Here is a 57,671-nt window from a genome sequence, read left to right on the forward strand (position 1 = left end):
CCAAGCCGCTGAGAAAATTTATCGATCCGTCGGGCCCGATTGTGAAATGTCGGTGGATCTGACGGTTGAAGATGGCGGTTGGCTTGAATGGTTGCCCCATGAAAGCATTCTGTTTGATCAGGCGCGGTTAAAGCGCAAAACCACGATTGCAGCGGCCGGATCAGGCCGGGTTCTTGCCGGTGAGATGATGGTGTTTGGGCGCCTTGCGCGCGGCGAAGTGTTTAAAACCGGACTGGCGCGCGATGCATGGGATGTGTCGATTGACGGACGTCCGGTGTGGCGGGATGCGCTGCATCTTGAAGGCGATGTGTTGCGTATTCTTGATCACGCGGCGGCCTTTGACGGGGCACGCGCCAATGCCACGGCCATTCTGGTCGGGCACGGGGTCGAAGATCACCTTGATGATGCGCGCGATTGCCTTGAACAGGCATCAGCGGGGCTTGCCAGGAATGATGTCCTGTGCGGGGCGACTGCGATGAAGGGCATTGTGATTGCGCGTTTCATGGCGCGTGAACCGATGAAATTGCGCCGGGTATACGGTGCTTGGTGGAAACAGTTCCGCCACAAGACACGGGAGCTTCCCGAACGTTTGCCGCGTTTGTGGGAGATTTAAAACGGTGGATCCAGGGAGTAGGCAGGCATGAATTTGACGCCACGCGAAAAGGACAAGCTGCTGGTTTCGGTTGCGGCCATGGTCGCACGCAATCGCCTTGAAAGGGGGGTAAAGCTTAATTACCCCGAAGCCATCGCAATCATCACGGATTATGTCGTCGAAGGGGCGCGTGATGGCAAATCTGTTGCGGCTTTGATGCGCGACGGGGCCACCGTGATTTCGCGCGATCAGGTGATGGATGGCATTGCCGAAATGATCCATGAAATCCAGGTCGAAGCAACGTTCCCGGACGGGACGAAGCTTGTCACCGTTCACGAACCGATCCGTTAAGGGGGTAAGCACATGATTCCAGGTGAAATCATTACCAAGGAAGGCAGCCTTATTCTTAACGAGGGGCGCGAAACCAAAACCATCATGGTGGCCAATACCGGGGATCGTCCGGTGCAGGTCGGATCGCATTATCATTTCTATGAAACCAATCCGGGGCTTGATTTCGACCGCGAAGCCGCGCGCGGTTTCCGCCTTGATATCCCGGCCGGGACGGCAGTTCGGTTCGAGCCGGGCCAGTCACGCGAGGTCAATCTGGTGAAATATGCCGGGTCCGGCACGGTTTACGGCTTTAACGCCAAAATCAACGGCAAGCTCTAAGCGGGGGAACGAGACATGGCATATGAAATTGATCGTCCATCCTATGCGGCGATGTTTGGTCCGACCGTTGGCGACAAAGTCCGTCTGGCCGATACCGACCTGATCATCGAGGTCGAAAAGGATTTCACCACCCTTGGCGAAGAAGTCAAATTCGGCGGTGGCAAGGTTATCCGTGACGGCATGGGCCAGTCACAGGCAACCCGCGCCGAAGGGGCGGTTGATACCGTGATCACCAACGCGCTGATCCTTGATTATACCGGGATTGTCAAAGCCGATATCGGCATCACCGGGGGGCGCATTGCCGGGATCGGCAAGGCCGGAAACCCGGATGTTCAGCCCGGTGTTGATATCATCATCGGCCCGGGGACCGAGGTTATTGCCGGTGAAGGCAATATCATCACCGCGGGCGGGATTGATGCACATATCCACTGGATTTGCCCGCAGCAGGTTGAAGATGCGCTTTATTCCGGCGTGACCAGCATGCTGGGCGGTGGCACCGGCCCGGCGGCGGGTACGAACGCCACCACCTGCACGCCCGGTCCCTGGCATATTGCCCGGATGTTGCAGGCCGCCGACGGCATTCCGATGAATATCGGTTTCTTTGGCAAGGGCAATGCGACCCTTCCGGGATCGCTGATCGAACAGATCAAGGCAGGCGCCTGTGGGCTTAAGCTTCATGAAGACTGGGGCACGACACCAGCCGCGATTGATACCTGCCTTTCGGTTGCCGATGACCTTGATATTCAGGTCATGATTCATACCGATACGCTGAATGAAAGCGGCTTTGTCGAACATACTCGCGCATCGTTTAAGGGGCGCACCATTCACACCTTCCATACCGAGGGTGCCGGTGGTGGCCATGCTCCGGATATCATCAAGCTGTGTGGCGAAGCCAACGTTCTGCCGAGCTCGACCAACCCGACACGTCCATTCACGGTCAACACGATTGACGAACATCTGGACATGTTGATGGTCTGCCATCACCTTGATCCGAAAATTCCCGAAGACGTCGCCTTTGCCGAAAGCCGCATCCGCCGCGAAACCATCGCCGCCGAAGACATCCTGCATGACCTTGGCGCGTTTTCGATCATTTCATCAGACAGTCAGGCCATGGGCCGTGTGGGTGAGGTCATCACCCGTACCTGGCAGACGGCAGACAAGATGAAAAAGCAGCGCGGCGCACTGCCCGAAGATGCGGGCAAAGGGAATGATAACTTCCGCGCCAAGCGTTACGTCGCCAAATACACCATCAACCCGGCCATCGCGCAGGGAATTGCGTCCTATGTCGGGTCGATCGAAGTTGGCAAGATTGCCGACCTTGTGGTCTGGAAACCGATGTTCTTTGGCACCAAGCCCGACATGGTGGTCAAGGCCGGGATGATCATTGCCGCAGCGATGGGCGATCCGAATGCCTCGATCCCGACGCCACAGCCGGTTCATTACCGTCCGATGTTCGGGGCCTATGGCAATGCGCTTGCGAAATCGAGTTTCTCGTTCGTATCGCAAGCCGGCATTGATGCCGGAATTGCCGCCGAGTTCGGGCTTTCCAAGGAATTGCTGGCCGTATCGAACACGCGCAATATCGGCAAAAAGGACATGAAGCTTAATGATGCGCTTCCGGTGATGGAAGTTGATCCGGAAACCTATCAGGTGACGGCGGATGGGGAACTTCTGACCTGTCAGCCGGTCGATGTTGTGCCGATGGCTCAACGTTACTTCCTGTTCTGATCGGATCAGTTTTATGCGTCATGCCATTGAACATATCCCGGTTGATCGCACCGATACATCCGAGGTCCGCGGGACGGTGACACTGGTCTTTTCCGACCGTCACCGTCGCCGCATTCGCCTGCATGATGACGCGGGCGAGCCGTTCCTGCTTGATCTTCCGCATGCGGTGCGTCTGGCCGACGGGGATCGGTTGCGCCTTGTTGATGGCGGGGTGATTGTGGTGCGCGCGGCCGAAGAGCCGGTTTTGACCATCACGGCATCCGGCCCGATTGCCGCGGCCAAGCTGGCCTGGCATATCGGCAACCGCCATACCCCGGTCGAGGTCCTTAAAGACGGGCGGCTGCGGATCATTGATGATCATGTGATGCGCGATATGATTACCGGTCTTGGCGGGGTTGTCGAAAATGAAATCGCGCCGTTCAATCCGTTAAACGGGGCCTATCACGGCCTTGGCGGGGCGCATGGCCATAGCCACGGCAATGATCATTTCGATCATGAGGATCATGACCACAAACAGGATCATGAGCACAGCCATAGCCATTCGCACAGTCATTCCCATAGCCATTCCCACAGCCACGGTGATCACAGCCATTCCCACGCCCATGCCGCAGGGAAACCGCATGACCACTGAAACCCTGACCCTTAACCCCGCGGGCCTGATGCGGTTGATGACATGGCTGAGCCCGTCATTTCCGGTCGGTGCCTATACCTATTCCCATGGCGTGGAATATGCGGTGGAAGACGGACGGGTCAGCTCGGCCGAAAGCCTGATCAACTGGGTTGAAGGGGTATTGGAATTCGGGGCCGGGAGGATTGATGCGGTGCTGTTTTGTGCGGCATGGCGGGCGGCCCTTGCCGGTGATGAAAAGGCGCTTTTTGATATCGGTATCGAAGCTGATTGCTGGCGCGGCACATCTGAAATGGCGCTGGAGGCAACCGCACAGGGACGTGCCTTTGTCTCGACGGTGGAAAAGGTCTGGGGTGACGGGATGCTGTCGCGCTGGGCCAGCCGGATGCGCGATGATGATCGTCTGCCATCCTATCCGGTGGCGGTCGGTATTGCGGCGGCCGAGGCCAAAGTGCCGCTATGTGATGCCCTGACCGCTTATTTGCATGCCATGGCGGCAAACCTTGTTTCCAGTGCGGTGCGTCTGGTGCCGCTTGGTCAGACCGATGGTGTCCGGTCTCTGTCATCCCTTGATCACGCGGTTTCTGTCGCGGTGGATCACGCGATGGCGGCCGAACTGGCCGATCTCGGGGCATCTGCCCCGTTGATCGACTGGACCTCAATGAAACACGAAACCCAATATACGAGGCTATTTAGATCATGAGCTCTCCCCTTCGTATCGGAATTGGTGGGCCGGTTGGCTCGGGCAAAACCGCACTTCTGGAGCGCCTGTGCAAGGCCATGCGCGACGAGTTCAATATCGCGGCCATCACCAATGATATCTATACCCGCGAAGATGCCGAATTCATGACCCGGTCGGGCGCCTTGGCACCGGATCGGATTGCCGGTGTTGAAACGGGCGGCTGTCCGCATACCGCCATTCGCGAAGATGCCTCGATCAATCTGGCAGCGGTCGAAGATATGGCTGCCAAACATGCCGGGCTTGAGGCGATCTTTATTGAATCAGGTGGCGATAACCTGTCGGCCACGTTTTCGCCGGAGCTTGCCGACATTACCATTTACGTCATCGACGTGTCGGCCGGGGATAAAATCCCGCGCAAGGGCGGACCGGGCATTACACGATCGGATTTGCTGGTGATCAACAAGACCGATCTCGCACCGCTTGTTGGTGCCGATCTTGGCGTGATGGACCGCGATGCCAGGAAAATGCGCGGAGATCGTCCGTTCCTGTTTACCAATCTCAAGGCCATGGATGGTCTTGAAGACGTCAAGAATTTCATCATCGAGACAGGGGGGCTCCGCCAATCCGCAGCATCCTGATATGGGGATATAAGGAAAGCTGCACGGGCATTGCCGGTTACATCAACACGGCATTGACCCAAGGATGACGGGAGCACGCATCGCCCGGCCGGAAACGGTCGGGCGTTTGTGCATTCGGCGATCAAATCAAATATGCAACTTTGTAGTTGCGTAATGGGATTTCTTCTGGCAGATTAAATGCAACCAGGAGGTTGCTTTATGTCAAATAGCATTGAAAAGTCGATCGAGATCAAAGCATCGCGGTCGCGCGTCTGGAAGGCCCTGACCGATCATCGCCAGTTCGGCGCGTGGTTTGGTGTTGATATCGATGCACCGTTTGCGGTGGGCAAAGTGTCGTCGGGAAAAATCACCATCGAAGGATTCACACACGTTCCATGGACATCGACGATCAAGGCGATGGAGGAACCGGGGTATTTCGCCTATACATGGCATCCATATGCGGTTGATCCCGACGTGGATTACAGCGATGAACCCGAAACGCTTGTCGAATTCTGGCTGGAAGAAACCGGTGGTCAGACATCGGTCCGGGTGCGCGAAACCGGATTTGACAATTTACCACCCCATCGCATTGCCGATGCGTTGCGGGCCAATACAAATGGCTGGGGTTTCCAGTTGGAAAACATCAAGAAACATGTCGAAAGCTGAACAAAATCCTGCGAATGGCGAACATGACCGTGATTTTTCGGTCATGTTCGCCGCATTGGGCGATCCGACACGATTGGCGATTTTTGATCGACTGGCCGATGGCAAGCCGCGTTCGATCTCGGTTCTGTCCGATGATGCCGATATGACGCGACAGGCCGTGACCAAACATCTGCGGGTGCTTGAAGGCGCCGGTCTGGTGCAAAGCCATAAGGTCGGGCGTGAAAGCCAATATGCCTTTTGCCCCGAACAGCTGGCACAGGCGCGTGCCTATCTTGATCAGGTGGCGGGACGTTGGGAAACGGCCCTGATGCGGCTTAAAACCTTTGTCGAAGGCGATGATAGCTAACTTTTTGATATTCATCGTATAATTGGTGCGCTGCGATATTGGGGGCAAAAGCCCGGTGTCATTTTGCTTGGCGGGATGAAAATTTGCGGTTATCCCATAGCGCGTTGAGCCGGTCGGGCGGACCGGTTAACAAAAGCATCCTTGCGCAAGGGGTTGATGCAGGGATGCTTTATAACGGCAATGGGAACCGTTACATGAAGACCAAAGATATCGTCTATATCGCCTTGTTCGCAGCTTTGACCGCTGTTCTTGGCCTGTTTCCGCCAATCACACTTCCGATTACCGGTGTGCCGGTGACGGCCCAGTCATTGGGACCGATGCTGGCCGGTGCGATTCTGGGGGCCCGTCGTGGCGGACTTTCGATCGTGCTGTTCCTGGTGCTGGTTGCACTTGGCCTGCCGTTACTGTCGGGTGGTCGTGGTGGTTTTGGCGTGATGATCGGGGTCACTGGCGGATTTATTTTTGGCTGGGCCGTCTCGGCCTTTGTCATCGGGCTTCTGATCGAGAAATTCTGGAACAGCCTGAATGTCATCAAGGCGGCCCTGTCGATCGCCTTTGGCGGGATTGTTGTGCTTTATGCGCTTGGCAATGCCTGGGTCGCGGTTGTGGCTGAAATCAGCTATTGGCAGGCCACCGTTGGTGCCGCACCGTTCCTGATTGGTGATGTAATCAAGGTTGCAATTGCGACTGCGGCCTGTCTTGCGGTGCGCAAGTCCTATCCCTTGATTTCCAAATCAGCCTGACGTTTGATGGGCGCAAGCAGCATTCGCCTTTGCGGTGTTCTTGCGCCCGTTTTATGACCAGACAACTGCCGATCACTTCCTGCAACAGGCCGGACCGACAACCCCATGATCCGTTTTGAAAATGTTTCCGTGCAGTTCGATCAGCGCAGGGTGCTGGAAAATATCGACCTCGCGCTTGGTGAAAAGCGGATCGGGATCATCGGGGCCAACGGATCGGGCAAAAGCACCCTTGTGCGTCTTCTGAACGGGCTTCAGACCGCGACCAGTGGGCGGGTATTGGTTGATGATCTTGACCCGGCCAAGGATGGCCGCAAGGTCCGCCGCCATGTCGGTTTTGTCTTTCAGAACCCCGATAATCAGATCGTCTATCCGGTGGTCGAAGAAGACCTGGCCTTCGGGCTCAAGGCCCTGAAACTGCCCAGGGACGAGATCAATCATCGCATTGATGAAATCCTTGCGCGGTATGATCTGTTGGATTTCAAAACCCATCCCAGTCATCTGCTTAGTGGTGGGCAGAAACAGCTTCTGGCCATTTCCGGCGTTCTGGTGATGGCGCCGCGCTACGTCGTTTTTGACGAGCCGACCACCTTGCTTGATCTGCGCAATCGCAACCGGGTTGAACGCGCGATTGCCGATCTGGATCAGACGGTGATCACGGTATCGCATGATCTTGATCTGATTGCAGAGTATGACCGGGTTCTGGTGATCGAAAATGGCCGGATTGCCGTTGATGATCGCCCGGCCGTTGCCATCGCCCGATATCGCGAGATGATGGCATGATCGCCGGGCTTTATATCGACGGGAATTCGGTGCTCCATCGGGCGCAGGCCGGGCCAAAGATCCTTGCGATGGTTGCCCTTGGCACCGGTGTTTTCATGGTGCCGGACTGGCCGGTTGTCAGTCTTGTGCTGGCAAGTGTGATTGCGCTTTATCGGCTTTCGGGTTTTGGCTGGCGGGTTATCATCGCCCAGATCAGACCGATGGCGTGGTTGCTGGCAATCTTTTTTGCGGTTCAGCTGTGGCTGAATGACTGGCAGGCGGGGTTGCTTGTGATTACCCGGATTGCGGCCATCGTCATGTTTGCATCCCTGATCACGCTGACCACCAAAACATCGGACATGCTGGCTTCCCTTGAACGTGCCCTGCGTCCGCTTAAGCCACTTGGTGTGAACCCGGAAAAGGTCAGCCTTGCCATTTCAATGGTGCTGCGCTTTATCCCGGTGATTGCCACGGTCGCATCGGAAATCCGTGATGCCCAGCGTGCGCGCGGCCTTGATCGATCCATCCTTGCGATGATCGTACCACTGATCATCCGAACCCTTAAAATGGCCGATGATGTTGCCGATGCGATTGAAGCGCGCAGCTTTGACTAGGCGGTCATTCGTGCATGAAAAAAGAAAAAGCCCCGACACGTCAGGGGGGTGGGGTGCATGGCGACGTGCCGGGGGAGTTCGAAGATCAGGGGTGCAATCAGCTCAGGCCAAGATGCTTGGCGTGGAAGCGGATGTGATCTTCGATAAAGCTCGAAATGAAGTAATAGCTATGGTCATAGCCATCCTGCATTCGAAGGGTCAGTGGATAGCCTGATGCCTTGGCCGCGGCTTCTAGCGCCTCAGGCTTAAGCTGTTCGGCAAGGAAGCCGTCAGCATCACCCTGATCCACCAGTGCCGGGGTTTGGGCATCGGATGCGGTGGCCGCCTTCATCAGTTCCGAGCTGTCCCAGGCCTTCCAGACCGATTTGTCATCGCCCAGATAATTGCCAAGCGCCTTTTGGCCCCACGGGCAATTGATCGGGTTGGTGATCGGTGAAAAGGCCGTAACCGATTTGAAGGTGCCGGGATTGCGCAGCGCAATCATCAAGGCACCATGCCCGCCCATCGAATGGCCGGAAATGACGGCATCGTCGCTGACCGGGAAATGATCCCTGATCAATTCGGGCAGTTCTTTGGTCACGTAATCATACATGCGGTAATTGCGTGCCCAGGGTTCCCGGGTGGCATTGACATAAAAGCCCGCACCCTTGCCGAAATCATAGGCTTCGTTCTCGTCATCGGGGACGTGATCGCCACGCGGGCTGGTATCCGGGGCGACAATCGCAATGCCCAGTTCGGCGGCAACGCGAAACGCACCGGCCTTTTGCATGAAGTTTTCATCGGTACAGGTCAGGCCCGAAAGCCAGTACATCACCGGAACCTTGGTGCCGTTGCCCGCCTGTGGCGGCAGGAAGATGGCAAAGCGCATGTCACAGCCCAGTACCGCGGACGGGTGGGTGTATTGCTTTTGCCAGCCACCAAACACCTTGTTGCTTGACGCGTTTTCAATACCCATTTCGGGGCTCCTTCTGATCGGCCATTGCCGGATGGTGTCCGGCAATGGCGTGATAGTTCAATCAAATAATCGATGATCAGTAATGGATAACCGAACGGATGCTTTCGCCTTCATGCATGAGGTCGAAGGCCTCGTTGATGTCTTCGAGCTTCATGGTGTGGGTGATGAAGTCAGACAGCTTGAACTCGCCGGCAAGGTAGCGTTCAACATAATCGGGAAGCTGCGAACGGCCTTTGACGCCGCCAAACGCGGTGCCGCGCCAGACGCGACCGGTGACAAGCTGGAACGGACGGGTCGAGATTTCCTGACCGGCACCGGCAACACCGATAATCACCGATTCACCCCAACCCTTGTGGCAGCATTCAAGCGCGGATCGCATGACATTGACATTGCCAATGCATTCAAACGACCAGTCGACGCCACCGTCGGTCATCTCGACAATGACTTCCTGGATCGGTTTGTCGAATTTCTTGGGGTTGATGCAATCGGTCGCGCCGAGCTGTTTGGCGAGATCGAATTTTTTCTCATTGATATCGATGGCAAGGATGCGACCGGCACCGGCCATTTGCGCACCGATGATCGCCGAAAGACCAATGCCGCCAAGGCCAAAGACGGCCACGGAGTCACCCTTTTGCACCTTGGCGGCGTTGACCGTCGCCCCCATGCCGGTGGTGACCCCGCAACCAAGCAGGCAAACTTCTTCAAGCGGGGCGGATTTGTTGATTTTGGCCAGCGAGATTTCCGGAAGCACGGTGTATTCCGAGAAGGTCGAGCACCCCATATAGTGATAGATCGGCTTGCCATTCTGCGAGAAACGGGTGGTGCCATCGGGCATCAGTCCCTTGCCTTGGGTGACGCGGATTTTCTGACACAGGTTGGTTTTGCCCGATTTGCAGAATTTGCATTCGCCACATTCCGGGGTGTAAAGCGGGATCACATGATCGCCGACCGCAACGCTGGTCACACCTTCGCCGATGGATTCAACAATGCCGCCGCCTTCATGGCCAAGGATGGCCGGGAAAATACCCTCGGGATCGTCACCCGACAGGGTAAAGGCATCGGTATGGCAAACACCGGTGGCAACGATTTTGACGCGCACTTCGCCGGCCTTGGGCGGGGCGACCTGGACTTCTTCGATCGACAGCGGTTTGCCCGCTTCCCATGCGATGGCGGCTTTGCAGGTGATGGTTTCAAGGCTCATGACGCTTCTCCGGCAGATGAATATTTGAATATGCCCAGTCTATTTATTTCTTCTGATCCGATAATCCGGTATTTTGGTAAATGACTTTTACCATTGTGTAATAATCTGATCGGATACGGGCATGAATACCTGGAACGGAATCAGCGAATTTATCGCGGTTGCCGAACATCAAAGCTTTACCGCGGCGGCCAAACAGCTTGGCATTTCGGTTGCCCAGGTCAGCCGTCAGGTTACTGCCCTTGAAGAAAAGCTTGGCACACAGCTTTTTTACCGCACTACGCGCAAGGTCAGTGTAACCGAAGCCGGGCAGATTTATTACCAGCATTGCCGTCAGTTGCTTGATGGTCTGGGCGAGGCGGAACGCGCCATTGGCAATCTGAGCGAGGTGCCGCGCGGCAAGCTTAAACTGACCGCGCCGACGACCTATGGGGAAACCGTGATCGCGCCGCTGGTCAATGATTTCGTCGCGCGCTATCCCGATCTTGAAGTCCAGTGCCGGTTCACCAACCAGAAGCTTGATCTGGTGCTTGAAGGCTATGACATGGCGATCCGTCTTGGCCGGTTGGAAGGCACGACCGGAAGCCTGATGACCCAGCAACTTTCAACCCGCCGTCTTTATGCCTGTGCAGCGCGCAGCTATATCGCCAAGCGCGGCGAGCCATATTCCCTTTCGGAGCTTAATCACCATAACTGCCTTGTCGGGACGCTTGATTACTGGCGCTTTGAAGAGGATGGCCGCGAACGCACCATCCGTATCCATGGCTCCATCCATGCCAATAGCGGGCAGGCGCTTCTCGATGCGGCGCTTAAGGGCATCGGGATTGTGCAATTGCCCGACTATTACGTCGACCCCTGGATCGCCAGCGGCGATTTGATCCCGGTCCTGACCAAATACCAGCCTTCAGACGAAGGCATCTGGGCGATCTACCCGACCAACCGTCATCTCAGCCCGAAGATCAGGATGCTGGTGGAGCATTTGGGGCGGTATTTAAGCTAGGGTAGTGTTAAAGCTAATCTTTCCTTACTGGGATCTCCAGTAGGATGCAACTATACCTCTGTGCAGCTGTAGGCGTTGGCTAATTACAAGGTTTCTGTTGTTGTATCGGAATATTGGGTCTGTGTATTTATTTGAAGGTGCTCTATCCCCTTGGTTTCCTAAGACTGAAAAATGGAATAATACAGATATTATTTTAGATGTATCCATTCCCGATTTTTGCTGTGATGTCTTCTCAGCACTTTCGATAGCCTCTTCAATTTCCGAGTACTTAAACTTTATTTTGTTTTTTGAGGATATTTGGTCAAGTATAATTCTGAAGTTGGGCAAGATTGTTCGGATTTCATTGTCAAGTTCTTGAACAAAGTGCTCGGAGAATTCTTTCTGCCTGCCCTTAATGGTTTCCGCGTCAAGTTTTTCTTTCCGCTGCCTTATCGCGGACTCAGCGCAAAAGCGAAAGTACGTAACAAAGTCTCTGGGGCGCAGGTGCGTACGATGTTCTATAAAGTCGAAAACGCTTATTTTTCTGCTGAACTTCTCTTTACCTAATGGGATGGAGCTTTCGCGACATATTCTATCAATTGCCTCTTCGTAACGGAGTATCCTTGTTTCTTTGCTGTCCGCTCTACTTATTCGGTGCGCAATCATTTGCTTAATATCTCCGCGTCCCCAGCGAAGCTCTATTTTCAGGTCTTCCCATTTATTCTTGTCAGGGTCGAGAGTTATCTCATAAATATCATCACGCAAAAATACTACAGGCCGAATTCCGAAGTTCATAACCGGAAATTCGTGCCGTATGCTTGAAACCGCTTTAAGTAGACTGGTTAACAATGGTATATATCTTTCCCTATTTTCATCCTGCCAATAATTTCTGTAATCCTCATCAAGTTCATCAAATAAGATGTAGTATATGTTTTCTTTATTTATGTTTTGTGTGATGCATTCTTTCATTAATGGTAGTATTTCATGCCAATACTCAGTTATATCTCTATAGTCTTCTGTTTTTGTGGTGCTTCCTCCTACTCCAAGAATTGACGCAGCAATAGATTTGCTTGTCCACTTTCTCATTTTATCTCTCAGGGCGATATTGGGATCTTCGCTATAAATTGTTGCAAGTTTCTCTTTAAATTCTGAGTTTGTAGACTGATCTCTAGTCATCATTTGCAGTATGGAATTGTAAATACAGTACTTCCATACAGATATATACTGGGAAGGAGACGTGTAGTCCGTATCTGATAGCTTGTATAAGAAATTGAAAGGAAATTCTTTGAATGAAAGTTTAGTGGAGAAAGTTCTATGGTCTTCTATGCTTTCTATTCTTTTGCATATTGCTGTTTTGCCAGTTCCTTTTCTTCCTACTACATAAACCCGAGACCCATCTGTGATTTTCTTAAAGCTATCGAGTTCATAGAAATACCGAGAAATATCTTCGTCGGCAGCTTCTCTTTTCCATTCAGATATTTCTTCTAGAATTCGCTTCATATATTTTCTCGACTATATTTGTAAGTTTATCATTTTAAAATGGTATTATGGTCCAATGTGATGTTCAACCCAAAAGAGATTCGTGTGCGGTTTTGTCTGTGCGCGCGAGATTGAGCGGTGTCTTACTGCGCCGTCCACCCACCATCAACCGACAGATGCGTGCCGGTCATTTGCGAGGCGGCGTCAGAACACAGGAAGAGCGCGGTCTGGCCAATCTGTTCGGGGCTGACGAATTGTTTGGACGGGTGTTTGTCCGAGACAAGGCGGGTTGCGGATTCTTCAATCGAAATGTTGTTTTCCTTGGCGCGTGCCTCGATCTGGCGTTCGACCAGTTCGGTGCGGACCCAGCCCGGGCAGATCGCATTGGCTGTGATGCCGGTTTCGGCTGTTTCAAGGGCGGTGACCTTGGTCAATCCGATTACGCCATGTTTGGCGGCGACATAGGCCGCTTTCTGGACAGACGCAACAAGACCGTGGGCAGAGGCGGTATTGATGATCCGGCCCCAGTTTTTCTTGCGCATATAGGGAACGGCAAGGCGGGTGGTGTGGAAGACCGATGACAGGTTGATCGCGATCACCGCATCCCATTTTTCGGGCGGGAAATCTTCGACATTGGCGGTGTACTGAATGCCGGCATTGTTGATCAGGATATCAATGCCGCCAAATTTGGCCTCGGCATCCTTCATCATGGCTTCGATCTCGTCGGGTTTGGACAGGTCGGCACCGTTATAGTGCGCGGTGACGCCATAATCGGTTTCAAGGCCCTTGCGGGTTGCCTCGATTTCATCCGCGTCGCCAAAGCCATTGAGCATCACATCAGCGCCGGCACCTGCAAGCGCCTTTGCCATGGCAAGGCCGATCCCGCTGGTCGAGCCGGTCACGAGTGCGCGTTTTCCTGTTAGCATATTTCTTCTCCCTGTTTTCGGGGCTTTCCACCCCTTGATTTAGGAAGATCATGCCGCACTGCAACCAAGCTGGCAAGAAGTGGCGTGACCAATCGCCATAAACTTCATCATGGCGGGGTATCCGGGCGGTTTACTGTCCAATGCCGTATTTGCGCAGTTTATTGGCAATCGATGTGTGCGAAACACCCAGTCGTTCTGCCAATTTGCGCGAACTTGGATAATCCGGATAAAGCCGCATCAGCATTTCACGTTCCAAAAGATCAAGGCCGGCATTGAAATCGTTTTGTGCCAGGGCGGCAGCAATCGGGTCGGAACTGGTCGCGATATTGTTTTGGTGGTTAACCACCAGGCTGGGGAGATTGTCGGATGGGGGTGCGTCAGCTGAATTCATGGTGCCGGTGGCTGCACTGGTCAGGTCGCCCGCACCAAGAACATCCCCATCCAGAAGGGCGACGGCACGAAACAGGGTGTTTTCCAGTTCGCGGACATTGCCCGGCCAGTCATGGGCGCGCAGCCAGTCAAGCCCGTCCCTGGCAAGATAGGGTGCCGGGCGTTCGGTTTGCTGGGCGGTGCGGTCGATAAAGAATCTCGCCAGATCCGCGATATCTTCGATCCGGTCGCGCAGCGGCGGCAGGGTGATGGCCAGAACATTGAGGCGGAAATAAAGATCTTCGCGGAATGTGCCATCATGCGACATGGCTTCAAGGTCGCGGTTGGTGGCGCTGATGATCCGGACATCGACGGCAATCTCGTCCGTGCCGCCAACCCGGCGGAACCGGCCGTCTTGCAGAACGCGCAAAAGTTTGGCCTGCAAATAGGGGGTCAATTCACCGATTTCATCAAGAAACAGGGTGCCGCCATCGGCAAGCTCCAGAAGGCCGGGCTTGCCGCCGCGCCGTGCGGATGTAAAGGCCCCTGCCGCATAGCCAAACAGTTCGCTTTCAGCCAGGCCTTCGGGCATGGCGGCACAGTTAAGTGCCAGAAACGGCTGATCGGCGCGCGTGCTGGCGCGGTGGCAGGCGCGGGCAAAAAGCTCCTTGCCGGTTCCGGTTTCGCCAAGGATCAGAAGCGGTGCATCAATCGCGGCAAGCCTTTGCGCCTGTGACTTTACCCGCGTCATTGCACGGCTAGTGCCGATGATGTCGTCAAAACCGGTATGGCTGCGATCCTGAAGGGCGGTGATGACCCGCCCCAGTCGCGCAGCCCGGTGAAAGACCATCACCCCGCCCCACGGTGCATCGTCGGCCGCGTCCGAGCCATCATCAACATGACCGATCGGTTCGACCTGCAACAGATATGTCTGCCCGCCCAGGATTACTTCATGTTCGGGCATGCGAAAGCCGCTTTGGCGCAAATCTTCAATGCTTGGTTCGGCAAGGATTGTTGAAATATCCTGATCGCGAAGCGGCTTTTCACTGGTGCCTGCGATCGATTGGGCCGCCGGATTGGCTTGGGCGATCTGGCCATTGGCATCAACCGCAATCACCGGATCGCCAAGGGCGGCAAGGGTTGCATGAAGCTGTGCGCGTCTGCGTTCGGTGGGCAGGCGGTCAATTTCGCGAATGTCGGAAATGCCCGGAATTTGTTTCAGGGCATGGGCCAAAAGCGGAAAGCGACCGGGGCGAATGGCCGGAATATCGGCATAGATGTGATGGGTTGTGACCTCGAAGGCGCGGATATCAAGCCCCTGATCGGTCAGAACATTGACCACATCGCGCGTAATGCCGACCCTGTTTTCACCGCGAATTTCAAACCGCATGTCTGTACCGAAAAGTTTACACTGTAACGAAAATTGTACATTCGCATGCCGCTGATTTCCAGGGATTTTGTGGTAAATGCGAAATCCGGGCGAATGAGTGTAAATAAATATTTACATCAAAAGGCGACCAGATTTGTCCAAAGCCCGGAAAACCGGGGCTTTTGTGATCTGGCACGGGGTTTGCGGTTATCGGGGCAGAATAAACGCATTTTCAGGAGCCTCACATGTCTGCCAATGACAGCCGCAACAGCAATGTCGCCAAAACCGGTTTCGCCACCCGTGCGATCCATCACGGATATGATCCGCAAAGCCATAATGGCGCGCTGAACCCGCCGGTTTACATGTCTTCGACCTTTGCGTTCGAAACGGCCGAGCAGGGCGGGCGGTTCTTTGCCGGTGACGAGCAGGGCTTTATCTATTCGCGTATTGCCAACCCGACACTTGATCTTCTCGAAAAGCGTCTGGCGGTGCTTGAAGGCGGTGAAGCCGCCCTTGCGACCGCGTCGGGCATGGGGGCGATCACATCGGTCTGCTGGACCTTTATCGAGCCGGGCGACGAGATCATTGTGGATCGCACCCTTTATGGCTGCACATTTGCCTATTTCCGTCATGGTCTGGAAAAGTTCGGGATCAAGCACACCCATGTCGATCTGACCGATCCGGCCGAACTGGAAAAGGCGATTTCGGACAAGACCAAGATTGTCTATTTCGAAACCCCGGCCAACCCGAATATGCGTCTGGTCGATATCAAAGCCATTTCCGACATCGCCCATAAACATGGTGCCAAGGTGGTGGTTGATAACACCTATTGCACGCCGTATTTGCAGCGCCCGATTGAACTTGGTGCCGATATCGTCGTGCATTCCGCCACCAAATATCTGGGCGGCCATGGGGACCTTATGGCCGGTGCGGTGATCGGATCGCTTGAAGATATGATGCAGGTCCGTCTGGTTGGGCTTAAGGACATGACCGGTGCGGTTCTCTCAGCACAGGATGCCAATCTTGTGATGCGCGGGCTTAAAACGTTGGAGCTGCGGATGGAGCGCCATTGCGACAATGCCGAAAAGATCGCGGCCTTCCTTGACTCCCATCCCAAGGTCGAGCGGGTTTATTACCCGGGTCTTGAAAGCTTTGCGCAGCATGCGCTCGCAAAGGCGCAGATGGACCGTTTCGGCGGCATGATCGCGTTCGAACTTAAGGGCGGGATCGAAGCCGGACGTAAGCTGATGAACGGCCTTAACATGATTACCCGTGCGGTCAGCCTTGGCGATGCCGAAACCCTGATCCAGCATCCGGCGTCAATGACCCATTCGACCTATACCGCCGAAGAACGCGCCGAATATCAGATCACCGATGGTTTGATCCGGCTGTCGGCCGGTCTTGAAAGCATCGATGACATTCTGGCCGATCTGGCCAATGCGCTTGATGGTGGCGAAATGGCGATTGCCGCCGAATAACAAGTCGAACAATCAAGTCAAAAATTACCCGGTGCTATATTCGGGCCCGGGGGTAACAGGGCCGGTCTGTTTTCGCAGATCGGCCTTTTGGTGTTTGGAGGATTGACTTGCCGGGATTATTCAAACAGGCCGTATTGTTTCATGATTTGGCGGGATTTTTCCGGAAGGTTTTTGTTCGTGCCGTGAATGATCCGGATACTGCCGAGGTCCAGCCCGTTAAAGGACGGGGCGGTTTCCGGATGTGATTTCAGCAGTTCAAGCAACATGCCGTTGGAATAGGCTCGCTCCAGTCCGGTTTGAATGGCATCGCGCAGGGCCGGTGTCGTCGGACTGAAAAAGAAATAGATCGGTTGCGGATAATAAAGGGCGATGTCGCGTGACACGGCGATATTGGGGGCCTGGCTTTGCATCCAGGTCCATTCGCCAATGATCTGCCAGAAGGCGCGTGGATACAGATCAAACCGGTTGGCACCAAGCATCCGGTGCAATGTCTTGTAGCGACCATCAGCGACGGTAAAGCCGTTTTCGATCAGAATGGCGGAATCCGGCCAGCCAAGGCCCTGGCCCATCGAAAAGGTGCGCAGGTCGTCTATGGTTTCGACTTCACGCAGTGCTGGCAGGGTTTCGGGACGTGCCATAAAAAGACGCAGACCGGTCGTGCCAAGATATATCGGGACATAGGCCGGCAGGAGTTTTTCTTCGCGGTTTGAAGACGTCCCGAAAAAGACAGTATTGATCTGGCTTGCCGTCAGCAGCATCGAAATGCGGCGCTCTTCGGTCGGGTAATCCATACAGACCGGGGTGATTGTGATGTCACGACCGCTTAGCCGGGCGGAAAGCCGCAACAAATCAATGTGATATTCCGAATGCTGTTCCCACGGAATTTGTCCCTGACAATAGGCCGACTGATGATCCATCGGCAGCGTGACCTCAAGATCGCTGGACGCATCCTGTGCGGTGGCCGTCGATTGTGCGGATTGCCCGATCCCCAGAAACAGCGCCAAGGCGGCAGATGCCATGATCTTCACGGGCCTGTGCCTGAAGATTGAAATCGCCATTTGGGAAAAATGAAATCTGATCAATTAAATTCCGGGGTGAAAGAATGGGCGAAGACGTATGCTATACGAATGGTAGAATTACTACACGATTGGCGAGATTGCCTTGAATTGGTTATTGTTCCCTTAAACCCGGTTTGCGGCGAAGTTTCGCGATATGCATGACGAATCGCTGTCATAAATGTGCCAATTCGCGACCACGAAATATTGTTTCAGACGGGAAATTCGAATGTTTGACCGGGATTGTCGCAGCCGATTCCACGTTTGAGGCAAAAGTGACGAATCTTGTGTGAAATGCAGGTGGCGTCCCTTGATTTCCGTCATTTCCCCTTAAAAATCGGTAATCCAATACCGGAATGTCGCGGGCCGATAAAAGGCCTGCAAAAGACCCGGAACAGCAGGCGTGAACAAGGGATCAGGAAAATGTCAGCACAGGATGCCGCACCCGAAATCGGTGAAATTATCGAAGCCACCAGCACCGGCAATGTCAAAGCCGAAGACCTTGAGATGCTGGGGCAGATCGAAAAGAAGGTGCGCTGGCTATCAAGCTGGACGATCCATAATGCCAACCATCTGCGTCCGAAGCGCGACGGCATCAAGGTTGGCGGCCATCAGGCCAGCTGTGCATCGATGACGACCCTTATGACGGCCCTTTATTTCAATGTTCTGCGTCCGCAGGACCGGGTGGCGGTCAAGCCGCATGCAAGTCCGGTTTTCCATGCGATCAACTACCTGTTTGGACGCCAGACCAAGGAAAAGCTTGAAAACTTCCGTTCATTTGGCGGCGCGCAATCCTATCCGTCGCGGACCAAGGATGGCGATCAGGTTGATTTTTCCACCGGCTCGGTCGGGCTTGGTGCGGCGGTGACCAATTTCGCAGCCCTGACGCAGGATTATCTGCGCTATAAAAACATGCTGCCCAAGGGCGAGAAGCCCGGCCGCATGGTCGCCCTTGTCGGGGATGCCGAACTTGATGAAGGCAATATTTACGAAGCCCTGCTTGATACCTGGAAGCATGACATTCGCAATGTCTGGTGGGTGATCGATTATAACCGTCAAAGCCTTGATGGCATGATTGATGCGCATCTGTTCCGCGTCATCGGCCGGTTCTTCCGCGCGGTTGGCTGGAACGTCATCACCATCAAATATGGTCGCAAGCTTCATGATGCCTTTGCCAAGCCAGGCGGAAAGTCGCTTAAGAAATGGCTTAATGATGTGCCAAATGACATCTATTCGGCCCTCACTTTCCAGGGCGGGGCCGCATGGCGCAAACAGATCACATCCGATATGCCCGGCGATAATGCGCTGGCCAATCTTCTGGGGGATTATGATGATGACGCCCTGCATGATCTGATGACCAATCTGGGTGGTCATTGCATGGAGGCGGTGCTTAATGCCTTTGACGCAGTTCCCAACGATAAACCGACCGTGTTTATTGCCTATACGGTCAAGGGCTATGCCACCCCGCTTCAGGGTCACAAGGACAACCATGCCGGTTTGATGAATATCCCGCAGATGGATGCCTTCAAGCTGCAAAACAACATCGCCGACGGGCAGGAATGGGATATGGCGGCGGGCCTTGATGTCAGTGCCGAGCGTGTGCGCGACTATATTGCCAATGCGCCGTTCAATGACCGTGCCCCGCGTCACAAGATGGCCGAAGTCATTACCATCCCCGAAATGCCCTATGCCCGGGTTGAGACATCAAGCACGCAGGAAGTGTTTGGCAAGATCCTCAATGAACTGGCCAAGATGAAAGACAGCGATCTTTCCGATCGCATCGTCACCACATCGCCCGACGTGACGGTTTCGACCAACCTTGGGGGCTTTGTGAACCAGCGCGGCCTGTTCGGGCGCGAAGAACTGGCCGATGAATTCCGCGAACGCAAAGTTCCCTCGGCCCAGAAATGGATCAGATCGCCGGGTGGACAGCATGTCGAGCTTGGCATTGCCGAAAACAATCTGTTCCTGAACCTGGCAGCCCTTGGCCTGTCGCACAGCCTGTTCGGGCAGCGCCTGTTTCCGATTGGCACCCTTTATGATCCGTTCATTGCGCGTGGTCTGGATGCGCTTAATTATGCCTGCTATCAGGATGCGCGGTTCATGGTCGTGGCAACGCCAAGCGGCATCACCCTTGCCCCGGAAGGGGGCGCGCATCAGTCGATCTCGACCCCGATGATCGGCATGGGGCAGCCGGGCCTGACCAGCTTTGAGCCAAGCTTTGGCGATGAACTGGCAACCATTATGGGCTGGTCGTTCGATCATATGCAGGCCCCCAAGGGCGGGTCGGTTTATCTGCGCCTGTCGACCAAACCGCTGGCACAGCCCGAACGCGAACTTTCCGATACCACCAAGGCGGAAATTGTTTCCGGTGGCTATTGGCTGCGTGAACCGGGCAAGGATTGCAAAATGGTCATTGCCTATTGCGGGGCAATGGCGCCCGAAGCAATCGCCGCCTGGGAAAAGCTTTCCGAAACCCATCCGGGCTTGGGGCTTTTGGCAGTGACCTCCACCGACCGGCTTTACAATGAATGGCAGGATCTGGAACGTGCCCGCCTTGAAGGCAAGGCAAAGGGTGAAATGTCGCATGTTGAAAACCTGCTTAAACCGCTGGCATCCGATGCGCGCCTTGTCACGGTGATTGACGGTCATCCGGCCGCCCTTGCCTGGCTTGGCTCGGTCCGTGGTCACGCGGTCGCACCGCTTGGAGTGAATGGCTTTGGCCAGTGCGGCGACAGCATCGCGCTTTATGATCACTACCAGATCGGCACCGATGCGATCCTGCGTGCGGCAAAACGTTGGGACTGATCAGCGTTCAGGTTGCGCACATGACTTGATTTGAGGGAGGGCAAATTGCCCTCCCTTTTTTGTTCGGACAGGTTTCGGGCAGGTGTGGTGTTGCGATTGACCGCATGGTCGTTTCAACGTACGAGGGAGGAAAGTAATTTATAACAATTAAACACTTATGGCCTGTTGAATGGCGGGTCGGGTTATGAAACGTACCAATGAGACACAATTACATTCGCGGGTTAATGCCTGCGATGCCGTTCAGTTCACCTGTTGAAGCCGTCCGTGCCGGGGTTGGTGCGCTGATCGGTCTGGGGGTGGCTGGTTTTCTTCTGTCACTTTTTGATCTTCATGATGCCGGGCTTTACCTGATTGCGCCGTTCGGGGCGACATCAGTGTTACTGTTTGCTGTGCCCAACAGTCCATTGGCACAACCATGGTCGGCGATCATTGGCAACAGTGTTGCGGCTCTTGCCGGGATTGCGGTTTGTTTGCTGATTGATGATCCGGTTCTGGCGGTGGCGCTTGCGGTCGGGCTTGCCATTGCAGTGATGATCCTGGTGCGTGCGGTTCATCCGCCCGGCGGCGCAGTTGCCATGGTTGCAGCACTTAGCCCCGATATCGCACGTGAACTTGGTTTTCGGTTTGCCCTAACGCCGGTGGCAGCGATTACCGCGGCCCTTGTGGTGATTGCGATGATCTATGCGCGTGCCACCGGGCGCAAATACCCGCTTCGTCATTTTGAGGGCAAAGGCACGCATCAGACAACAGACCGCCCGGCGATTGAACGGCTGGGCCTTGATGAAGACGAGCTGAATGGCATTCTGGCCCGGTATCGCCAGTCGCTTAATCTTGGCGTCGAGGATCTGGCACGGCTGATCGGGGCTGCGGAATTGCAGGTCGCATCCCATCGCACCGGTCCGCTGACCGCGGGAGACATCATGTCGCGCGATCTGGTGACGGTCGGTGCCGATACCGCCCTTGGCGAGGTTGCCGATCTGTTTCGCCGCCACAGTTTTACATCGCTTCCGGTTGTGGATGATAACGGGCGGTATCTTGGTGTGATTTTCCAGATCCATCTCATCCGGCGGGCGGGGGATGACGCCCTGCGTCTTGATCGTGGCTTGATGGCGGCGATGGGGCGTCTGATTGACCGGAAACGCAGCGTGCCGGTGCGTGCAATTGAAATCATGTCCGTCACCGAACCGCGTGCCACTGCAAACACGCCGATTGCGGCCCTTTTGCCCCTGATGGCGGACGGGGCCTGTGATGCGGTGCCGGTGGTGGAATATGGCAAGATCATCGGCATTGTCACCCGTACCGATCTGATTGCCGCCCTTGCCCATGCGGGGCTTGGCAGTGAGCAAGCCCGCCAAATTTCGTCGAATTGAACGTGTTTTAAGAAGTTGGAAGCCCCTATGACCGATACCGTCACCCTATCGATTGATCAGGCCGAGAAACTTGGTCTTGCCGTGCTTGAAGACAATGGTTTTAGCAGCGCACATGCAGGTGCCATTGTGCGCAGTGCTATGTCAGCACAAATTGACGAATGCCATTCCCACGGGCTTTATCGACTTATCGGGTGCGTACAAACCGCGCGCAATGGCGGGCTTGATACCAAGGTTCTGCCCGAAGTGATCGATCAGGCCCCGGCGATCACGCGCGTCAATGCCCATAAAGGCTGTTCACTATTGTCGTTTGAAACCGGTTTGCCCTATCTGGTGGAAAAGGCGCGCCATTGCGGGATTTCGGTTCTGGCGATCAATAACAGTTTCCATTTTTCGGCCCTGTGGCCCGAGGTTGAGCAGATTTCCGCCCATGGTCTTGTGGGGATGGCAATGACACCGACCCATGCCTTTGTCGCGCCCGCAGGTGGCACAAAGCCGCTTTTGGGGACCAACCCGATTGCCTTTTCATGGCCGCGACCGGGCAAGACGCCATACACGTTTGATTTCGCGACCAGCGTCATTGCGCGTGGAGAGATCGAACTGCATCGCCGGGCGGGCAAGGACATTCCGGAAGGCTGGGCGATCGATGCCGATGGTCAGCCGACCACCGATGCCACCAAGGCCCTTGAAGGTGCGATGCTGACATTTGGCGGGCATAAGGGTTCGGCCCTTTCGACCATGATTGGTTTGCTGGCCGGACCCTTGATCGGTGATGTGTTGGGCCATGAAACCCATGCGGCGTCTGAAGATGCGCCGGGCAATCCGCATCACGGCGAGATCATTATCGCCTTTTCCCCGGAAACCTTCCTGGGGGCAGAGGCGCAACAACATCTTGATCATGCCGAAGACCTGTTTGAACGGATCATGGCACAAGGTGCCCGTCTGCCATCACAGCGCCGGTTCGAAGCGCGTGAACGCAGCCGTCAAAACGGGGTGACGATCCCCAAGGCCCTGCATGACGAATTGGTTGCGCTGACCATGGCGGTCTAGGGGAACTACATGGTTTGAACGGCACCTTTGGGTCTGTCGCGTTTTTTATTTTTGCGCTGTGATCTGTATTGCTTGCAAACGGGTCGGGCGTGACACACATCTCGGCGTTGCGGCCATGTGGGGGTATTTCGAACCCATCTGGAGCAAAGTCATTGGTCGGCAGATGAAAAGGCGTCGATTGTGGAATATTTGATGTTGCTGGGTGGTTTGGCGGGGCTGTTTTTCGGGGGAGAGGCCCTTGTCCGCGGCAGTGTCGGCATCGCGCGCCGGCTTTCGATGTCATCCCTGCTGATCGGATTGACTGTGGTCGGTTTCGGGACGTCAACGCCCGAACTTCTGGTATCCCTTGATGCGGCCTTGCGCGGGGTGCCCGATATTGCGCTTGGCAATGTGGTGGGATCGAACATTGCCAATATCCTGCTGATTGTCGGGGTTTCGGCACTTGTCTGGCCGATTGCGGTTTCGGGCGGGACCCTTGGTCGTGACACCGCGGTTATGCTGGCAGCAGCGATTATTCTGATACCTATATTTGCATTGGGTGACGTCGGGCGCATTGCCGGATGTGTGATGTTTGCCGGGCTGGTAACGTATTTGCTGGTGGCTTATCGCCAGTCGCAAAGCCAGCCGGTGAATGAAGATGCGCCAACCGATCCGTCAGTGCTTGGCGGGGCCTTGTGGGTGTCGGTACTTTGGGTGGTTGGCGGGTTGGTGCTTTTGATGGTTGGTGCCCGTTTTCTGGTCGACGGGTCGGTCACGATTGCCCGATCGTTTGGTGTTTCAGAAGCCTTTATCGGTTTGACGATTGTTGCGGTGGGCACATCCCTGCCAGAGCTTGCGACATCATTGATCGCCGCCCTGCGCAAACAGTCCGAAATTGCCATCGGCAATATCGTCGGATCGAACATTTTCAATATTTTGGGCATACTTGGCCTGACCGCGGCAATATCCCCGATCCCGGTTGCCGCGCGTTTTCTAAGCTTTGATTTGCCGGTGATGATTGCCGTTTCGCTGTTGCTGACCGTATTGCTGAGACGTCCGTCAATCGGGCGTCCGGTCGGTCTGGTGATGCTGATCGGTTACGGCGTTTATGTCTGGGCCGCGCAATAGAGTTTGAACGGCCCGGGTTTCCGGTTACTGGAAAAACGCCTGCTTGACGCCATCAATAATGAACTGAACCGCAAGGGCAGCCAGGATCATGCCAAGCAGGCGCGATACAACGGTTGCCACTGTCGGGCTGAGGCGTTTGGCAACAACGTTCGATGCCAGGAAAAAGGCAAAGGCGATCAGCATGACAACAGCAACCACGCCAATCACGCTGGCCTGCATGGCGATGTTGTTTTCAAACTTGCCCATCAACAGCATGACCGAGGCAATTGCACCGGGACCCGACAGGAAGGGGATCGACATCGGGAAGATCGAGATGTCGTCGGCTTCTTCGTCAGGGATGGTATGTCCGGCTGTTTGCGGGGCGGATGTGTTGTCGGGTTTGGTCTTTTCGCCGTCGTGGTCGTCTTCGAGTTCCTGATGAACCTGTTCGGCGCGCTCATTTCGTTTCTGGCTGCGCTTTTCAAACAGCATTTCAAGCGCGATCAGGAACAGAAGCGTGCCACCGGCAATGCGGAAGGCCGGCATGTGAATGCCGAAAATGCCCAGCAATCCTTCGCCAATCAAGGCAAAGGCGGCAAGGATGAAGAAGCTGGTGATACAGGCGCGGATTGCCATGCGCCGACGGTGGGCGGCACTTGTGCCTTGGGTCAGGACAATGAAAACCGGGACCAGACCCAGCGGATCAATGATCACGAAAAGCGTGACAAAGACCGGGATCAGTTCATTGAGCATGTCAAAGCTTGGCATCGGCTTTTCCTGAAAACGACAGTTGCGGTGCAATCGGGCAGGATCACCATAAGCCCGGTGGGCTGGACAAGTAGCGAGCATAGTCTGGCAGGTAAATGTTTTTTTGCCAATTGTCGCCGGTCTTAACGACGTTTTCCCCGGTTCCTGCCATAACGGCCGGCACTTTCGGGCCAGTCGATGTAATCAACGGGCTTTTTGCGAACCCATGTGATGAATTTGACGATGTCGGGATGGGTTTTCAGCCTGTCGGGGGTGTCGTAATCACGCGCAATCGTTGCTTCGTCAAACAGGCGGTGGATCATGCGATGGCACACACGATGGAGCCACTGGGTATCGGTGCCCCCCTGTGATTTGGGTCGCCAGTGATGGCGATCAACACTTGGCCCGGCAATCATCAGACGGCCGCAGATCGGGCAGGGGCCAAGGTCGGTATCGGTTTTGTCAGGGTGCGACGGCATGACCCATTATTGTCCGGGCATGCGGCGGTTTTCAAAAAATTTCTGCCAGGTTCCGGGTTTGAGTGCGCGCAAGGCCTTTATCCGGGCGGTGACCGATGGGTGGGTGTCGAGAAGTGTTGGCGGCTGCGTGCTGCGATAGGGGATAAGTCCGAGGCGGCGGCGATTGATCTGATCGATATGAAGCAGGGCATCAATCATGTCTTCGGGACCGTTCAGCAAATCACTGGCCCCGTGATCGGCAGCAAATTCGCGATCACGGATGACCGCCCGTTGCAGCAAAAAGCTGATGGTTGGCACCGCGCCAAACAGAACAACCATCCATGCCGGCGGATTGAAATCCCCAAAGATAAAGATCGCCAGACCAAACAGCGCAATGGTCCATGTCGCGCGATACAAAACATCCGTCATCAGCAAAATCCGCGTATCCCCATGCCAGGCATGGGCGATTTCATGGGCCAGAATGGCACGCATCTGTCGCGGAGACAGATCATGGAGTGCGTCACTTGAAATGGCGATGGTGGTTTGCGCATCGGTGCCGGTGGTAATTGCATTCACGCCCTTGCCCGGCAGGATGAAAAGCTTGGGCGTGTGATCAAGCCCTGCGCGTTCGCACAACAGATGCATCATTTCATGGATCGCAGGATAATCTTTGGGGCGCAGCGGATTGGCGCGCAGCATCTTCATCAGAATTTCGGGCGATATCATCGGTGTCAGAAACAGCATCAGCGACACGGCAATACCGGCCGAAATCATCATCGAAAACCCGCCAAGCATCCAGGCGCATGCCGCCAGAACGCCAATCATGCAGGCCATCAGCGTACCGGCATGGGATGTGCTGCCAGGTTCGATGGCAAGAAATCGCTGGATGACGTCAGGAAGTTGCGGGGTTTCGTTTGTCATTGGCATTCCGCATGTTGCGAGTCTTTGGGGTGACATGCCCGGTGGCAGTATTTCCGGGGGCGATTACGGCACTTGGGCGTTGAGGGTGCCGATGCGCGAAGCGGTCGCGATATCCGGCCCTGATCTATAGATGGGGGTGGAGACGGGGCTTGCGCAAATCGCGATCGGCTGAATTGTCAAACAAGTATGAATGACAAGGCGTTGCCGGCATTGATCTATGACATTTGTGATGGCGGAAATATCGGATGCCGGTCCGGTGCGGCCCGTGGTCAGGCAGGGCTGCCCGGCAGAGGATAGCGCAATGAAATAAAGGGATTTCGGGCAGGATTTTAACACATCCTTATATATTCAACCAGAATAGTGGCAGTATGCCATTGGCTAGGTTACCCGTCGCAGCACTGTTGCGCGGGGCGTTTGCCATGCGCAATAGGCAGATGCCAATGCGCAGCGGCATGATATGATAAGGCAGTTGCCAAAGGCGACAAAACGGAAGGAATGCATGGGCCTGCTCGATAAAATCCGGCCAACCCGCAAAGCGGATGCGGGGCGCGAGGGGGATCGGACCCCGCTTGAACGGTTGTTCTGGCGGTCGATCGCGCTTGTCGGCGGATTCTCGATGGTGATCAACATGCTCAACATGGTGATCCCGATCTATTCCATGCAGGTATTTGATCGCGTCCTTTCAAGCCGCAGTGTCGATACGCTGGCACTTTTGACCGTTGGTATTGGGCTTGTTCTTTTGTTCATTGCCTCGATGGAGCAATTGCGGTCCCGGGTTCTGATCCGGGTGGGGACGGCCCTTGATCTGCGTCTTGGCGGGGATCTGTTTGCCCATGTCGTGCAGCAATCGGCACGCGGTGCCCAGATGCGCCAGCGTCCGTTGCGCGATTTGTACGGGCTTCGCGGGTTCCTGACCGGAAGCGGGCCCTTTGCGCTGATCGATTTCATGTGGGCGCCGGTTTATATCGGGGTTGTGTTTATCTTTGATGTCCGGCTTGGGCTTGTTGCCTGTGGCGGGGCGGTGCTGTTGATTGCCATCGCCATTGCCAACGAGGCCGCAGCCAAGATTTCCGTCGACCGGTCCGAAGAAAGCCAGAACCGCGGTATCGCGCAGGAAGAAACCTATGTCCGCAATGCCGAGGCCATGGAAGCCATGGGCATGACCCAGTCTGCCCGCCAGCGCTGGCAGGCAGACCAGTCGGACGCCCTTTACTGGGAAGGTCAGGCGAGCCGCCGGGTCGGGACATCAACCACGCTTTCGCATTTCATCCGGCTTGCCATGCAGGTGTGCTTTATCGGGGTTGGTGCCTATCTGGTTTTGTCCGAAAGCATCACGATCGGGATCATGGTGGCGTCGATGATCCTGGGTATGCGCGGGCTTGCGCCATTTGATGGTGCGGTCAGTGCCTGGCGCAGCTGGAATGCGGCGCGCAATTCGTTTGAACGTCTGAACAAGATTTTGCTCGATAAGCGACAGACCGTTCCGGCACCGCTGCCGCGTGGTCGGGGGATGGCTGTCAGTGTGGATCGGCTGGTCTTTGCGCCGCCCAACAGTCGCAACGTCCTGTTCAAGGGGTTTTCCTTCAAGGCCGGACCGGGCCAGATCATTGCGATTGCCGGGTTTAACGGTGTTGGCAAAACCGCGCTGTTGAAGCTGATTATGGGGATCTGGCTTCCGGGGTCCGGGTCGGTCAAGCTTGACGATGTCGAAGCATCGCGTGTCGACCGTTCGGAAATCGGGGCGCAGATCGGATATCTTGCGCAGAACCCGTTCCTGTTCCCGGGCACGATTGCCGAAAATATTGCGCGCCTTGGCAATGCCGAGATGCGCGATATCATCCAGGCCGCCGAACTGGCCGGGGCGCATCAGTTTATTCTTGATCTTCCTGACGGGTATGACACGCGCGTTGATCGCGGCGGGCGTAACCTTTCGGGCGGGCAGCGCCAGTTGATTGCATTGGCAGCGGCCCTGTTTTCGCGGCCGCGCATGTTGTTGCTTGATGAGCCGACAACCGCCCTTGATGACACCGGTGTCAGCCATATCAGTGATCTGATCGACATTCTGCGCAAGAACGGCATTACGACATTTATCGTCAGTCACGAACGCGCCATTCTGGCCCGGGCGGATGCGATCCTTGCACTTGCAGACGGGCAGATTCAGGTGGTTCCGGTCAAAAACCCGGCCGGTGTCGCCACCGGCAAACCGACCGTCCAGACCGAAGATATTGCGCGCGGTCTGCCGCCTGTGGCCCGCCCGGTTGAGAATGCCGATCCGGCGGCCGTTGCCGCAGCGGGCACCACAGACGGGCAGATGCGGATCACGCCCAAACAGATCGAGGTCCCCAACCCCGACGCACCGCGCCCGATTGTTGAAAAGAATTCCAGTGCCGGACAACACACGGCAAGCGTAATCGAAGAGCCGGAAACCGCCGATGCAATGCCCGAGATCGAGGATTTCGGGCGCAGCAGTGATGCCGGATCGGACCGCGCACGGGCCGCCAAACAGGCCGCCGGTATTGCCAAGCCGGAAATGAAACCGCAGCCGACCCCGGGTGGAACCATGATGACCATGCGCCCGGTCGTGCCAAAGGCTGAAAAGGCTGAAAAGGCGGAAAAATCCGCGCCGGTGAAAAAATCGGTCAGCTGGTCCGAAGACGAAAAATCTGAGCAGGCGGCCGTAAAAGCAAAGCCCGCTGCGCAAAAGCCGCGCGCCGAGCGTCAGCAACCAGGTAGCCGAAAAACTGTAAGCAAACCGGCCAAGCCGGAAGCGCCGAAACGCAAGATGAGCGAAGCCGAAGCCATCGCACGGGCACGTGAAGAGGCGGCAATGCGCATGCGCAAGGTTCGCGAAGATGCCGAACGCGCCGCCGCACAGCGCGCCGCCACCCGCAAGAAACCGACTGCACCCGCCGCATCGGGGGATGCACCGCGTCGTGGTCGCCCGCAACTGCGGGTTGTCGAAGGATCGGCTGAACGTCGACAAGGTGGGGCCTGATGTCCGGAGTAGAATTACCAACCGCACGCCAGCTTGATACCGATGTGAAGCCGCTTGTGCGGATCGGGCTGCTTATCCTGTTTCTCGGGGTCGGGTCGGTTCTGCTGTGGGCGGGCACGGCCGAGGTCAATTCGGCAGCAACCGCAAGTGGTGTCGTGGCCCCGTTTTCCGGGCGGCAAAGTGTGCAGCATCTTGAAGGCGGCATCATCCGCGAGATCCTTGTGCGTAACGGAACGCGGGTGAAAGCCGGGGATGTTCTGGTGCGTCTGGATGATACGCGGTCACGGGCAAGTTATGACTTGCTCAATAACCGTTATCTGAATGCGCTGGCGACCCAGACGCGCCTGATTGCCGAACGGGCACAAAAAGACGAACTGACATTCCCCGATGTTCTGAACGATCCGCGATATTTTTCGATTACGGATGCGCAAACCACGCTGTTTGAAAGCCGGCGCAGTGCGTTCAAGGGCGAGGTCGAGCTGTATGACGAGCGGATCAAGGAATTGCGCCGCGAAATCGTCGGAACACGCGAACAGAAAACAGCTGCCGAACAGCAAGTCGGGATCGTCAAGGAAGAGCTTGCGATGGTCAAGCCGATGGTCGAGCTTGGCTATGCGCGCCGCACCCGGCTTTTGCAGCTTGAAAGCCGGTTGGTCGAGACGCTTGGCAATATCGGTCGTTATTCCGCCGATATCGCCCGGATCGAGCAGCAAATTCAGCAGGTCAAGGCCAGCCAGTCACAATTGATGCGCGACCATCTGCAATCGATCAATACCGAGCTTCGCGATGTCCAGAGCGAGATTTCCGATCTGAATGAACGGTTGCGTTCGGCCGAGGATGTTCTGGTGCGGTCCGACATCAAGGCACCGCGCAACGGGACAGTGACCAACATGCAGTTCACGACAGTTGGCGGGGTCATTCCGCCCGGGGCGCAGGTTCTTGAAATTGTGCCCCTTGATGACCGTCTGGTGATCGAGGCGCGTGTTTCGCCCAATGATATCGACGTGGTTTCTGTCGGGCTTGGTGTGAATATCCGTGTCACCGCCTTCAGTCAGCGCTGGTTCGCGCCGGTCAAAGGGGTTGTCACCGATGTATCGCCCGATCGCCTTACCGATTCGGAAGGCAGATCGTATTTTCAGGCCATGGTCGAGATCGATGCAGACAGTCTTGCCGAACATGAAGGCATGATCCTATCCCCTGGTATGCCTGCCCAGCTTGAGATCGTAACCGGTTCCCGGACGATTTTGGCCTATCTGTTTTCCCCGATTACCACCAGTTTCGAGCGCGCTTTCCGCGAGCAATAACGATTTTTATGCTCTGATTGGATGCGGTGTTCGACCTATACAACCTGACAGAATCTGACAGGTTGTATTTAGAGCTTCCAAATCCCGAAAAAACATGAAAAAAAACTAAAACAGGTTGGTTTCCAGCCTTTCAGTGGTTGATGGGTTGCAGATAGTGATCTATACTAGTGTATAAATCGATTCTGCTGTCAGCGCCGCTGCTTTCGAATCAGGTAAATATAATTCCCAAGTAGGGAGTAACTCTCGTGGCCTCGCCCGCCAATCAAGATGATGGTGTTGGTGTTACCGACACCGATATTGAACAGGTTCTTGATAACCGCGCAGAAGATGATTCTGCGGCGGCAAATTCCGATTCCGGAACCAGCGCGCAGGGCGGCGGCAATTCCCCGGCTTTGGCCAATCAGGTTTTCACCAATGTTCAGCACGTCATCGGCAGCGCCTATGACGATGTTCTGGTTGGGGATGGTGCAAACAACACGCTGATCGGCGGCGAAGGCGACGATATCCTCGAATCGGGCGAGGGTGAGGATGTCGTAACCGGTGGTGCCGGGCGTGATACCTTTGTGCTTGAAAGCGGGTTCGAGAAAACCACCATCACCGACTTCAATGTCGATGAAGACGAGCTGGCCTTTACCGATCTTGGCGTCGACAGTATCAACGACCTGATGTTGCTGGCGGCCGATGATGGTGCGGGCAATGTGGTTGTGACCTTTGCCACCGGCGATGTTCTGGTGCTGCAAGGGGTGAGCAAGGCGCAGCTTGCCAGTGCAACCATTGTCGAAGCACCGCAAATTTCCCCGGTAACCGTGGTTTCCGATGACAGTTCCGATGCCGGTGGCGATGCGGCATCCGACGAGACGGTCAATGTCATCGATGGTACTTCGGGCGATGACACCATTGCCGGGTCTGACGGCGATGACATGATTTCGTCGGGCGGTGGGGCGGATACTATCGACGGTGGCGCGGGTGAAGACACCCTGTCGCTTGACGGCGCTGCTGATGGCATGCGGGCCGATCTCGGCCAGGGGCTGGCGACCGATGATCTTGGTGCCAACCGTGTTTCGTTCAGCAATTTTGAAAATATTCGCGGTACGTCGGGCAATGATGTGCTTGCTGGTGATTCCGGTGACAACACGCTTGTCGGTGGTGCTGGCGATGACACGTTCAAGATCAGTGATGGCAGCGATGTCATCGACGGCGGTACGGGCGAGAATACCCTTGATTACAGCAGTTCCGAGCAGGGCGTTCGCGTTGACCTTGGTTCGGGTGCTGCGCAAGGCAATGACGTCGATGAGACGTCCGAAAATTCTGCTTCTGGCGATACCGGCGGTTCGACCAGCGGCGACAGCACGGCTGAGTCCGGTTCATCTGAAGCCGGTACGGGTGACTCCGCATCAGGCGATGCAGGTGCAACTGATCCGGATGCCGGTGATGCGGGCGCGTCCGGCGAGGGCAGCACGGATACGGGCAATTCATCTGAAACCGATACAAGCGGCGATACGACAGGTGGCGGTTCCGCAAGCGATGATGCCAGTGGATCGGACGGCGCGGACCCGGTGGAGTCCGGCGCTGGCAGCAGCGATGCCAGTTCCGATACGAGTTCCGATGCAGGTTCCGGTGGCGGTTCGGATGACACGACGTCTGATCCGACCGACGCAACGAATACCGGCGACAACACAGACAGCACTGGTGGCGACGGTACTTCCGCCGGGGCAGAGGGCAGCGGTGCGGATTCTGGTACAGATTCTGGCACGGAGTCCGACGCGGATACCGGGACGTCCGGCGGTTCTGACACGTCTGGTGAAACCGGTGGCGCAGAAACTGTTGAAACAGGCGGTTCAACAGGTTCCGGTGCAGATGACGGTACGAATGCAGCATCGGGCGGCGAGGGTGATACACCAACCGAAACCGGAACCGGTTCGAATGATGCGACCGGTGATGGCAGTTCTTCGGACGTTGGTTCATCGGATGGCGGATCTTCTGATTCCGGTGCATCGGCCGGTGGTGCTGACGAAACTGCGTCCAGTGGTTCTGATGGCGTAAATAGCGGTTCCGGTACGGATGAAACAGCCGGTTCCGACGGTGGTGACACAGCCGGTGGCGATGCCGTCAATGACGGCGCGGGTAACGATGCGGGTTCGGGCGAGGCTGCATCCGGTGACAGCGGATCAGATGCCGGCGACAGCACATCAGGCGATAGCGGTTCTGCTGACACCGGCAGTGATGCGGGTGCAGAAGCCGGTGCGGATGCGGGGGCAGATCAGTCTGCGGGTGATTCCGGGACCGAAAGCGGTTCGGAGCCACAAACCAGTGCCGGTGATGAAACATCGGGCGCGGAAGGCAGCGGCACGCAAGCTGAAACCGGTAGCGGTTCGGATGGATCCAATAGCACCGATGGTGCTGGCGGCTCTGATGGTGCTGATGGTGACGATGGTTCGGACACGCTCGGCGGTACTGACGACAATGCCGGCGACACTGTTGATGCCGGCCTCGAAGGTGGCGAAGGGTCTGACGGTGCGCTGCAAACCGGTGCGCAGGATGGAACAGATCCTGTTGCCGGTGGTGACGGTTCCGATCCTCTGGGGGATGCGGGTGCCGGTGATGGCACCACCACCCAGGAAGACAATACGACCCCGGGCGCGCAGGCCGGTGTAGGCGCTGGCGGTGATGCGGCCAGCGATGCCGAAGCAGGTGCACCAACTGATGGTGAAACCGAAGGTGCCGCCGAGGGCGAAGAAACAGCCGGATCGAACGAAGCCGATCCCAATACCGAAACCAACGAAGATACTGCGTCCTCTGGCGATGAAACCGAGCAGACCGGCGATACCGGTACCGGTGACGAAACCAGTGAAGAAACCACCGGTGGCGACGGGGATGCTCTGGCCTCTGGCGATGCTGGCGATGGCGACAGCACGGCAATTTCGTTTGATAACGTCCCGACCGCAGGTGATGACCTGGTGCAGGGCGGCGAAGATGCAGACGTGTTTGGCGGCGGTGCGGGCAATGACACCCTTCAGGGCAATGGCGGCGACGATACCCTTGTGGGCGGTACCGGCGATGACCTTTTGCAGGGGGCGGCCGGTGATGACGTTCTGAGCGGTGAAGCCGGGAACGACATTCTTCAGGGCGGCGAAGGCAATGACAGTCTTGATGGCGGCACGGGCGACGATGTCCTGCAAGGGGGCTCGGGCAACGATCAGCTGATCGGCGGGGCCGGTAATGATGTCATGGCCGGCGGATCGGGGGATGATACCCTTTCCGGTGGCGCCGGGGATGATCACATCCAGGGTGGCAGCGGCACCGATACCGTCGATTACAGCGATGCAACCGGCGCGGTGACGGTCGATCTTTCCAATGAAACGGCGACCGGTGCGGCGGGCAATGACGTTGTCCAGATGGTTGAAAATGTCGTAGGATCGGATTTCGACGACCACATCAAGGGTGACGACGGCAACAACGTTCTTGAAGGCGGTGCGGGCATCGATACCCTGACCGGCGGGGCAGGTGATGACACGCTAAGCGGTGGTGCGGGCAAGGATGACTTCGAACTGACCGAGAATTTCGGCAGTGACACCATCACCGATTTCAACGGTTCTGAAGATATCATCGATCTGTCGCGTCTGGGCATTCAGGATTTCGCGACCCTGCAAACCATGATGTCGGACGATGGCAACGGCAATACCGTCATCGATTTCGGTGAACAGGGCGTTCTTACCCTTGAAGGGGTAAGCAGCGACAGCCTTGTTGCCGATGATTTCCGCGGTTTCGGCCGTATCTTTGAAACCGAAGATGATGACATCGAATTCGGGACCGGCGGCAATGATGCCGTTTACGGTTACGGGGGCAATGACACGCTTGGCGGTGGTGACGGCGACGACGTCATTTCCGGCGGCTTTGGCAATGATACCGTTTCGGGTGGTGCGGGCAATGATACGCTGCGCGGGCAGGAAGGCATCGACACCGTCGATTATTCCGGTGCGAATGGCAGTGTTCGCGTCGATCTTGAAGCCGGTACCGCAAGCGGTGCGGACGGGGACGATCTTCTTGATCGTATCGAAAACGTCACCGGTTCAAACCATGATGACGAAATTTACGGCGATGGTGGCGTAAACGTTCTTGCCGGCGGAGCTGGCAATGACACGATTGTCGGCCGTGGCGGGAATGACACCCTTGATGGTGGCGCGGGTGATGATCTGTTTGTCGGTGAAGACGGCAATGACACCATCATCGGTGGTGACGGATCAGATACGCTTGATCTCAGTGCGCGTGACACCGCGCAAGATGTGCGTCTGAATACGGGTACCGCACGCGATTCCGAAACTGGCGAAAGCGACAGCATTTCGGGCATCGAAAACATCATCACAGGTGCGGGCAACGATACGGTCATTGGCAGCGGGGATGACAACTTCATTTCCACCGGCGCAGGTGACGATCTTGTCCGTGGTGTTGGTGGCAATGACACCCTTGATGGCGGCGAAGGAACCGACACCATTGGCTTTGGCAGCGAAAGCGGGCTGAATGTCAATCTTGAGACCGGTGTTGCGGTTACCAATTCCGGTACGTCTCAAATCTCGAATTTCGAGAACGTGGTCGGCACCGGCAATGATGACATTATTACCGGCGATGATGGTGACAACGTTCTTTCCGGTCTGGCTGGTGATGACACCCTTGCCGGTGGCGGTGGCAATGACACCCTGTTGGGTGGAGACGGAATTGACACCGTTGACTATTCAGATGTCGCAAGTGGTGTTCAGGTCGACCTTGTAAACGGCGTTGCCCAAGGGGATGGCACCGACAGTTTGTCCGACATCGAAAATGTTGTCACAGGTGCCGGTGATGACGTTGTTGTCGGGAACAGTCAGGGCAACATTATCGATACCGGTGCCGGTGATGATACCGTTTACGGAAGTGGTGGCATCGACACCCTGATCGGTGGCGACGGCACAGACACCCTGAGCTACAATTCTGGCGCGGACAGTACCCCTGCATCTGGTGTTTCAGTTGATCTTGAGGCTGGCACGGTTACCGGGCGCAACTTTGTCGACCAGATTTCCGGCTTTGAGGAAATAGAGGGCTCCGCTGGCGCTGACACCATGTTGGGTAGCAGCGGCAATGATGTTTTCATCGGCGGTGCAGGTAATGACACCATCGATGGGCGCGGTGGTGACGATACCCTGACAGGCGGTTCAGGTGCCGATACTTTTGTTGTGTCCCCTGAAAGCGGAAACGATGTCGTCACTGACTTCAATCCGGCGGTGGACGTCATCGATATTCAAGGCATTGATGGTCTTGAACTGTTCTCGGACATCACCGATTTCATCGGCCAGGATGCTGCTGGTAATGCGACGATCTCGGTTGGTGATGCGGTAATTACCCTTGAAGGTGTTGATCCCGATAGCCTGACATATGCAAACTTCCGGGGTATCCGGTCGCTGGAAGGCACGGATCAGAAAGACATTCTGGACGGTACAAGTCGCAGCGACGTCATTACGGCAAAGGCTGGTGACGATACTGTTACCGGTGGTGACGGTAATGACATCATTGACGGCGGATCGGGCAATGATCTGATATCTGGCGGCAAGGGTTCCGATACCATTACCGGCGGTCAGGGAAATGACACCATCAATGGTGGATCGGGCAGTGATGTTCTGGACGGTGGCGACGGCGTTGATACGCTTGTCTACCAAGGCCAGTCATCAGGGGTCAGTGTCGATCTTGAGACCAATCAGGCCGTGTCGGGCAGTGACAGCGATACGATATCGAATTTCGAAAATGTCACCGGGTCCTCATATAACGACAACATATCGGGCGATGACAATGCCAATATCCTGAAGGGTGGCCTTGGGAACGATGTGCTTGAGGGGCGCGGCGGTGACGATGAACTGATCGGTGGCGCCGGTGCGGATACGCTTGCCGGTGGTGCAGGCAATGATATCCTCAATGGTGAAGCTGGCTTCGATACCGTTACCTACGAGGATGCAACGGGTGGCGTAAACGTTAACCTTGCGTCTGGTACTGCAACCGGTGCAGATGGTGAAGACAAACTTGTCGAAATCGAGAACCTTATCGGATCCGATTATGACGATGTTTTAACCGGGTCGTCTGTTGATAACACGATTATCGGTGGTGCCGGTGATGACACCATCAATTCCGGTGCCGGGCAGGATGTGATATCGGGCGGCGACGGGGCAGATACTTTCGTCCTGAGCAATATCAGTGACGACGTGGTGGTGACCGATTTTGACCCCGCCGAAGATCAAATTGATCTAAGTGATTTCGGCATTCCGAATTTCGAAGCACTCAAGAAGCTGATCACCAGCAACGACAATGGTGACGCGGTCATTTCGATCAATGATCGAACAATGACACTGACCGGCGTTTCCCCGGACGAGCTGAGTGCGGATAATTTTGTCGATATCGACAGCCTGGGTGCCACCGACGGTGATGATGTCCTTGAGGGTACATCCGCCGAAGAAATCATTGACGGCCTTGATGGCAATGACACGATCAGTGGCGGCGCCGGAGACGACACAATATACGGAAACAGTGGTGATGACACGATTTCCGGCGGTCAGGGCAATGACATCATTGATGGTGGCGACGGCGAAGACACCGTCGATTACAAAGGTAGCGGTGCCATAACTGTCGATCTGGCTGCGGGCACCGGCGGTGTTAATGGTGAAGATACTCTTGTCAGCATTGAAAATGTCAGCGGTTCAAACCTGAAAGATGTGATTTCAGGGGATGACGGTGCCAACACCCTTTTCGGTGGGGCCGGTGATGATACGATCTCGGGCGGTGCCGGTGATGACGTCATTCTGGGCGGCACCGGAAATGACAAGCTGGTTGGCGGTGCGGGCGACGATGCACTGGTCGGTGGCGAGGGCGTTGACCTTGCCGACTACAGTTCCGCCGATGGTGGGGTTACTGTCGATCTGGCTGCGGGCACAGCCAGCGGTGCGTCCGGGAATGATACCCTTGCAACCATCGAAAATGTTACTGGTTCCGATCACGACGACACGCTTGTCGGCGATGATGGTGCCAACACACTTGCCGGTGGCCTTGGTGATGATGTGCTTGACGGCGGGGCTGGTGACGACCTTCTGATTGGTGGTGTCGGGAATGACACAATTGAAGGCGGTGAAGGCGTTGATACGGTCAGTTATGAAACCGGTGGCGCTGTTAATATTGACCTGTCAGAAGGTATCGCAACCGGTGCAGATGGAACAGATCGTCTTAGTGGCGTAGAAAATGTCATCGGTTCGAACCAGGCCGACACGATTACGGGTGATGATGGTGCCAACATTATCAAAGCCGGTGGCGGGGCAGATACCATCACCGGTGGGGCGGGCGATGATACCCTGACCGGTGGTGCTGGTGCTGATGTCTATGTTGTTGGTCCGAATGACGGAACCGATACAGTAACCGATTTCGCTGTTGGTGAAGATCAGATCGATATTACCGGCCTGGGTATAGATACCTATGGCCAGTTGTTCGAACTGATGTCGGAGAACGAAAACGGTGACCTTGTCATCGATTTCGGTGAAGGCACGTCGATGATCCTTGGAGGGGTCGGTCTGGATGACATTTCTGCCGACAACTTTATCGGGGTACGTGACATTGTCGGAAGTACCGGCGATGACACAATGTATGGTACCGACGGCCAGGATACGATGTCGGGGCTTGACGGTAATGACATCATCTATGGTCTTGAAGATGATGACAGCATCTATGGCGGCGACGGTGATGATACGCTGGTTGGCGGGGACGGAGATGACGTCCTTGATGGCGGCGATGGTGTCGACACTGCTGATTACAGCGACGAAACCGAACAGGTTACTGTCGACCTGAACGCCGGGACGGCCACGACAGATGGCGGGAATGATACGCTTCGCAACATCGAAAACATCGTTTCCGGTGCGGGCAATGACCACCTGACCGGTTCTGATGCGGACAATATTCTTGTCGGTGGCGAAGGCGACGACGTCCTTGAAGGACTGGATGGTAACGACACGCTGGTTGGCGGTGACGGGCGCGACACGGTCAGCTATGCCAATGCAGACGGCGGGGTGACGGTCAATCTTGAAGATCAGACCGCAAGTGGTGCCGCAGGCGAAGACACCCTTTCAGGGATCGAAAACATTGTCGGTTCCGGCCATGCCGACATGCTCGAAGGTGATAGCGGCGATAACAGCATCAATGCCGGGGCTGGCAACGACACCATTGTTGCAACGGGCGGCGATGACGTGCTGCGCGGTGGTGCGGGATCGGACACTGTCGATTATCGCAATGCAACCGGTGGTATCACGGCTGACCTTGAGGCCGGTCGGGTAACCGGTCTTGGCACCGATCAGCTTGAAAATATCGAGAACCTGACGGGATCGGATTACAACGATACGATCAGTGGTAACGAGCTCGACAATATTCTGTCCGGTGAAGGCGGCGACGACATTCTGTCGGGCGGCAATGGCGATGATACCCTGCTTGGCGGGGCTGGCAACGACACTCTTGTCGGTGGCAGGGGCAATGACCTGATTGATGGTGGCGATGGTATCGACACCGTTGATTATGCAGGTGAACAGCAAGGTATCGAGATCAATCTCGGGACCGGCGAAACCGACGAGAATACCGGTGACACCGTCCTGAATGTTGAAAATGTCGTCGGTAGCGGCTTTAACGATGTCATTACCGGATCTGATGCGGATAACACCCTGCTTGGTGGCGGTGGTCAGGATACCTTCAATGTCAGTGCCGGCGATGATGTGATTGACGGCGGTGCCGGTATCGACACCGTTGACTACAGTGACAGTCAGACCGGTGTGGATGTTGATCTTGGTGCGGGGACGGCTGACAAGGCTGAGGGCACCGACAGTCTGAGCAACATCGAGAATGTTATTGGTTCGGATGCCAATGACAGCATTACCGGATCAGCTGACACCAATACCCTGGTTGGCGGGGCTGGCGACGATACCATTGATGGCGGTGCCGGAGACGACCTGATCGCGGGCGGTGAAGGGAATGATACCCTTGCTGGTGGTCAGGGTACGGATACCCTCGATTATTCCGATGCAACGGGTGCACAGACCATTGACCTTGCGGTTGGCACGGCAAGCGGCGCGGATGGCGATGACACCATTTCCGGGTTCGAGAATGTCGTCGGGACCGAATACGGGGACACGATTACCGGGGACGATGCCGCCAACGTTATTGACGGCGGTGCAGGTAATGATCTTCTGACTGGTGGCGCTGGCAACGACACCCTGCGCGGTGGTGCAGGTGATGACAGCTTTGTCGGAGAACTTGGTGATGACACCTATTTCGGTGGCGAAGGTGCTGATACGCTTGATTATTCGGATGCCGGCTCGGGCCTGGATATCAATTTGCAGACAAATATCGCGACCGGTGCCGATACCGGGACGGATAGTTTTAGCGGCATTGAACAGGTTATCGCATCCGACCACGACGATGTGATTACCGGCGGTGCTGGCGACGATACAGTTCTGGCAGGCGACGGGAATGATACGATCACCGGCGGTGCTGGCAACGATGTGCTGTCTGGTGAAGATGGCGACGACACGATTTCGGGTGGATCCGGCCGTGACACGCTTGACGGTGGCGCGGGCGAGGATACCGTATCGTTTGCAGGTGAATCTGGCGTATCTGTTGACTTGCAAACCGGTGTGACAAGCACCGGCGACATTATCTCCAACTTCGAAAATATTACCGGTTCGCTTGGTGATGACACCCTTCGGGGCGATGCAGGTCGCAATACCCTGAAAGGTGGACAGGGCAACGACGTTCTTGATGGTCGTGGCGGTGATGATGTTCTGTTCGGCGGGGCGGGGAATGATACCCTGCGCGGTGGTGAAGGCAATGATACCCTTGATGGCGGTACCGGTATTGATACCCTGGATCTGTCGGATATTGATGGTGACCAGACCGTTGATTTCACCACTGGTACTGCGACGAATGGCACGGATACCGACAGCTTCAGAAATATTGAAAATGTCACGACCGGCGATGGCGATGACCTGATCACCGGCGATGGCAACGGCAACGTGATCGATGCCGGCAATGGCGACAATACCGTCAATGGCGGTGCGGGTGCCGATACCATCAGCACCGGTGACGGCGAAGACATTATTGATGGCGGCTCAGGTAATGACACCATCAATAGTGGTGCGGGTGCCGATACCGTTCTGGGCGGTGATGGCAATGATGTCATTTCGTCTGGCGCGGGGGATGACCTTGTTGAAGGCGGAGCCGGGAACGACACCATTTCGGCCGGAAGCGGAAATGACACCCTTGATGGTGGTGCAGGCAACGATACCCTGCGCGGCGGCGAAGGCGATGATGTCCTGATCGGTGGCGATGGCGTTGATACCGCAAGCTATATCGATTCAGAATCCGCCGTCACCGTTGACACCAGCAACAATACTGTCAGCGGCACATCAAGCGGTACTGATACCCTTGACGGGATCGAAGTGGTCCGCGGTTCGGAATTCAACGATACCTTTATCGGCGGCGGTCAAAGCGACACCTTTATCGGTGGTGCAGGCAATGACACCTTTGATGCCGGTGCCGGTAATGACACGCTGAGCCTTGGTGGCGGTGCCGATCAGGTCATCTTCAATCCGGGTGACGGCAATGACACCATCACGGACTTCAATGTCGGTGCCGACCAGATCGATCTGACCAGTTTCAACATTGCCGGTTATGACGCGCTTGAGGAAATGTTTGGCACCAATGCCAACGGCGATCTGACCATCAATCTTGAAAGCGGCGATACCATCACGCTTAAAGGCGTGTCGGCAGCCCAGCTTAGTGCAGACAACTTCATTGGTGTCGATGTCCGTTTGGGTACCGATGATGCTGATGAAATGATCGGCGGGGACGGCGATGACATTATCAATGCGCTGGGCGGCGATGACACCGTCGAAGGCGGCATTGGCAACGACCGCCTGATCGGTGGTTCCGGCAACGACACCCTTGATGGCGGGACCGGCAACGATACGCTGGTTGGCGGTTCGGGTTCGGACGTGCTGGTCGGTGGCGAAGGCAGTGATACGGTTGATTATTCGACCGAAGGTGCAGGCATTGTCGCCGATCTTGAAAACGGCACGGTTACCGGCGGTGACGGCGACGACGTTCTTGACGGGATCGAGAATGTTACCGGCACGCTGCATGATGATACCCTGATCGGGAATGATCAGAACAACACGCTGTCTGGTCTGGATGGGGATGATACCCTTGTCGGCGGGACCGGTGATGACGTCATTGATGGCGGCGAAGGGTCCGATACCGTTGATTACAGCACCGCAACCCAAAGCGTTAATGTCGATCTGGATGCAGGAACGGCAACCGGTCAGGGCACAGACCGCCTGAACGATGTCGAAAATGTTGTTGGTTCGGACTTCAATGATGAAATCCGTGGTGATGCCGCGAACAATACTATTTCGTCGGGCGCCGGTGCCGACGCGGTAGATGGTGGTGCCGGGGATGACGTGATCGATGCCGGTGACGGTGCCGATGAAATCAGCGGCGGTGACGGCAATGACACCATCGAAGGCGGTGCTGGTGGCGACATCCTTCTGGGTGAAGCAGGCGACGACACGCTGAGCGGCGGCGACGGCGATGACATTGTCGAAGGCGGCAGCGGTGACGACTGGGTCTATGGCGATGCCGGGGATGATATCCTGGATGGTGGCGATGGCGATCTTGATACGGTCGACTATTCCAATGTCGATGGCGGCGTCACGGTTGACCTGATCAAGGAATACGCGACCGGTGCGGGCGGTGATGACATCGTGCGCAACTTCGAACGCGTGATCGGTACCGATTATGCCGATACGCTGGTCGGTAGCGACGGCATCAATACCCTTGATGGCGGGTCGGGCAACGACACCCTGTTTGGTGGCGCGGGTGATGACGTCATCATCACCGGTGACGGCGAAGACATGATCGTTCTGAAGCCGGGTGGCGGCCATGACACCGCAACCGATTTCAATGTCGATGAAGACATGATCGATCTGTCGTCCTATGGCATCGAAGATTACGCGACCTTGCGTGACCAGATGGCCGATGACGAAAATGGCAATGCGGTCATCACACTTGATGATGGGGACAGCATCACGCTCGAAGGCGTGTCGGTTGATGACCTGTCGCCAAAGAACTTCTTTGGCTATGACGTCATTTATGGCACCGAATTCGAAGACAACATCATCGGCAGTCAGATCAGCGATGAAATCCACGCTCTTGAAAGCGACGATATCGTCGATGGCCAGGCCGGCAATGATGACATTTACGGCAATGAAGGCAATGACACGCTGATTGGTGGCGCGGGCAATGATACCCTGCGCGGCGGCGATGGCAGCGACACGGCCGATTATTCCGACACGACCGAAGGTGTGACTGTTGATCTGGGCGCGGGGACCGCGACCGGCGAAGCAGGCAACGACACCCTTGAAAGCATCGAAAACGTTACCGGTGGCGCCGGTGATGATGTTCTTGTTGGCGATGACAATGACAACATCCTTGACGGTGGCGCAGGCAATGACACCGTTTACGGCAATGGCGGTGATGATACCCTGATCGGTGGCGACGGCGACGATGTCCTGTCCTATGAAGATGCCCAAGGCGGTGTAAATGTCGATCTCGATGCCGGAACCGGAACCGGTGGCGCAGGTAATGACGTCATTGACGGTTTCGAAACCCTGATCGGGTCGGATCATGACGATACGCTTGCCGGCAATGATGCCGATAACGTCATTGATGGCGGTGCCGGTGACGACACGCTTTCGGGTGGTGCGGGCAATGACACGCTGATCGGTGGCGATGGTGCCGACATCGTTGATTATTCCAACGATACTGACGGTGTTGCGGTCGATCTTGAAACCGGTACCGGCATTGCGACCGATGGCACCGATACCCTTGACGGTATCGAAGGTGCGACTGGTGGTGCGGGCAATGACACCCTGACCGGGTCGAGCGGCGACAACATTCTGGCTGGCGGTGCCGGTGATGACACCCTGAGTGGCGGTGCCGGCAATGACACGCTTGCCGGTGGCGAGGGTGCGGACCTTGTCGATGGCGGCGCGGGTGATGACGTTCTGTCGTTCGAAGGTGATCGCATTGGTGCGGACGGTGAAACCACCGATCATGTCGGCAGCCCGACCACGGATGGCACCGGTGACGTTGCCGATATTTCCGGCAAGAACATTTCCGATGACAGCTTTGTCGGTGGGGCAGGCAATGACACCCTGGTTGCCGGTTCCGGCGACGATGCGATTATTCTCGACCGTGATCACGCCGGTGGTGGATCGGCCAACCCGGCAATTGTCGATATTGAAAACATCGATGCCGGTGATGGCAACGACGTTGTCGATCTGACCAGCGAAACCCATTCCTATGGCGACGTGACCATTGATGGTGGCGCAGGTGACGACACCATCTGGTCCAATGATGGCAATGACGTCATCGCCGGTGGCGAAGGTGCCGATAACATCCACGGTGGTGCGGGTAACGACGTTATCGATGGCGGTGCCGATGACGACATCATTGATGGCGGCGAAGGGACCGACACCATCGACGGTGGTGCCGGGAATGACACGATCGTGGCCGGTGCCGGGGACGATGTCCTGATCGGTGGCGACGGTTCTGACACCCTTGATATGTCCGGCGCAGATGGCGCGACCATTGACCTTGCTGCGGGTACGGCAAGCAGCGATGAAACCGGCAGCGACAGCATCGACGGATTTGAAAACGTCATTGCGACCGATGGTGATGACACCATTACCGGGTCGGACGGCGACAACACGATTGATGCGGGTGCAGGCAACGATAGTGTGACGCTGGATGCCGGGAATGATGATCTCGACGGTGGTGCGGGTATCGATACCCTTGAGCTGTCCGGAACGACCGGCGGGGTTACGGTTGACCTGGGTGCAGGTACGGCAAGTGGGGCCAATACCGGTTCGGACACGATTGCCAACTTTGAAAATGTTACGGGATCGGATGATGCCGATACCATTACCGGTTCGGATGATGCCAACGTCATTGATGGTGGTGCTGGCGACGATGTGATCGACGGCGGTGCTGGCGACGACATCCTGTCGGGTGGTGCTGGCAATGACACGCTTGTTGCGGGCGACGGCAACGATACGCTGTCGGGCGGTGACGGGGCGGATACCTTTGTCTTCGAAGATGGCAGTGATGCCGATCTTGTCAGTGATTTTGATCTGAATGGCGATGTGATTTCGCTGCCGGATGCCGGTGTTTCGACCTGGACCGACTTGCAGCCGCTTCTGTCAGACGGACCGGATGGTGCGGTGATCACGCTTCCGTCCGGTGGCACGGTTACCCTGTCGGGCATTTCGGTTGCCGATCTGACACCGAACCACTTTGACGGCATCGAAAATGTCGGCACGCCGGGTGAAGATACACTTGGTGGCGGCGAAGGTGATGACACGGTCGATGCCGGTGACGGTGATGATACCGTTGATGGTGGCGGCGGTGATGACACCCTTCAGGGCGGCGGCGGCAGTGATACGGTCGATGGCGGTGATGGCAACGATTCCGTTGATGGCGGCGATGGGGATGATTCCGTCGGCGGTGGCGCGGGCGATGACACGGTTGCAGGCGGTGGCGGCAACGACACCCTGAGCGGTGGCAGCGGAACCGACACCCTTGATGGTGGCGACGGTGACGATGTTCTTCAGTTCGAAGCCGATCGTACCGGCCAGGCTGGCGACAGCACGGACCACGCCGGCAGCCCGGGTGTTGATGGCACCGGGGATGTTGCCGACCTCGAAGGTCTTGGTCTGAGCGACGATCAGTTCGAAGGTGGTTCTGGTACCGATACCCTGTTGGGGACGTCTGGTGCGGATGCCATCATTCTTGATAACGATCACGTCGATGGTTCGAATACCCCGTCAATCAGCGGCATCGAAGTGATTGATACGGGCGCGGGCGACGATGTCGTCGATCTGACCAGCCAGACCGATGGATATGGTGATGTGACCGTCAATGCCGGGACTGGCAATGACACGGTCTGGACCAGTGCGGGCAATGATGAAATCAATGCCGGTGATGGTGATGACGTCATTCATGACGGTGCGGGCAACGATATCGTCAATGCCGGTGCGGGCAATGACACCATCGAAGGCAGCCAAGGCAACGACACCATTGACGGTGGCGAGGGCATTGATCTTCTGGATCTGTCGGATGCGGATGGCGTGAATGTTGATCTGGATGCCGGGACGGCACAGTCCGGTGCATTTGGATCAGACATCGTTTCGAACATCGAAAATGTGACCGGTTCGGCTGGTGATGACATCATCACCGGTTCGGATGCGGCCAACGAAATTGATGGGGGTGCAGGCAATGACACCCTTGATGGTGGTGCAGGTAACGACACCGTCATCGCCGGTGCAGGTGACGATACGGTTCTGGCCGGTGCAGGCGATGATACGCTTGCCGGTGGTGAGGGTATTGACACCCTGGATATGACCGGCGCCGATGGTGCGGTGGTTGATCTGGATGCGGGCAGTGCATCTTCGAGCGCGACCGGTAATGACGCAATTTCCGGCTTTGAAAATGTAACTGGCAGTGACGGTGCGGACACCATCACAGGCAGCGACGGCGCAAACACCATTGCAACGGGTGCCGGCGACGATATCGTCGATGGCGGTGCTGGTGACGACGTGATCGACGGCGGTGCCGGGAATGACAGCCTGCTGGGTGGTGCCGGAAACGACATTCTGGACGGTGGTGCTGGCGATGACCGGATGGATGCAGGTGTTGGTGATGACACCCTGACCGGTAGTGCGGGTGCCGATACCTTTGTCTTTGCCGATGGTACGGATGATGATCTGGTCACCGACTTTACCGTTGGAACCGATCAGATCGCCCTGCCAGATAGCGGTGTGACCAGCTGGACCCAGTTGCGTGACATGCTGTCCAATGGTCCCGACGGTGCAGTGATTACATTGCCGTCCGGTGGCACGGTCACCCTTTCGGGTGTCGCGGTCGAGGATCTTGGTCCGGGCGACTTCGAAGGCATCGATAACGTTCCGACCGAAGGCAATGACAGTCTTGGTGGCACCGATGGTGATGACACCATCAATGGCGGCGGCGGCGATGACACGATTTCCGGCGGCGGCGGTGATGACACGCTCGGTGGTGGCGAAGGTGACGACACGCTTGAAGGCGGATCGGGCAATGACACCCTGACAGGTGGCAGCGGCACCGACACCCTTGACGGTGGCGATGGCGATGACGTGCTTGAATTCGGCGCGGATGGCACGGCACAGGCTGGTGACAGCACCGACCATGCCGGAAGCCCGGGTGTCGACGGTACCGGCGATGTCGCCGATCTCGAAGGTCTTGGTGTCAGCAATGATGTCTATGACGGTGGTGCGGGCACCGATACGCTGGTTGGGACCAGCGGCGGGGACGCGATCATTCTTGATGGCGATCATGAAAATGGTGCAGCAAATCCGTCCATCGTTGATGTCGAAGTTATCAATACCGGTGACGGTGACGATGTCGTCGATCTGACCAGCCAGGTTCATTCCTATGGTGATGTGACGGTTGATGCCGGTGCGGGCAATGACACTGTCTGGACCAACAAAGGCAATGACAGCATCAGTGGCGGTGACGGCAATGACCACATCAATGCCGGTGCAGGCAATGACATCGTTGATGCCGGTGCGGGGGATGACACGGTTGTCGGTGATGCCGGTAATGATACCCTGATCGGTGGTGATGGTGCCGATACCCTTGATATGTCCGGTGTCGATGCGGATATCGCGGTCAATCTTGATGATGGCACCGCCAATAGCAGCGAAACCGGATCGGACGTTGTTTCGGGCTTTGAAAACCTGATCACCGGTTCGGGCGACGATACGGTAACCGGCAGCGCATCCGATGACACGATTGCGACCGGCGACGGTGCCGACACCATTGATGGTGGCGATGGTATTGACCTGATTGATGCGGGTGCCGGAAATGACGTGATTTCCGACGGTGCCGGCAGTGATCTTGTCATGGCGGGTGCGGGCGACGATACGGTTGTTGCCGGTTCCGGCAATGACAGCCTTGATGGTGGCGACGGTGTTGACACCCTTGATATGTCGAACGCGTCCGGTGATGCGGTTGTCGATCTGGGTGCCGGAACGGCAAGCTCGTCGGAAACCGGCAATGACCAGATTTCGAACTTCGAAAATGTAACCACCGGTGCCGGTGATGATCAGATCACCGGGTCGAACGGTGATAACGTCATCCATGCCGGTGCAGGTAATGACACCATTGATGGCGGTGCCGGTGACGACACCGTTTCGGGTGGTGCGGGTGCCGATACATTTGTCTTTGCCGATGGCACGGATGACGATGTCGTCAGCGATTTCACCCGCGGCGAAGACAAGCTTTCGATTGATGATCTTGGCATCGAACGCTGGGCCGACCTTGTGCCGATGCTAAGTGAAAATGGCAATGGCGACGCGGTGCTGAACCTGCCGTCTGGCGGGACAGTGACCCTTGTCGGTGTTGGTCTGAGCGAACTGAGCGCAGATGACTTCACCAACATCACCGATGGCGCGACACCATATGATGACGTTCTTGAAGGCACCGATGGTGACGACACCATCGATGCGCTGGCCGGTGATGACACCGTAACCGGTGGTGCAGGTGACGATACCCTTCTTGGCAATGACGGTTCGGACACCATTGATGGTGGAACCGGAAACGATGACATTGACGGCGGTTCGGGCAATGACACGCTGGCTGGTGGTGCCGGGAATGACGACATTGCCGGTGGCGATGGCAACGACACCCTGACCGGTGGTGCGGGCGACGATACCCTTGATGGCGGTGCTGGTGACGATGTTCTGAACTTCGAAGCCGATGGCACCGCGGACACCGGTGAAACGACCGAACATACCGGAAGCCCGGGTGTTGACGGGACCGGCGATCTGGCCGGCATCAGTGGCAAGAACATTTCCGATGATACGTTCATTGGCGGTGACGGCAACGACACCCTGAACATGACCGGTGGCAGTGATGCACTGGTTCTGGACGGTTCGAAACTGGGCGATGGTCAAACCACCACGCCAACCGTTGAAACCCGCACTCTGGGTCTGACGAATTCGGCAAGTGCGGCGGATGTTCAGGCCGCCTGGTCGGATGCCAACCTGTACGCCTATGATTTCGGGACATCTTTTGTCGACGAGAACGGCAAGCTGAACCTTGGTGCTGCGGATGATACCGTGACCTTTGATGGTAACGGTATCGGCAATAATGGTGGCAGCCCGGCAGGCAGCCAGATCAACCACGATGCGGCAACCGGCGAAAGCGAAGCAATCGTTGTCGATCTTGGTGCCGATGCAACCACCGCAACGGTTCAGGTTTCCAACCTGATGGCTGGTGAAGGTGGCGGCGAAGTCGGTTCCTGGCAGGCCTTTGATGCCGATGGCAACCTTGTTGCGTCGGGTACGCTTGATGACAGCACGATCGACTACACCAGTAACGGTGTTGGCACGGCGACCATCAGTGTGACCGACGGTGCTGGCAACCCGATCGAATTCCGTTATCTGGCATTTGAAAGCGAACCATATGCCAACGGTTCAAGCGGTTCTGACAGCAGTGACTTCTTTGTCCGGTCGATCAGCTATGACACGGTTGTTGATGAAACAACCGCTGACGGGGCGCGTCTTGACGGGGTTGAAGTCATCAATGCCGGTGACGGCAACGATGTTGTCGATCTGACAAGCGATACGATTTCCTATGGCGATGTGACCATCAATGGTGGTTCGGGTGCCGATACCCTTTGGGGTAACGCCGGCGACGATACCATTCGCGGCGAACTGGGTGATGACAACATCCATGGCGGTGCCGGTGACGATTACCTTGATGGTGGTTACGGCGATGATGTGATCGATGGCGGCGCTGGCAATGACACCCTGCTTGGCGGCACTGGCGAAGATGAACTTCGTGGTGGTGCAGGCGATGACACCATCGTTGGCGGGGCCGATGTCGATACCGTCATTTATGACGATGCAACATCCGGTGTTGATGTCGATCTGGCCAATTACACGGCCACCGGCGGTGCCGGTAATGATGCGATCTATCAGGTCGAAAACGTTACCGGTTCGGACCATGACGACACCATCAAGGGCGATCACAAAGCCAACATCCTTGACGGTGGTGCGGGCAACGACACGCTGGTCGGTGGTGCGGGCAACGATACCCTGCGCGGTGGCGAAGGTTCGGATACCGTTGATTACAGCAACGCATCCGGTGCGGTGAATGCCGACCTGTCGACGGGAACCGCCCAGATCGGCAATACCGAAACCGACAAGCTTTCAAGCATCGAAAACCTGATCGGATCAAGCGGCAATGACACACTGACCGGATCGGACGGGGATAACACCCTGGTCGGTGGCCTTGGCAATGACACGCTTGTTGGCAATGATGGCAATGACGTTCTTGAAGGCGGTGCCGGAAACGACACCCTTGACGGTGGCGCGGGCGAAGACACCCTGTCGGGCGGCGACGGCAATGATGTGATCAATGCCGGTGCGGGCAATGACATTGTCGATGGTGGTGCGGGTGACGATACCGTACTTGCAGGGGCAGGCGACGATACCCTTGCCGGTGGCGACGGAACCGATACCCTTGATATGTCTGAAGCCACCAGTGGTGCGACGGTCGATCTTTCGGCTGGTACGGCAAGCGCGAGCGAAACCGGCAATGACAGCATTTCCGGATTTGAAAATGTAGTTGGCGGTGCCGGTGCGGATACCATTACCGGTTCTGACGGCGACAACGTGATTTCCGGCAATGGCGGGGACGATGTCCTTGACGGTGGTGCTGGCAATGACACGATTTCGGGTGGTGCTGGCAACGATACGGTAATGGCCGGTGCTGGTGATGACACCCTGTCGGGTGGTGCAGGCACCGACATGCTTGATCTGTCTGAAGCCACCAGCGGTGCAACAGTTGATCTGTCGGCGGGCACGGCAAGCTCGACCGAGACCGGCAATGACAGTATTTCCGGCTTTGAAAATCTGACGACTGGCGACGGTGATGACACGATCACCGGATCGTCGGGCGATAACGTGATTGATGCCGGTGCGGGCAACGACACGATCGCCGCAGGCGATGGCAATGACACCATCACCGGCGGTGCTGGTGCCGATACGCTGATCTTTGAAAATGGCACCGATGACGACGTCGTCAGTGACTTCAATATCGGCGAAGACGTCATTTCATTGCCTGATCTTGGCATCGATGCCTGGACTGACCTTAAGGCGCTTCTGGCCGATGATGGCAATGGCAACACGGTAATCAATCTGCCGGCGGGCGGTACCGTGACGCTGGTGGGTGTGGCGCTTGATCAGCTTGGCCCGGATCAGTTTGAAGGTGTGTCCAACATCGGCACGCCGGAAGACGACAATCTGAGCGGCACGGGCGGCGATGACAGCATTGACGGTCTTGCTGGCGATGACACGATTGCAGGCGACGGTGGCAATGACACCCTGATCGGTGGCGCGGGCGACGATACCGTTTCCGGTGGCGACGGCAATGACACGCTTTCGGGTGGCGAAGGTGACGATACGCTTGATGGCGGATCGGGTGATGACACCTTTGAATTCGATGCCGACGATGTTGCCGCGACCAATTCGGAAACCACCCATGACGGCAGCCCGGGCGTTGCAGGGACCGGTGATGTTGCCGACATCAGTGGCAAGAATATCAGTGACGACACCTTTGTCGGCGGGGATGGCAATGACACGCTGAACCTGACCGGTGGTGATGATGCGCTGGTTCTTGATGGCGCCAAACTGGGCGAAACAGACACAACGCTTGAAACCAGAACACTTGGCCTGTCGGGCAGCGGTTCGGCATCGGCTGTCGAAGCGGCCTGGTCGGATGCCAACCTGTATGCCTTTGATTTCGGAACGTCGCTTGTTGATGAAAATGGCAAGCTTGATCTGTCGGCTGCGGATGACACCGTCGGGTTCTTTGGTGCGGGTCTTGGCAATAGCGGTGGTCAGGTTGCCGGTAGCGAGATCAATCATGATGCGCCATCAGGCAACAGCGAGGCGATTGTTGTTGATCTTGGCAATGATGCCCGCAGCGCGAATGTTCAACTTTCTGCCTTCTATGGCAACGAACATGGCGGCGAGACAGCGTCCTGGCAGGCCTTTGATGCCGACGGAAACCTTGTTGGTTCGGGCGTTCTTGATGACAGCACGGTAACCTATGGCACCAACGGTGTCGGAAGCGCGACCATTTCGATCACCGACGCATCGGGTGCACCGGTTGATTTCCGCTATATTGCGTTCCAGGCCGAACCGTATGCCGATGGCACGGTTGGCAGTGACAGCAGCGACTTCTATGTCCAGTCGATTTCCTATGAAGCGGTCATTGAAACGCCGGTTACCGATGACGTGCGCCTTGAAGATGTCGAAGTCATCAATGCCGGTGATGGCAATGACGTTGTCGATCTGACCAGCCAGACCCACGCATATGGTGATGTCACCGTTGATGGTGGTGACGGCGACGATACCCTGTGGACCAGTTCGGGCAACGATACGGTGCTTGGCGGTGCCGGCAATGACGTGATCAATGACGGTGCGGGCAATGATGTTGTCGATGCCGGTGCAGGGGACGACACGGTAACGGGCAGTGCCGGTGATGACACGATCGACGGTGGCGACGGGTCCGATACATTCGATGCATCGACCAGCAACGGCGCGACGATTGATCTGGCAGCGGGTACGGCATCCTCGGCCGAAACCGGGAATGATAGCCTTGCCAATATCGAAAACGTCATCGGGTCGTCCGGTGGTGACACCATCACGGGCAATGACGCGGCGAATACGATCGCGGCAGGCGACGGTGCCGATACCATCAATGATGGTGCGGGCAACGACGTTGTCGATGCCGGTGCAGGCAATGACAGCCTGATCGCAGCAGCCGGTGATGACAGCATCGATGGTGGCGAGGGTGAAGATACCCTTGATATGGGTGCGGCCAATGGCGCAACGGTTGATCTTGATGCCGGCACGGCAAGCTCGGATGCGACCGGTTCGGATGCAATCAGCAGCATTGAAAATGTCATCGGTTCGGACGGCAATGATGTTCTGAGCGGATCGGATGGCGCGAACACCCTTCTGGGTGGGGCCGGTGATGACACCATCGAAGGCGGTGCCGGTGGCGACTACCTTGATGGTGGCGAAGGCCGCGATACGATCAGCTATGAAGGATCGGATGCGGGCGTCGAGGTTTATCTTGGCGAAACCGATGCCAATGCCCGTAACCCGGGTGATGGCGGCCGTGCCTTTGGCGGTGATGCCGCCGGTGACATTCTTGCCAACTTTGAAAAAGTCATCGCGTCGGCCCATGACGACTACATTTATGGTAACAGCCAGAACAACGAAGTTGATCTGGGCGACGGCAATGACACGTTTGACAATGTCGAAGCCGATGTCAGCGAAGACACCATCGATGGCGGTCTTGGCAATGACACCATCTGGACCGGTGACGGTTCGGACACCCTGTCGGGTGGCGAGGGCAATGACTATCTGAATGGTGAAAAAGGCGACGACTATCTCGATGGTGGTGCCGGTACGGACCGTCTGATTGGCGGCGAAGGCAACGATACCCTCGATGGTGGTGAAGGCAATGACACCCTGACCGGTGGTTCGGGTGCGGACCTTATTCAGGTCAGCAGCCTGATTGGTGACAAGGTGGTCACCGATTTCAACACCAGCGTTGACCAGATTTCGCTCGATGCCCTTGATATCAGCACCTGGTCGGAACTGGCGCCGCTTCTGTCGGAAGTCAATGGCAACACGGTTATCGATCTGGGTGATCAGGGATCGGTCACGCTGCTTGGTGTGCGTCTGAACGATGTTTCTTCCGACATGTTTGTCGGTATTGAAAATGATGGTGGTGCAACGCCGTTTGACGATGTTCTGATCGGTACCAGCGAAGATGATTATATCGACGCACTGGCCGGGAATGATGTTGTCGATGGCGGTGCCGGTGATGACACGATCAACGGCATGGAAGGTGATGACAACCTCTCGGGCGGTACCGGCGATGACACCATCACCGGCGGCAGTGGTAATGACGTTGTTTCGGGCGGTGACGGTGACGACACGCTTGATGGCAACGAAGGCCATGACGTGATTTCGGGTGGTGCGGGCAACGATACCCTTATCGGTGGCAGCGGCAACGACGTCATGGATGGCGGCGGCGGCGATGACCATATCGATGGCATGGATGGCGACGATACCATCACCGGCGGCGACGAAACCGACACCATTTACGGATCGGCCGGCAATGACAGCCTTGATGGCGAAGGTGGCGACGACGTCATTTCCGGTGGCGACGACAATGACAGCATTGCCGGTGGTGCGGGCAATGACCTTCTGTCCGGGGATGCCGGCGACGACACGATTGATGGCGGTACCGGGAACGACACGCTTCTGGGCGGTGACGGCAATGACACCCTGCGCGGCGGGGATGGCGATGACGTTCTGTCTGGCGGTGCTGGCAATGACCTGCTTGACGGTGGTGCCGGTAATGACACCCTGACCGGAACCGACGGGACAGATACCCTGATTGGTGGTTCGGGCAACGATACGCTTGATGGCGGTGCCGGTGATGACACCTATACCGGCGGTACCGGTGCTGATCAGATTCTTGTTTCCAACAATTCCGGCAACAAGGTTGTTACCGACTTCAACCCGCAGGAAGACCAGATCAACCTGGCATCGCTTGATGTTGATGACTGGACGGAACTGCGCGGCCTGATGAGCGAAGTTAACGGCAACACGGTCATTGATCTGAACGGTCAGGGATCGTTGACGCTGGTCGGTGTTTCGATGGGTGCACTTACCGCTGACATGTTTGTCGGTGTTGAAGCATCAAGCGGCCCGACCCCGTATGATGATGTGCTTTATGGCACCAGCAACAATGACACGATTGCGGCCCTTGCCGGTGACGATACGGTTTATGGCCTGAACGGGCAGGACACCCTGTCTGGCATGGAAGGCAATGACAGCCTGTATGGCGGTGACGGCGACGATACCCTGTCGGGTGATGCCGGAAATGACCTTGTCGAAGGTGGCAGCGGTCAGGACAAGATCACCGGTGGTATAGGCGACGATACGCTGGATGGCGGTTCAGGCGATGACAGCATTTCGGCCGGGGATGGCAATGACACGCTTGAAGGCGGCGCTGGCAATGACACACTCAATGGCGGGTCGGGTCGTGACGCGGCAAGCTATGCCAATGCATCCTCAGCCGTTGCTGTAAGTCTTGAAAGTGGCACGGCCGTTGGCGGTGCCGGCAATGATATTCTGTCTTCGATCGAAGATCTGATCGGGTCGAACTTCAACGACTATCTGTTCGGGGATGATGGATCGAACCTGCTTTCGGGTCTGGACGGAAATGATGTTCTTGGTGGCGATGATGGTGATGACACCATCTGGGGCGGTGCCGGCAACGATACGATCAATGGCGGGTCGGGTTCGGATCTGATTGATGCGGGTGCGGGCAATGACACCATCGAATATCAGAAAGACGCGACCTGGAGCGGCAGCTATGCTGCGAAAAACGTTGGCGATCCGGGTATGGATGGCACCAACGAACAGATCAATCTTTCGGGTTACAACCGTTCGGAAGATATCTTTGACGGTGGTGACGGAACCGATACCCTGTCGATGACCAGCGGCAATGATGCGCTGTTCCTTGATGATACCTTTACCGATCCGGGCACCAGCCCGCGGATATCGAATGTCGAAGTCATTGATGCCGGTAACGGCGATGACATTATCGATCTGACCAGCGATACGCTGTCTTATGGCGATGTCACCATTCTGGGCGGCACAGGCGATGATATCGTCTGGAGCAACGCCGGTGATGACGTTATAAATGGTGGCGAAGGCAATGACACCCTTTGGGGTGGTTCGGGTGCCGATACCATCAGTGGCGGCAACGGTGTTGATATCCTCAATGGCGGCGCGGGTGATGATGTCCTGCAATATAATGCAGACGATACCTGGGGTAACAGCTGGTACGCGCTGAATGACGGCTCGCCAAGCGAGGATGGTCATAACCACGACAATGGCTGGGGCCACAACAACCATAATGGCAATGGTTGGGGACATCATGACGGTGGCGACGAAGGCACTGGCGAATATGTCAATCTGGGTGGTTACAACCAGTCCAACGACGTCTTCATCGGTGGCGAGGGTGTCGACACCCTTCAGATGACCAGTGGCGATGATGCCCTGTTCCTGCGTGATTCGGTCAGCGAAGGCAGCGCCAATGTCCGTATCAGCGGTATCGAGGTGATCGAAGCCGGTGATGGCAACGATATTGTCGATCTGACCAGCGATATTGAAAGCTATGGCAATGTCACGATTGATGGTGGCGCGGGCAACGATACCCTGTGGTCCAATGCCGGGGATGACCTGTTGCTTGGCGGGGCGGGCAATGACCATCTGTATGGCAGTGCCGGGGATGACACCCTGACCGGTGGGACCGGTTGGGATACGTTCGAAATCGGCAAGACCGATGGTCATGACATCATCACCGACTTTACGCCGGGCGAAGACATCATTGATCTGTCGGAATGGAACTACAACAACTTCAACCAGATCCAGAACGACATGCATGTCGATGTTGACGGCAATGTCGTGATCGAACTTGGCAATGATGCATCCGTGACCCTGATGGGGGTTCATGATCCGGATGACCTTGATGCCGATGATTTTGGATTTGGCAGTTAAGTGACGGCTGATCACGGAACGCAGAAGACACAAAAACGGGGTGGTCAAAGGCCACCCCGTTTTGCATTTCAGACTGAAAGAAGGCGCTGGCTATTCCGCCGCAATCGGAACGTCTTGCCGCTGATTTTCCCGAAGCGTCATATCGTGGCGCAGTTTGGCACGCAGTTCGTCGATTGACCGTATCCGTTTGATTTCATCAAAACAGGTCGCCCCCTGGGCGTGGCTTTTGCGGATCAGTGCCATCCATTGTTTGATGCGCCCGGCCTGATGGTTTTCCGACGCGCCGTCTTCGTCCATCAGATCGCAATAGGCCAGCAACATGGCCAGAACATCCGCCCAGCTTTCCTTGGGCAGGCGGGATCCGCCGTCGAATGCCTTGATCCGGTTGGCAAGATCCGGGGCCGCAATCGCACCACGGCCCAGCATGAAGCTGTCGCAGCCGGAAATGTCGCGGCATTTTTCGTAATCGGCGACGTCCCAGATTTCGCCATTACCGGTCATGCCGATCGAAATGGCATCCCGGATACGGGCCAGATATTCCCAGTGTGCTGGTGGTTTGTAACCTTCAAGCTTGGTGCGCGCGTGAACCGTCAGATGCTGCGCGCCGCCTGCTTCGACCGCACGGGCAATATCAAGAAACAGCTCCTTGTCACTGAAGCCAAGGCGGACTTTTGCGCTGACCGGAATGTCGGCCGGAACTGCACGGCGCACCGCCGAAACGATATGAAACAGGTTGTCCGGACATTTCAAAAGGGATGCACCGGCTTCGCGTTTGTTGACGGTCTTGGACGGGCACCCGAAATTGATATCGATCCCCGGTGCGCCAAGTGTTGCTGCAAAGGCGGCGTTTTCGCCCATCAGTTCCGGGTCATGCCCCATCAACTGGACCAGTACCGGCACACCTGAAAGGGTCTTGCCGCCATTCAGAAGTTCCGGGCAATAGCGATGAAACACATGGGCGGGAAACAGGTTCTGCGACACGCGGATAAATTCGGTGACGCACAGATCAAAGCCGCCGGTCGCGGTCAGCAATTGCCGAACGCGCCAGTCAACCAGTCCTTCCATCGGTGCCAGCACCAGATGCGTCATTGCCGTTTAATCCTGTTTCCTGAAATCAGAGGGCGGCTTTTACCACAAACAGCACAAACGTGCCGTTGAAAAATCACAGAGCAGGAATGTGAGCGACCACCGAAATAAGGCGGAAAAAAGCGTATTGCTGACACCTTTCCAGCCGATTTGCGGGCCACATTCAAAGTATCAAAAACAACAATGAAACGC

At 56.3% G+C, this 57,671-nt stretch carries 31 protein-coding genes (1 of these 31 running past the window's edge); 21 read left to right on the top strand and 10 right to left on the bottom strand.

The window, feature by feature from the left end; all coding sequences use genetic code 11:
* The 12 genes from CU041_RS00280 to CU041_RS00335 all read left to right on the top strand — a co-directional run.
* On the top strand, positions 1-613 hold the 3' portion of the coding sequence (locus CU041_RS00280; protein ID WP_101245280.1) for an urease accessory protein UreD. 320 nt of this gene lie to the left of the window's left edge; the window shows 613 of its 933 coding nt (coding positions 321-933); its start codon lies beyond the left edge, outside the window; it ends in the stop codon at positions 611-613.
* Between the two features lie 27 nt (positions 614-640).
* On the top strand, positions 641-943 hold the full coding sequence (locus tag CU041_RS00285; RefSeq protein ID WP_101245281.1) for an urease subunit gamma: 303 nt from the start codon (positions 641-643) through the stop codon (positions 941-943).
* Positions 944-955: 12 nt separating this feature from the next.
* A complete protein-coding gene (locus CU041_RS00290; RefSeq protein ID WP_101245282.1) occupies positions 956-1,261 on the top strand; it encodes an urease subunit beta in 306 nt (101 codons plus the stop codon).
* A 15-nt stretch (positions 1,262-1,276) separates the two neighbouring features.
* Complete coding sequence (ureC, locus tag CU041_RS00295; protein ID WP_101245283.1) at positions 1,277-2,989, top strand: urease subunit alpha; 1,713 nt, start codon at positions 1,277-1,279, stop codon at positions 2,987-2,989.
* 13 nt (positions 2,990-3,002) lie between these two features.
* Positions 3,003-3,620 carry an urease accessory protein UreE gene (locus CU041_RS00300; protein WP_101245284.1) on the top strand — a complete coding sequence of 206 codons (618 nt, stop codon included), beginning with the start codon at positions 3,003-3,005 and terminating at the stop codon, positions 3,618-3,620.
* Complete coding sequence (locus tag CU041_RS00305) at positions 3,610-4,320, top strand: urease accessory protein UreF (RefSeq protein ID WP_101245854.1); 711 nt, start codon at positions 3,610-3,612, stop codon at positions 4,318-4,320. The genes CU041_RS00300 and CU041_RS00305 overlap by 11 nt, the downstream gene beginning before the upstream one ends.
* On the top strand, positions 4,317-4,937 hold the full coding sequence (gene ureG, locus CU041_RS00310; RefSeq protein ID WP_101245285.1) for an urease accessory protein UreG: 621 nt from the start codon (positions 4,317-4,319) through the stop codon (positions 4,935-4,937). Before CU041_RS00305 ends, ureG begins: the two co-directional genes overlap by 4 nt.
* Positions 4,938-5,135: 198 nt before the next feature.
* Positions 5,136-5,582, top strand: a complete 447-nt coding sequence (locus CU041_RS00315) for an SRPBCC family protein (protein ID WP_101245286.1) — start codon at positions 5,136-5,138, stop codon at positions 5,580-5,582.
* Positions 5,569-5,928, top strand: coding sequence for an ArsR/SmtB family transcription factor (locus CU041_RS00320; protein ID WP_101245287.1), 360 nt, complete (start codon positions 5,569-5,571; stop codon positions 5,926-5,928). Before CU041_RS00315 ends, CU041_RS00320 begins: the two co-directional genes overlap by 14 nt.
* A gap of 194 nt (positions 5,929-6,122) precedes the next feature.
* Positions 6,123-6,671, top strand: coding sequence for a biotin transporter BioY (locus tag CU041_RS00325; RefSeq protein ID WP_101245855.1), 549 nt, complete (start codon positions 6,123-6,125; stop codon positions 6,669-6,671).
* Positions 6,672-6,776: 105 nt separating this feature from the next.
* Entirely contained in the window at positions 6,777-7,451 is a 675-nt protein-coding gene (locus tag CU041_RS00330) for an energy-coupling factor ABC transporter ATP-binding protein (RefSeq protein WP_101245288.1), read from the top strand.
* Positions 7,448-8,044 (top strand): energy-coupling factor transporter transmembrane component T family protein, encoded by a 597-nt coding sequence (locus CU041_RS00335; protein WP_101245289.1) that lies wholly within the window; start codon positions 7,448-7,450, stop codon positions 8,042-8,044. Before CU041_RS00330 ends, CU041_RS00335 begins: the two co-directional genes overlap by 4 nt.
* A 97-nt stretch (positions 8,045-8,141) precedes the next feature.
* Here the strand turns inward: CU041_RS00335 and fghA are convergent, their stop codons facing one another.
* Complete coding sequence (gene fghA / locus CU041_RS00340; protein WP_101245290.1) at positions 8,142-8,999, bottom strand: S-formylglutathione hydrolase; 858 nt, start codon at positions 8,997-8,999, stop codon at positions 8,142-8,144.
* A 76-nt stretch (positions 9,000-9,075) separates the two neighbouring features.
* Complete coding sequence (locus CU041_RS00345; RefSeq protein WP_101245291.1) at positions 9,076-10,200, bottom strand: S-(hydroxymethyl)glutathione dehydrogenase/class III alcohol dehydrogenase; 1,125 nt, start codon at positions 10,198-10,200, stop codon at positions 9,076-9,078.
* A 121-nt stretch (positions 10,201-10,321) separates the two neighbouring features.
* Between CU041_RS00345 and CU041_RS00350 the strand changes: the two genes are divergently transcribed.
* The gene (locus CU041_RS00350; RefSeq protein ID WP_101245292.1) at positions 10,322-11,197 is read left to right on the top strand and encodes a LysR substrate-binding domain-containing protein; all 876 of its coding nucleotides are present in this window, start codon (positions 10,322-10,324) and stop codon (positions 11,195-11,197) included.
* A gap of 24 nt (positions 11,198-11,221) precedes the next feature.
* Here the strand turns inward: CU041_RS00350 and CU041_RS00355 are convergent, their stop codons facing one another.
* The 3 genes from CU041_RS00355 to CU041_RS00365 form a co-directional block, all read right to left on the bottom strand.
* Positions 11,222-12,676 carry a P-loop ATPase, Sll1717 family gene (locus CU041_RS00355; protein WP_101245293.1) on the bottom strand — a complete coding sequence of 485 codons (1,455 nt, stop codon included), beginning with the start codon at positions 12,674-12,676 and terminating at the stop codon, positions 11,222-11,224.
* Between the two features lie 122 nt (positions 12,677-12,798).
* Positions 12,799-13,581, bottom strand: a complete 783-nt coding sequence (locus tag CU041_RS00360; protein WP_101245294.1) for a 3-hydroxybutyrate dehydrogenase — start codon at positions 13,579-13,581, stop codon at positions 12,799-12,801.
* 130 nt (positions 13,582-13,711) lie between these two features.
* Entirely contained in the window at positions 13,712-15,340 is a 1,629-nt protein-coding gene (locus CU041_RS00365) for a sigma-54-dependent transcriptional regulator (protein ID WP_101245295.1), read from the bottom strand.
* Between the two features lie 224 nt (positions 15,341-15,564).
* On the opposite strand from CU041_RS00365, the gene CU041_RS00370 reads away from it, so the two are divergent.
* The gene (locus CU041_RS00370; protein ID WP_101245296.1) at positions 15,565-16,797 is read left to right on the top strand and encodes a methionine gamma-lyase; all 1,233 of its coding nucleotides are present in this window, start codon (positions 15,565-15,567) and stop codon (positions 16,795-16,797) included.
* Positions 16,798-16,913: 116 nt separating this feature from the next.
* Here the strand turns inward: CU041_RS00370 and CU041_RS00375 are convergent, their stop codons facing one another.
* Entirely contained in the window at positions 16,914-17,816 is a 903-nt protein-coding gene (locus CU041_RS00375; RefSeq protein ID WP_101245297.1) for an ABC transporter substrate-binding protein, read from the bottom strand.
* 459 nt (positions 17,817-18,275) lie between these two features.
* On the opposite strand from CU041_RS00375, the gene CU041_RS00380 reads away from it, so the two are divergent.
* From CU041_RS00380 to CU041_RS00395, 4 genes are all read left to right on the top strand, one after another.
* A complete protein-coding gene (locus tag CU041_RS00380; protein WP_101245298.1) occupies positions 18,276-20,660 on the top strand; it encodes a hypothetical protein in 2,385 nt (794 codons plus the stop codon).
* Positions 20,661-20,857: 197 nt separating this feature from the next.
* Positions 20,858-22,030 (top strand): HPP family protein, encoded by a 1,173-nt coding sequence (locus tag CU041_RS00385; RefSeq protein ID WP_101245299.1) that lies wholly within the window; start codon positions 20,858-20,860, stop codon positions 22,028-22,030.
* A gap of 27 nt (positions 22,031-22,057) precedes the next feature.
* Positions 22,058-23,077, top strand: coding sequence for an Ldh family oxidoreductase (locus tag CU041_RS00390; protein ID WP_101245300.1), 1,020 nt, complete (start codon positions 22,058-22,060; stop codon positions 23,075-23,077).
* Between the two features lie 180 nt (positions 23,078-23,257).
* Positions 23,258-24,184 carry a calcium/sodium antiporter gene (locus CU041_RS00395; protein ID WP_101245856.1) on the top strand — a complete coding sequence of 309 codons (927 nt, stop codon included), beginning with the start codon at positions 23,258-23,260 and terminating at the stop codon, positions 24,182-24,184.
* A 24-nt stretch (positions 24,185-24,208) separates the two neighbouring features.
* On the opposite strand, the gene CU041_RS00400 is transcribed toward CU041_RS00395, so the two are convergent.
* The 3 genes from CU041_RS00400 to CU041_RS00410 all read right to left on the bottom strand — a co-directional run bounded on the left by CU041_RS00400 (position 24,209) and on the right by CU041_RS00410 (position 26,289).
* Complete coding sequence (locus tag CU041_RS00400) at positions 24,209-24,931, bottom strand: MarC family protein (protein ID WP_101245301.1); 723 nt, start codon at positions 24,929-24,931, stop codon at positions 24,209-24,211.
* Between the two features lie 122 nt (positions 24,932-25,053).
* Positions 25,054-25,389 (bottom strand): HNH endonuclease signature motif containing protein, encoded by a 336-nt coding sequence (locus CU041_RS00405; RefSeq protein WP_170310060.1) that lies wholly within the window; start codon positions 25,387-25,389, stop codon positions 25,054-25,056.
* Between the two features lie 6 nt (positions 25,390-25,395).
* A complete protein-coding gene (locus tag CU041_RS00410) occupies positions 25,396-26,289 on the bottom strand; it encodes a M48 family metalloprotease (RefSeq protein WP_101245302.1) in 894 nt (297 codons plus the stop codon).
* Positions 26,290-26,788: 499 nt separating this feature from the next.
* On the opposite strand from CU041_RS00410, the gene CU041_RS00415 reads away from it, so the two are divergent.
* The 3 genes from CU041_RS00415 (at position 26,789) to CU041_RS21040 (ending at position 56,393) form a co-directional block, all read left to right on the top strand.
* Positions 26,789-29,284 (top strand): type I secretion system permease/ATPase, encoded by a 2,496-nt coding sequence (locus CU041_RS00415; RefSeq protein WP_101245303.1) that lies wholly within the window; start codon positions 26,789-26,791, stop codon positions 29,282-29,284.
* Entirely contained in the window at positions 29,284-30,588 is a 1,305-nt protein-coding gene (locus CU041_RS00420) for an HlyD family type I secretion periplasmic adaptor subunit (RefSeq protein WP_101245304.1), read from the top strand. The genes CU041_RS00415 and CU041_RS00420 overlap by 1 nt, the downstream gene beginning before the upstream one ends.
* 245 nt (positions 30,589-30,833) lie before the next feature.
* On the top strand, positions 30,834-56,393 hold the full coding sequence (locus CU041_RS21040) for a M10 family metallopeptidase C-terminal domain-containing protein (protein WP_101245305.1): 25,560 nt from the start codon (positions 30,834-30,836) through the stop codon (positions 56,391-56,393).
* Positions 56,394-56,483: 90 nt separating this feature from the next.
* Here the strand turns inward: CU041_RS21040 and CU041_RS00430 are convergent, their stop codons facing one another.
* Complete coding sequence (locus tag CU041_RS00430) at positions 56,484-57,482, bottom strand: tRNA dihydrouridine synthase (protein WP_101245306.1); 999 nt, start codon at positions 57,480-57,482, stop codon at positions 56,484-56,486.
* Positions 57,483-57,671 lie beyond the last annotated feature (189 nt).

The organism is Thalassospira povalilytica (assembly GCF_002844235.1).
In the GTDB taxonomy this organism is placed as follows: domain Bacteria; phylum Pseudomonadota; class Alphaproteobacteria; order Rhodospirillales; family Thalassospiraceae; genus Thalassospira; species Thalassospira povalilytica.

Coding starts and splice junctions, on each gene's coding strand:
- ureG (WP_101245285.1), top strand. CDS start 4,317: ATGAGCTCTCCCCTTCGTATCGGAATTGGTGGGCCGGTTGGCTCGGGC.
- CU041_RS00410 (WP_101245302.1), bottom strand. CDS start 26,289: ATGACAAACGAAACCCCGCAACTTCCTGACGTCATCCAGCGATTTCTT.
- CU041_RS00400 (WP_101245301.1), bottom strand. CDS start 24,931: ATGCCAAGCTTTGACATGCTCAATGAACTGATCCCGGTCTTTGTCACG.
- CU041_RS00345 (WP_101245291.1), bottom strand. CDS start 10,200: ATGAGCCTTGAAACCATCACCTGCAAAGCCGCCATCGCATGGGAAGCG.
- CU041_RS00415 (WP_101245303.1), top strand. CDS start 26,789: ATGGGCCTGCTCGATAAAATCCGGCCAACCCGCAAAGCGGATGCGGGG.
- CU041_RS00305 (WP_101245854.1), top strand. CDS start 3,610: ATGACCACTGAAACCCTGACCCTTAACCCCGCGGGCCTGATGCGGTTG.
- CU041_RS00290 (WP_101245282.1), top strand. CDS start 956: ATGATTCCAGGTGAAATCATTACCAAGGAAGGCAGCCTTATTCTTAAC.
- CU041_RS00350 (WP_101245292.1), top strand. CDS start 10,322: ATGAATACCTGGAACGGAATCAGCGAATTTATCGCGGTTGCCGAACAT.
- CU041_RS00420 (WP_101245304.1), top strand. CDS start 29,284: ATGTCCGGAGTAGAATTACCAACCGCACGCCAGCTTGATACCGATGTG.
- CU041_RS00325 (WP_101245855.1), top strand. CDS start 6,123: ATGAAGACCAAAGATATCGTCTATATCGCCTTGTTCGCAGCTTTGACC.
- CU041_RS00375 (WP_101245297.1), bottom strand. CDS start 17,816: ATGGCATCTGCCGCCTTGGCGCTGTTTCTGGGGATCGGGCAATCCGCA.
- CU041_RS00390 (WP_101245300.1), top strand. CDS start 22,058: ATGACCGATACCGTCACCCTATCGATTGATCAGGCCGAGAAACTTGGT.
- CU041_RS00285 (WP_101245281.1), top strand. CDS start 641: ATGAATTTGACGCCACGCGAAAAGGACAAGCTGCTGGTTTCGGTTGCG.
- CU041_RS00430 (WP_101245306.1), bottom strand. CDS start 57,482: ATGACGCATCTGGTGCTGGCACCGATGGAAGGACTGGTTGACTGGCGC.
- CU041_RS00315 (WP_101245286.1), top strand. CDS start 5,136: ATGTCAAATAGCATTGAAAAGTCGATCGAGATCAAAGCATCGCGGTCG.
- fghA (WP_101245290.1), bottom strand. CDS start 8,999: ATGGGTATTGAAAACGCGTCAAGCAACAAGGTGTTTGGTGGCTGGCAA.
- CU041_RS00335 (WP_101245289.1), top strand. CDS start 7,448: ATGATCGCCGGGCTTTATATCGACGGGAATTCGGTGCTCCATCGGGCG.
- CU041_RS00360 (WP_101245294.1), bottom strand. CDS start 13,581: ATGCTAACAGGAAAACGCGCACTCGTGACCGGCTCGACCAGCGGGATC.
- CU041_RS00365 (WP_101245295.1), bottom strand. CDS start 15,340: ATGCGGTTTGAAATTCGCGGTGAAAACAGGGTCGGCATTACGCGCGAT.
- CU041_RS00405 (WP_170310060.1), bottom strand. CDS start 25,389: ATGCCGTCGCACCCTGACAAAACCGATACCGACCTTGGCCCCTGCCCG.
- CU041_RS00370 (WP_101245296.1), top strand. CDS start 15,565: ATGTCTGCCAATGACAGCCGCAACAGCAATGTCGCCAAAACCGGTTTC.
- CU041_RS00355 (WP_101245293.1), bottom strand. CDS start 12,676: ATGAAGCGAATTCTAGAAGAAATATCTGAATGGAAAAGAGAAGCTGCC.
- CU041_RS00300 (WP_101245284.1), top strand. CDS start 3,003: ATGCGTCATGCCATTGAACATATCCCGGTTGATCGCACCGATACATCC.
- CU041_RS00330 (WP_101245288.1), top strand. CDS start 6,777: ATGATCCGTTTTGAAAATGTTTCCGTGCAGTTCGATCAGCGCAGGGTG.
- CU041_RS00320 (WP_101245287.1), top strand. CDS start 5,569: ATGTCGAAAGCTGAACAAAATCCTGCGAATGGCGAACATGACCGTGAT.
- CU041_RS00385 (WP_101245299.1), top strand. CDS start 20,858: ATGAGACACAATTACATTCGCGGGTTAATGCCTGCGATGCCGTTCAGT.
- CU041_RS00380 (WP_101245298.1), top strand. CDS start 18,276: ATGTCAGCACAGGATGCCGCACCCGAAATCGGTGAAATTATCGAAGCC.
- ureC (WP_101245283.1), top strand. CDS start 1,277: ATGGCATATGAAATTGATCGTCCATCCTATGCGGCGATGTTTGGTCCG.